This is a genomic window from Petrotoga sp. 9PW.55.5.1 (assembly GCF_003265365.1).
Taxonomy (GTDB): domain Bacteria; phylum Thermotogota; class Thermotogae; order Petrotogales; family Petrotogaceae; genus Petrotoga.
This window is the reverse complement of record NZ_AUPM01000031.1, coordinates 1-57,671: the sequence shown is the minus strand read 5'-3', so window position 1 is coordinate 57,671 and position 57,671 is coordinate 1. Positions and strand designations below refer to the sequence as shown.

Sequence of the window (57,671 nt, the reverse complement as noted above, 5' to 3'; positions counted from 1 at the left end):
TGCTTTACTTATTCCTTCTTCTGTCAGGGACAAAGACTTTTGTTTCTCGTCTATTGTATAATCCTTATCAGGCACAAACCTCTTAGAAAGAGAGGCAAATCTTCGATAAAGTTCAGATGGTGTATCAGATGGTCCAGAAATAATGAGTGGAGTTCTTGCCTCGTCTATCAATATAGAATCTGCTTCGTCAACAATTGCAAAGAAATGACCCTTTTGAACTTTTTCTCCTTTTTCATAAACCAAATTATCCCTTAGATAATCAAATCCAAATTCATTTGCTGTTCCATAGGTCACGTTAGCTTCATACGCTTTCCTTCTATCTTCCTTATCCATATTTGCCTGAATAAACCCTACTTTTAATCCCAAAAACTCATAAACTGGCCCCATCCATTGAGCATCTCTTTTAGCTAAATAATCATTGTGAGTTGCTAGGTGAACATTTTCCCCAGTTAAAGCATTTAAATATATTGGAAGGGTTGCAACTAACGTTTTACCTTCACCCGTTTTCATCTCTGTTATTTTTCCCTCGTGTAAAGCTATACCCCCCATTAACTGGACGTCAAAATGCCTCATTCCAACAGTTCTTCGTGAAGCTTCTCTGACTACGGCAAATGCCTCTGGCAATAAATTATCCAAACTTTCCCCTTGATTGATTCTGTTTTTGAACTCTTCAGTTTTTCCAGACAATTCATTATCACTTAATGATCGAATACTTTTCTCTAGCTCATTTATCTTTTTAGTTATCTTAGCGTATCTTTTAATCAGACTTTTATTTTTATCAATCAAACCAAATAACATTCAACAAACACTCCTTTCTTTATTCCAAAAAATTTATCGATTCATTTATCTCATATTTATTTTTAAAGTATAATTATCATCTTCCAGATACTCACTTTTTACAATCCAACTATCAACTGAACCATAATAGTTCTTTGAAATGTAGTTAGAAAGATCTATTATAGTAATATTATGAAATTGGTGATTATTTTTAATCTGATCAAAATACTTTGTGTTTTTGAATCTTGGCATTTCAGACAAATAAATTCCCATTCTATCAGGAGTAATATTTGAAAAAATTAATTCGTCATTTTGAAAATACAAATATATTTCTTTCGGGTATGAACCTTTAGACCATAAATAGTAATTATATGTTCCTATTTTACCTTCTTCCATTCTTCTTTCTTCAGCATATTTCTTCAATTTCACAGAATCCAATGTACTTTCAACAAACAAAACTAATTCATTTTCATTTATACTTTGAGAGCTAACAACAATAAATTCATCTTCTTTTATTATTTCTTTCAAAAAATCTATAGATTTTTCACTTTCTTCATCAAGAGGGGTAAAAAACTTTGTGTAAAAATTTTTAAAATCATTCCTGTTTACACTTTCAAAGACTAAAACTTCTCCAAATAATTTTTTATTTTCTAAAGAGGTTAAGCCAAATTGATTCTTTGAGCTTCTATATTCTTTAGACACAAATTTAGCATTAATTGTTCTTGATTCTACATCAATATAAAATTCCCAACTATCGTTATTCTTTAAAATGTTATCAATGGAACCAGAAACAATATAATCATTTTTAACATTATTGGAAATAGGTTCCATATTTAAAAAAATTCCATTTTGCTCCATTAGGACATAAAAGTTCTTTTCATCCATTACAAAAAGATTGTCATTAACCTTTTTAGCACCGAAAAATCCTATAAAAAAATCTTCAAAAAGCTCTTTTTCTGTAGAGTATATAGCTATTGATTCTGAATTGATAACCAAATCGTACAAAAGAAGGAAATAATTTGGATTAAATAACTCTTTTACATCATAGTTTTTTTCAGAATAAAATACTATAGTAGAATTTAAAAAATCTTCTGCTTTTTCTTCTGGAACATATTTATCGGTCAATAGTAATTCTTTTATATAATCCAAACCTATTCCTTCTGTTGAATTGACAAAACGATAGAAAGGAACAGTTTGATATACATTATTGTATAAGTTTAAAAAACCATTTACCCTTAAAGTAGTTCCACCATAAACTAAAGAAAAAATGAAAATTAGTAAAATATTTATAATTAGAATTTTTCTTATTCTTTCTATTCCTCCTTTTACAAACCTCCAGATTTAAACTTTGAAATTTCTAAATTTAAATTTTTGGAAATCTTTTCTAATTCGAAGGCTTTTTCATTAAGAGAATTTGTTTTAGCCGATTGATTTTGAATTAGTGATTTAATCTCCTTTATTCTATCGCTTGTTTCGTTAACGGTCCTAGCTATTCTTTCCATTGAAGAACTCATTTCTTGGGTACTTGCACCTTGTTCTTCTGAACTAGCAGTTACGTTTTCAACTTCGGAAATCATATTATTTATTTGATTTAAAATGTTTCTAAACTGTTCTTGAATATTATTAGCCTCTGAATTTATTTCGGAAATTGTATTTACTGTCATATTAGTAGAGTCATTTACATTTTTTGTACTGTCTTTTAAATCATCTAATATATTTGCAATTTCACCGGTGGCTTTAGCACTTTCCTCCGCTAATTTTCTTATTTCATCAGCCACTACAGCAAATCCTCTTCCAGCTTCTCCCGCTCTTGCTGCTTCGATAGCAGCATTTAAAGCCAATAAATTAGTTTGTTCAGTAATAGAATTTATTGTTTCGATAATACTTTCAATATTCTCAGCCTTTTCAAGAAGATTAGATACATTTTCTTTTGTTTCTTCTGACTGACGAACACCTTTTTCTATTTTAGTTACAATATTGTTTATACTGCTCATTCCTTTATTTGCCTGATTTTGGGTTGTTTGCGCTAAATTAGATAATTCTTGAGCAGCATTAGATAAACTTTGAGCTGATGATGCAATTTCTTCAATTCCTGAAGTGATTTCTTCAACTGATGAAGCACTATCTTCGGAAACTACTTCTATATTTTCAGCTTTAATTAAACTTTCTTGAGCAATATTATTAAACTCTTGTGAGTCTTTTTTTAATTCTTTAGAAGACATTTCAACTTCATTTGAAGCACTTTTAATAGCTAGAATAATTTCTTTTAAATTATCTTTCATTTTGTCAAAAGATTTAGCCATTTCCCCTATTTCGTCTTTGGATTTGGTTTCAAATTCAACATCAAGATCACCTTGACCAAATTTTAAAAGAACATCAGAGAAATTTTTTATAGGTTTTGATATTCCTTTTCCTACAAAATAAGCAACTATTATTGCTATAATTATTCCTATTATGGTCAGTAAAACAATCACAAAAGTTAAATCATTTATTTCTTTATAAATCTCTTCTTCATTCAAGCTTAAATAAACTATCCAACCATTTTCTAAATTTGAATAACTTACAAGTGTTTTTTGTCCATCATCAAAACTTTCAAAGTTCCCAATTGAATCAGATTTTATTGTTTCTAAGTGATTAGATAATTCTTCAGATATGTTTTTTTTAGGATTATAAAAAGGATGAGTAATTACATCAAAATTATCATTCGTTAAAAATAAATAGGAATTATTATAACCTAAATCTTTTTGAAGAAGAGACGAAAAATATTGTAATGGGAATATCATACCAACAACACCAACAAAAGTACCATCTTTTGGATCAAAATATGGAGTTGAATAAGTTATAACATCTGATTGTAAATACTCATCATAATATATATCTGTCCAAATCCCTTCTGCTTTATCTCTTGCTTTAAAAAACCATTGATATTTTTCATTTTCAGAATTAAAAGATTCATCATATTTTAAATATTCATTTTCTATATTTTTATCTTCATTTTCAATATAATATAAAGAAAATAATTCTTTGGTACGCAACATATCAGGATTAAAAACGATAAAAGAAGCCAAACTACCTTCAACTTTTTCTGAAAATTTCTTAGGTACTTCTTTAACTTTATCCATAAATTTAACAACTTCTTTGTTTGAAAAACTTGCTAAAAAAGGATCGAAACCAAAGAAAGCTGATTCACTTAAATTATCCACAACAACCTCAATAATCCTGATTTGTGAATTTAAATCAGATGCAATACTTTCAGATAAGCTATCAACTCCACTAAGTGCATAAGTTTCAAGGAGATTTGTCGATCTAAGAATTGAAACAAAGCTAATGATCCCAACTACTACAACTATTAATATAGTAGAAGACAAAATAATCTTTGTACTTATCTTTTTCAAATTAAATTCCCCCTTTTGCTATATTATATCGACACGCCTAGGGTTATTCTAACTAAAAATCCAATAAAAAAAGTTAAACCCGCAACACCCAAACTGATTCCTGCCATCTCAAAGAACCTACTTTTGAAATTTAGATCTTTGGCAACAGAAATATAGAAATTAAAAACTAATATTATTATAACAGCTATTATTAAAGTTATAATTAAACTAAGAAAATAAAATGTGGGCATCAATAAATATGGCAAAATTAACAATGCCACTGTAATTAAATATGTTATTCCTGTATAAATAGCAGATTTTAAAGCCCTATCATCATTTTCTGCCCTTTTTGACAAATATTCAGATGCCCCCATAGACAACGAAGCTGCAATTCCAGTTATTAAGCCAGAAGTAGCTATTAATACACCATTTTGCAGAGCAAACGTTAAACCAGCTAAAGCTCCTGTTAATTCTACTAATGCGTCGTTTAAACCTAAAACTATGGATCCAACATAATTCAATCTTTCTTCTTCTATCATTTCTAAAAGTTCTTTTTCGTGTTTACCCTCTTCTTTTTCAATTTTTTTAACCTCAGGTATGATTTTTGAGATATCTTCATATGCATCCTGGGCTTGCTCTTCACCATTTTCTAACAATTTTAATCCAAAAGTTAATCCTAATATTTTTGATATAATAAAATAAAATAAAACTCTCCAAAGATTTGGCTTCAATTCTTTTTTTGTATAACTTTTCCAGAAGTTATAGTGTTTAAGTTCTTCATCAGCAATACTTTGAAGAACCTTTTTATTATTTGGGTCTTTCACGGATTTTGATAATCTTTCGTATATTCGGTATTCAGTTATTTCTGCTTTTTGAAAATGTAATATTTTTCTTTGCACATCTTTCTCAATAATATTGGAATTTTCCACCACTTTACCTCCCAATAAATATACCTTTTTCACTACCCTTCATATTTCTTATATAACTCTTCCATCTCTTTATCATACATTTTAATTATCTCTAACAATTTTGGATTGAAATGTTCAGGTTTTGTTCTGTTATCTCCATTTAATATAATTTCTACTGCTTGTCTATGTGTGTAAGGTTCTTTATAACTTCTCTTAGATCTCAATGCATCATATACATCAACAATTCCAACTATTTGAGCTTCTATAGGTATAAATCCATTTCTTAACCCAAATGGATACCCGCTTCCATCAAATCTTTCATGGTGGTATATGGCAATTTTTCTGGCTGTTTCAAAATATTTTCCTTCTAGCAAATTATCTGCCAACAAAGGATGATGCCTTACTTCTTCCCATTCTTCTGCATTTAATTCATCTTTTTTATTAAGGATTAAAGGTGAAATAAAAAGTTTACCCACATCATGAAGAGGGGAAAAAGATCTAATTTTTTCTATTACTTCTTTGCCTAATTGTAACTTTTCAGCAAAAAATGCTGATAAATCACTTACTCGGTAAATATGCATCTTACTATCCTCATCGTGTGATTCAGCTAACATAGATAATTTGCTAGCAAAAGAGTTATAGGCATTTTGTATTTCGGTTGTTCTTAACTTATTGACCAAAAATAACTTTGCTAAATTTAATAGTGAATCAAAAAATTTAAACGATTGTTGAGAAAATTTCTCACTATTTCCTTTACGTATATCTAAGGAAATATTCAAATATATATCGTCATCTATTTTTATAGCTTTCAACATAGTTGATTTTGTTGGTTTAGCATACTTATTTATCATAATACCTACACTCTCAGGCCACCTTTTTGAATTTTCAGAAATTATATTATCAACAACCGTTACCTCTTCAGAAAAAAATACATAATCCTTTTTTAATGAAAGAGATTTTAAACCATTTATATCATGACCTACAGCTGTTAAAAACCTCCATTCCTCTTTTTCTATAATTGAAACACTACCATAATCCGACTCTGGAATTTCTAATATCATAGTTTCTAAAAATTTTTGAAAGAAATCATCGATTTTTTCATTGCTTTTACCCAACTCAGAAAGAATACTAACAAGATTTCTTATTTTATTGTTCATTTTTTCGATTTCTTTGTAATTATTTTCAATTTCCTCATTTTGAGCTACAAGCTCTTCATTATATGAAACCAGTTGCTCATTAGAAGCTTCGATTTCTTCATTAAAACTTTGTAATTCTTCTTTTGTTTTATTTAAATCTTCTATTATGACTTTTAATTTTCTGTTGTCTTCTGTTATAAGATAAAAGAAACCTATAAAAGTTGGGGTAAGTATTATCATTATCCAGAAAATTATTGGATTTCTTTCATGGAAAGAAAGCGGTTGATTTAATATTATTGAATCTGGAGGGAGTTGATGAGCTGTAATTCCCAATCTTTCTAGTTCTAAGAAGTTAAAAACATATTCGTTTTTAGGAAAATATACCCTTGGTAAACCTGAGATATCATTACCTTGTAAGACTTTCAGAGCTATTTCTCCCATTATTTTACCTTGATCAAAGGCACTTGTAATTTTGCCACCCAAAACATCATAATTCATATAAACACTGGCTGTTGTATAAATAGGTATATTTTTAAATTGGTTCATGTACTCTCCAATTTCATTATAATCATAAAAATTTCCATGTTCATCTCTGCTATAAGATAAAAGTAAAACCAGAGAATTATCTAACGGATTCAATAGGTTTTCTTTTATTTGTTCTAAAGATTCAGTCAAAAAAATGAAATTGATATTAGGATAATTGGGTATTATTTCATTGTGTAATTCATTTTTGAAAAGCATGCCGGTTTTTGTGTTATTATCAACTACAATGTAAATATTTTCAGTACTTGGTTGCAATTTTAAAGCTAATTCTAAAGTTTCATAAATATCATGTTTTTCTACAACACCGCTAGCAAAATTCAAATGATCTAAATCATAGTCTTGGTAATAATTTATACCCCCATAAATTATAGGAGTAGGTTTAAAAAGAGCTTCATAATTATCCAAAACAAAATCAAATGCGTTATTATCAAGAGTCAATATAATATCAAAATTAAAACCCACAAATTTCTTTTCTAGATATTCCCTAAAAAATATCAAACTTTCTTCATCACCAAATCTTTTTGTATCCATGTATTCTACATAAAACTCTAAATCTTCCACATTATCTAATACTGTTTTCAATCCTTCTAATTCACTATCTGACCATGAAAATCCCGGATTATATGAGTTCAAAATTAAAATACTTTTGGAAGCGAAAAAATAAACTGGCAATAAAAACAAAACCAATAAAAATAAAAACGATCCTAATCTTGATTTGCTACTCAAAATTCATCCTCCTAAATATGTTCCTTATCTTAATTAAATAGCTAATATTTAGATAACTTTTCAAATTATATCACAAAATTAAAATATTATTATCTCCATACTTCCAATAGCTGTTTAACATAATATTATTCTAATGTTATCATAAAAGCAATGTTTATCTTTTATCATATTATTAAAGTAATTCTGACAAAATTATTCAACAATTGAGTTTTAAGAGTCTTTCACCTTATTATCGGATGACGTTGGCGAAAATTTAGTTCCTTATTAGCAAAAAGGAGGGGATATTATGACCAAACCATGGTTAATAGTTGTTGGAATTTACCTTTTAATTATGGCTATAGCTGGATTTAGTGTTGCTTCTATGCCCATGTGGCATGCGTGGATTGATTTAATTGTTGGTGTTATTTCCCTTATAATTGGATTCATGGATAAGGGGAAGCAAAGTTCTGGTTCATAAATTAATTTTTATTATAGATTTATTATGAGCAAAAGAGGCTATTTAAAAATGCCTCTTTTGTTTTTTGACACAAAAATAAAAATTAATCATGAGGTGAAATGAATGCCCTTTGATGGTCTAACATTGTATAAAGTTATTAGAGAAATTAAAGAAACCATATCAGGAGACAGAATAAAAAATATTTATCAACCAGTTAAATACCAAATTTTATTTCAATTTTCTAAGTGCTTTGTATTATTTTCTATTCAAAATCCTTCTTATGTAATTTTACTTTCAAACAAACCTGATATACCTATTCAACCTAACAATTTCGCTCAATTTTTGAGAAAAAAGGTGCGTAACGGTAGGGTTGCTGACGTTCAGCAATTAGGGTTAGACAGACTTGGATATTTTCAAATTGCTAGTTATGATCAAGAACATTCTCAAACAAAGGAATATAAACTTTATTTTGAACTTATGGGTAGAAATTCTAACTTAATCTTAGTTAACGAAGAAGGAAAAATAGAAGAAGCTTTAAGAAGTATCCACGATGAATTTAGACCTATACTTCCAGGAGCAAAATATATCCCATACTTTGATGATTCAAAAATAAATATTTTAAAAGATAATATTGAAAACATCGAGTTTAATAATCTAATGGGTTTTTCTAAACAATCTAGAGAGTTTTTTAAAGAGATAGGAACTTATAATGTTATAAAAGATCTTAATTCTCCTTATTTATTTTATTTCAAAGAGGGAAATGAATATGATGTTTCTGCAATAACGCCAAATAATTTTGAATACAAAAAACTAAAACCTTCTGAGGCTTTATTGAAAGTTTTTGAAGAAAAATCTAACCAATCACGGCTGTTGGAAATAAAAAAAGATTTAGAAAAAAGGGTAAGAAACGAAATTGAAAGATTAGAAAAAACCAAAGAAAACATTACAAAAGATTTAAATGAAGAAAAACATTTAGAAGAATTAGAAAAAAAAGGGGAACTTCTTCAAACTTACTTATACCAAATAAAAAAAGGGGAAAGCTATTTTGAAGTAACAGACTGGAATACAGGTAAAAAGGTTACTATCGAAATTGATCCTTTAATTTCTCCAACACAAAATTTAGAAAGATACTACAAAAAAATAAAAAGAATAAAGAAAAAGGTTGAATTTGCAAAAAAAAGAATAAAAATTATTTTAAAAGAATTAGATTACTTTAATCAATTATTAGAAACTATATCTTCTTCTGAAGATATCCCAACTTTATTAGAAATAAAAGAAGAAATGAAAGAAATAGGGCTAATTAGTGAAAACAAAAAGAATAAAAGAGAAAGAAAAGAAAAATCAACTTATAGAAAATATAATTATCAAGGTTTTGATATATTAGTAGGAAAAAATAACAAACAAAATGATGAAATAACAAAAATTGCAGCCCAAGAAGATATTTGGCTACATACCCATAATATTCCTGGTTCTCATACGATTGTAAAAAGTGCAGGTAAAGAAATCCCGCAAGATGTTATAGAGTATGCAGCAAAGTTAGCTGCAACTTTCTCTAAAGCAAAAATGTCTTCTAACGTCGCAGTTGATTACACAAAAAGAAAAAACGTCTGGAAACCTAAAGGGGCTAAACCAGGAATGTGGCTTTATAAAAACTATGAAACTATAATAGTTGAACCTTTTAGGGAAATTCCTGAGACGCTTATATAGATTATTCCTTGTTTTTTTCGATTTTCAACTCTTTAACATGTTTTTCAATGTGATTTGATACATGTTCCTGATACTCAGATTGATAATTAGTCAAGATTTCGTAGAATTTATTTCTAAAATCGTATTCAGGATTCAACACAAACATATAAGAAACATGTAGGGTTTGCCTAGCATTAGGGTTATTTAAATATTCACTCGGTTTTAAATCTGTTGGTACTGACAAAGGATCACAAGAGAGATGATAATATCTATCCATTTCTTCTCTTTTTTCAAGACAAGTTTTCCAAATCTTTTTAAAAAATTCTTGATCTTTTTCAGCTACGAGTTTAACCGCTTCAAGATAACTTGTTCCCGATGTTTTTAGATGATAGTTCCCTTGAGTGATTTCTCCTATATATGGATAAATAGAAAACTTGTCACTACCAGAATGTACTGAAAGCCTATAACCGAAATACTTAGCAATTTTATAATGTCTTTTCAAAGATTTTTTGAATACTTCAACATCTCCTATATAATCTATTCCTTTTTGAAACTCTCCTGGAAATCTAGGAGCTAGGGTATCTATCGTAATTCCCTCATCATACAAACATTTGGAAATTAGAAAATGTGTTTTCTCATCAGAGGGAATATCGGTTTCATCAATAGAAATCTCAAAAGAAACCTCTTTTTTATTAACTTTGGAGAAATCATTCCAAACACTTATGGCCCTTTCTATTACTCCAGAGTAAGTGGAAACAATCTTTTCTATCTCTTCTTTATTGTAAAATTCAACAGGCATATCATCAACAAAAAATGACTTGTTGTAAAACAAGTCTAATATTCGTTCTTTTAGAGAAGACTCTCTATTCATATATTCTGAACAATCCAGAGTTAACATAGTTATCCCAGAATCTAAGGCATATTGAATCTCTTTGTCGCTTTTTAAATGATCACCATCAAATCCACTATTTCCAACGTAGTTTATATCAACAAGAGCATTTAAGACATCTTTTCTTACATCAGGGAAAGTTCTTCCTGTAAAATTTAACTCTCTTATACTTTGTTGGGCAAAAACTGGAAAGAAATCATACTTCTTAGCGACTTTTCCATGGCCACCAGTTGCCAAACCTATTCTGTCACCTAATCCTAGAGAAACACATTTTTTTGGTAATTTAGTAAACATTTCTATTAGCCTCCTCACTCACAACTTTCTCGAAATTAACTCTTCTTTTATATATTTTTCAAAAGCAAAGGTTGAAGCTCCTAAAGCCGTTATATATTCACCGATGGATGGTAGTTCTAATTTTACATCCTTGTTCGCATAAAATATATTTTCTTTATAACTCTTTTCAACAGAACTTTTTAAGTATTTCCAACCATAAGATACTCCCCCGGCAATATAAACTTTTTCTGGATTTAAAATATTTACTAACGAAGCAATTCCTATCCCCAAATAGTACCCTGCTCTTTCAAAAGCTTTTATAGCTTTTTTATTGCCGTCTTCTGCTAGTTTATACACAATACTTGAATCACAATTTCCTTCACAATTTAAATTTTCTCCAGATAACTCTTCATAAGTTTTCACTATAGCTTTACTTGAGCTTTCTGTTTCTAAACAACCTTTTTTCCCACAATTACATTTCCTTCCATCGGAGTTAATAGTTATATGTCCCAACTCTCCAGCCGCATTACTATAACCTCTCAATATTTTCCCATCATTAACTATACCTACACCAATTCCAGGACCAATATTAATAATACAAAAATCTTTTTCTTTGTGAGAATTATTAGAAATTAAATTTCTTGCCATCATTATAGTATTATGATCAACATAGGCAGGAAGATTAAATTCTTTTTTCATTACTTTTTTTACATCAAAGTTTGAAATATCTAAATTATGGGCTCTAACAACCATCCCTTTTTCTGGATTCACATAGCCAGGGAAAGCCATACCTATACCTTTTATATTAAATTTTTTATTAACGGTTTGAATATTTTCATAAATTTGCTTCAATAATGAATCATTCTTCTTCGATTCAAACCTTTTAGAATACTGTATATCTCCTTTCCCATTTGAAACAATTACCCTAGAGTAGGCAGAGCCTACATCATAGCCAAGAAATAAAAAATCTTCGTAGTTAATATCTAGCAAAACTCCTTTTTTACCGACTCTGGATACTTCTTCACTTCCCTTTTCTTTTAAAACCCTTTTTTCTAAAAGTAAGCTAGTTATATAACTCACAGTTGAAGGCATAAGATGAGTTTCTCTAGCAATATTCGCTCGGCTCATGGGTCCGTTATTTCTTAATGATTCAAAAATCAATAAGGCATTATTTACTTTCAAAGAAGACAAGGACGCTTTTTTCATCTTTTCTTTCCTCCAAATTCATTGACGGTTATTAGGTATTTTATCAGAAAATTTTAAATATTTTCAAAAAATAATTTCTTTGGCCTTTCGTAACAAATTTCTCTTACCAAATCAAACGCCTCTCGAATTGGTATTTGACCTTTTTCAACCATTTCTCCAACTACGTTAGATAACTCCCTTCTAAACATTTCAGTTCTCGAACCATAAGATATAAGTTTCCTAGAATCTGTTACCCAACCTGCTAAATCGCTTAATAAATCAACTGTAGCTATATATTTCAGATACATTTCCATTCCAAATGGGCTGTCATTAAACCACCACGGCGCACCCAAACTCACATTTGGAAAAGCTCTTGCTATGCTAGATACAGTTAAAAATAAAGAAGGATCCAAAAAATATAGTACGACTTTCAGTTTTTCATCATATTGATTTAGAAAATATCTTAATCCATTTGCCAAATCTACTTGACTTGTTGAAATATCTCCACCAGCATCAAGCCCCAAATTCATATACAATTTATCCCTATAATCTCTTACAGCTCCAATATGTAGCTGCATCACCCAATTACTTTCAGCATTCATTTTTCCAAATTCATGAAAAATAAAAGATTTGAAATCTGAAACTTCTTGATCAGTTAACTCTTTGCTTGAAAGAGCTTTTTGATAAACTTCTTCTACTTTTGTTTTTTCTACTGGATATGAAACAGGCTGAAATATTCCATGATCACTCGCAACACAACCAAGATTCTCGAAACTTTCGCGACTTTTGTACAACGCTTTTAAAAAACCTTCAAATGTATTAACATCTTCTTTTGTTACCTCTCCTAACTTTTCTATAAACTCTTGCCATTCTTCTTTATCAATATTCATAGCCTTATCTGGACGCCAGGTTGGAAGAATTTTGATCCCTTCTATTTCTTTTGCTTTACGATGATAAGAAAGATCCTCAGTAGGATTATTCGTTGTGCACATTATCTCTACATTCATTTTTTTTAATAAATATTGAGGTTTCATGCTTTCATTTTTTAACAATAAAGTGGTTTCTTCCCATATTTTTTCTGAGGTATATTTTGAAATATTATCTTCAATTTTAAACATTCTTTTTAAATCAAGATGTATCCATTCGTAAGTAGGGTTCCCAACAAATTTAGGGAAAACAGTTGCCAAAGCATTCCATTTCTCCCTATTGGAAGCTTCTCCAGTTATTTTATCTTCAGAAACTCCTCCTTTTCTCATTAATTCCCAAACATAATGGTCGGTAGCTCCCTCTACTTGCCAAATATCTTGCCACCCTTCATTTTCTACAATTTCTTTAACATCTCCGTGATTGTGTGCATCCAAAATTGGTAAATCTTTCACTGATTCATACAATAATTTTGAAGTTTTGTTTTGTAATAAATAATTTTCATCTAAAAATCCCAATTTTATTCCTCCTTCTAACTAGAAATTTTACATGTATTCATATAATTTCTACTTTTTGTGGTAGATTTTTTCTTGATGATTCATATAATGCTAAAACTACAGCAAGAGTATTCCTTCCATCTATACCTGTTACTGCTGGTTCTTCATCTTTTTGTATACTTTCAACAATGTTTATTAATTGCTTCTGATGCAAAAAATAATCAATATCAGGAGAATTATAACTTGATTTTTTCTTTTCCTCTTTAAATTCATATGATTCAGATACCGTTTTCCAAGTTTTTATTTCTTCGTCTTGTATTACAGCTATACCTTTTTCTCCATATACATCAATTCGAGAATATAATCCCGGATAAGCAGCCGTATTAGCTTCAATAAAACCAAGAGCCCCATTTTTATATTTTATAGTTCCTGTTAAAATATCTTCGACCTCTATATCGTGCATTCTTGTAGCTGAATAAGCAAAAACTTCTTCAATTTCACCAACGATATATCTTAATAGATCTACATAATGAATAGACTGATTTATTAATGCTCCTCCCCCATCCAATTTCCAAGTTCCACGCCAACTGCTATTTTCATAATAACTTTGATCTCTGTACCATTTTGTATGCGCAGCTCCAAAATTTATTTTTCCAAAATATCCTTTTTTCACTGCTTTTTTTAGTCTGAAAGAGGAGTCTGAAAACCTTCTTTGAAAAATAACACTAAGCAAAACATTTCGCTTTTTACATTCGTTAATTAAGTTGTCGGTTTTTTTTAACGAAACATCTACAGGCTTTTCAACTACAACATGTTTGCCATTTTTTGCTGCTGCTATTCCAACATCTGCATGTAATGCGCTTGGAAGAGCTATAATTACAGCTTCAATATCGTTCCTTTCTAATATTTCTTTTATATCAGCAGAATATTCGCAATTAAACTCACTCGCAAGTTTTTCACTCTTCTTTTTATTTCTACTATATATAGTTACTAGTTCTGCTTCTTTTATACTTTCTAAAGCTTTAGCATGGACTTTCCCTACATTACCTGCTCCTATCAAGCCAAATCTAACTTTATTCATATATATTCCCCTCTTTAATTACTTATTTTTTACGCCAACAAGGAGGGCAACCATTCAGCAAAAAAAGGAACATAAGTGACTAAAAGTAAAATACCTATCATCGCTAGATAAAAAGGCCACATAGCTTTAAAAACATTTTCAATAGTCGATTTCCCAACAACGGCTCCTACAAACAAAGTGTTTCCAACGGGCGGTGTACAAAGCCCTATGCCTAAATTTATCATCAAAATTATTCCAAAATGAATAGGACTTATCCCCAAATCCATTACCAAAGGTAAAAAAATAGGCGTAGTTATAACAATCAAAGGAGCCATATCCATTATCATACCTAATAACAGTAATACTGCGTTTATTATTAACAAGATTACATACTTATTAGATGAAATACTTAAAATACCGCTAGCAACTAATTCTGGAATATTTAGATAAGCTAATAACCATCCAAATGCTGATGCAGCACCTATAAGAAAAAGAACAGCTATAGTAGTTTCTAAAGTTTCTCTAATTATCTTAAGAAATTTTGTTATATTCAATTCTCGATAAACGAATATAGCAATTAATAAAGCATATACTACTGCAACGACTGCAGATTCTGTGGCAGTAAATATTCCGCTTAACACACCTCCAATAATTATTACTATTGTCATCAATCCCCATATAGAATCTAAAGCCACTTTCCATGCTTCTTTTCCACTTAATCTATTCCCCGCAGGATATTTTTTCCTTACAGCAATTATGAAGGCGGGAATCATCAAGCCCAAACCTATCATAATTCCAGGAATCGCCCCTGCTAGAAACAAACTAGCAATTGATACCCCTCCAGCAGCTTGAGCATATATAATAGCATTGTGACTTGGTGGAATAACTAAGCCTTCGGTTGAAGAAGTAACAGTAACAGCTATAGAGTAATCTTTATCATAACCATTTTTTTCCATTTCTGGAATAAGTATAGAACCAATTGAGGCGGTATCAGCTACAGAAGATCCTGACATTCCTCCAAACAGCATCGAAGCAACTATGTTAGCAAATGCTAACCCTCCCCTTACTCGTCCAACTAAAAGATTTGCAAAATCAACTAATCTTTTTGATATACCTGATTCCGCCATTATCTTCCCTGCTAATATAAAAAAAGGAATAGCCATTAAAGAAATATTATCTAGGGGATCAGCCATTCTTTGCAAAACTATCATTGGAGGTAAACCCAAGTAAAATACTGCAATAAAAGAGGAAAATAGCAAAGAGAAAGATATAGGAATCCTAAGAAAAATCATTACTAAAAAACTTACTATAAGTATAATCGAAGCATTCATACTTTATCCCCCCTCTTAATTTTCCATAACTCATAGATTTTTTCAAAAACAAAATAAAGCATAATGATTCCACTAACAGGAATTATTCCATAGATATAACTTTGCTTTACTCCTAATGTTGGTAATTTTTGAAATCTTGTTAAATGAGCTAATTGAAATCCTTGAAAAATAGCCAAAATTGAATAAAATATATAACTTAAAATTTCTAATATATCTGGAACAATCGGAACTTTTTTAAATAAAATATTCGAAACAACAGAAACTGATATATGAATAGATTTCCTAATCCCCCACGTTGTTCCAATCACTACTAGATACATCATAGTAACACCTGATAATTCTTCTTGCCATACCAAAGGTGAGTTAAAAAGATACCTTGCAACAACTTGCGAAAATGTTATGGCCACATTAAACAGTAACCCCCCACCTAAAATTGCAAAAAAAATCTTATCCACTGTTTCAAAAATTTTATTCATTCAGAATTCCTCCTCCAAATGAGAAAATTCAAGGTTCAAAAGAGAATGGGGATTCCCCCATTCTCAAAGATAAATTTTTTATTTCATTGATTGAATTTGTTCGATTAGTTCTGCATAATCTGATCCATATTTTTGATACACCTTTTCCATCGCATCTACAAATGGTTGTTTATCGGGATGAATAATTGTAACTCCTGATTCCTCGACCTTTTCTAAAGCTAACTTTTCCTGTTCAATCCACAATTTAATTTGAGCCTCTTGGGCTGCTTGAGCTGCCATTTTTATAATTTTTCTGTCTTCTTCTGATAATTTATCCCACGTAACCTTACTCATATATATCATTTCAGGAACCATAGAATGTTCATCTAGTGAAAAATATGGAGCTACTTCATAATGAGAAGTTTCAAGATAACTTGGGGGATTGTTTTCAGCGGCATCTATTACTCCAGTTTGCAAGGCTGTATACACTTCTTCAAAAGCCATGGGAGTTGGTTTGGCTCCCAAAGCAGTTACAACGTCCATCATTAATTCACTCTTCTGAACTCTAACAACCATACCATTCATATCTTCAGGAGAATAAATAGGCTTTTTTGCGTAAAAACTTCTTGCTCCCGAATCCATGTATGCTAGTCCCACTAAACCAACCTGTTCTAATTCCTCAAGTATACCTTGTCCAATCTCACCATTTAATACTTTCCACATATGCTCCCTATCTCTGTAAAGGTAAGGAAGGGCTATAACGTTTAGTTTATCATACAAAGAAGTTAAAGGAGATATAGATGTCCTGTTTATGTCTATTATCCCCATTTGGGTTTGTTCAATAGTTTCCTTTTCAGACCCTAAGACTGCGCTAGGATAGATCTTTATCTCTATTCTTCCATCTGTCCACATATTAACTAATCTGGCCATAATGTCTAAACCTTGAACTGTTGGATACTCCCAAACGTGATCATCAGAAGCTCTCAAAATGATTTTATCTCCTTGTTTCTGCATTGGGAAAAGACTTACAGAAAATACTGTTAATGCTAGCAAAGTAACAATTAAAAACTTTTTCACCATGAACACCTCCTAATAATAGAGTTGAAATTTTCTTAATAAGAAATAAATCTTTAACTTAAAACATCAAGCTTTATCCTCTATTCATATTACTTCCCTTCCTTCACCTCCTTACATGAGAATTTTCTGACATTTAATTTTAAAAAAACTTTTATTGATTATAGCTTTTATAATGTTCCTTCATTTCTTTATTAAAAGGCAAATTGAATATTTCATCCCATAATTTAGGAATAGCGTTATAATCTTTTGTCCTAGGATCTCTAACTAAGACTTCTTCAAGAATTTTTCTATCCCCTGTTGTGAATGCTTCTATAGCCATTTCCATTCTTGTTATTCTTGGAATTAAATAATATTTCTTTATTTTTTCTGGTAAATCAGGTTCTATTTTTTCGGGAATTATTCCGTTTTTATTTACCGTTACCGGGACTTCTACAACTACATCATCTGGTATAGACTTGATTGTTCCGTTGTTCAATACATTTAAAAATAGTCTTGCTTCTACATCGTTTGTTAATGCGTTTATAAAAGATATTTGTTGTTCTCCACTTAATTTCTCTTTTGGAAATTCCTCTGGCCAATTTTCTGTTATTTTTATTTTTGGATCTTTTGAAACTTGTATAATTTGTCTTTTAATTTGTCTTAATTCCTCATAGAATTTTGGCCTTTCTACTTCGTTATCTATAGCCCCGAATTTTCCATACCATTTCTTTTTTGCTTCTAAACTATTGTGATGTTTCCAATTGCAGTTTCTTGTTGTATCTCCTATGGGTAATAATCCATAAAATTTGTACATGTCTATAACAGCAGGGGCTAAGTGAGTATCCCATGGATCCTTAGGTTCCCAATTTTTTGATTCTTCTTCTATCCATTTGTCTAATATAGTATAACCGTCTTCACCTTTGTATAAAAATCTATTCAACCAAATTCCATGGTTTACTCCAGCTACTTGCCAATCTATTTCTTTCTCATCTAACCCTAATGCTTTAAAAACCTCATGAACTCCTCCCACTCCGTGACAAAATCCTACAACTTTAACGTTTGTTAGTCTTTTTATTAGCTGAGTAATTTCAAAAACTGGGTTAGCTGTTTGAATAAGCCATGCGTTGGGACATAGTTTTTCAACGGATTTTGCTATATCGAGTGACATTTTTAAATGGTTATAATTAGTAAACGTGTAATAATCAGAAACCATATTGAATTCTTGACTATCTATCCCCCTGTAATATCCATACCTATCTGCAACATCTCTCATTATTTCATAACTTACATACCCATCTTCATGACCAGGTGCTCTATATAAGGCTGTGTTTATTACAAAATCTGCATCTTTAAGTGATTCTTCTCTATTAATTGTTTTTTCGAATTTTAAATCCCCACCTATTTCTTGAGTATATCTTTTGGTTAAATTTTCTACAGCATTTAATCTTTCCTCATCTATATCCATGAAAGAAACTAAGCTTCCGTTCAATTCTTTTGTTTTAACTAAATCTCCTACTAATTTAACTGTGTATCTTACACTACCTGCTCCTATAAAAGATATTTTTATGGGCATGTTTATCTCCTTTTAAATTAATTCATTCTAAAATCGAATATATTTATAACTATTTTAAATTAATATAAATAAAAAGTCAACTTTTATTTTACCTAATTAGAGTTAATGACATCCCGTTAAGTTGAAATATTTTTGATTATCTTGATTTTTCTTACTTTTTATAAATTTTTCTAAAGGAAGTATAATTTAATTGAGAGGTGATAAATATGAAATTAATGATTTCTTTAATAGTTAGCTATTTTATAGGTTCTGTCCCATGGAGTTATATCTTTGCAAAGGTATTTTCTGGCAAAGATTTAAGAAAGGTAGGTACAAAAAACGTAGGTGCTACAAATGCTTGGAAAGAAGCTGGACCAATAGCAGGTATTTTATCTTTTTCTGGAGATGCGACTAAAGGTATTTTAGCTATTTTATTTGGAATGCTACTAAGCTTAGAAAAAAGTTGGTGGCCTTTATTAGCATTAGTTGCGATAATTGGTCATTCTAACTCAATTTGGCTGAGAGGTAAGGGAGGCGTAGGTGTTGCTGCGGCTGTCGGATCTTTTGTTTTATTGTTCCCGTTAGAATCTGCTGCTTTTGGAATATTTGCTGGAACGCTGTGGCTTACTTTCGGTAAAGGGATAATGTTTGTTCTATCAATTTTATGGCCTTTTGTCATTTTGATTGGTTTTTTAAGAGGAACAATTAATTTATTGGGTACAATTTTTGCTCTCGTTATGGTTGCTTGGTTGTTCGTTAAAGGTTGGAAAAATTTGAAATTATCTTTCGAAGATATAAAAGGTCCGCTCAAGGATAACTTTGTTAGAAGAAAATTGTGGAGATATATGGGACTGTTGTTTCCTGCATTAGCTTACCCACTTTGGGGACCAGTAGTTTTTAGATATATAGTTTTGATAGCAGGTTTAATAGCTCTTATTCTTGAATTAATTAGAAGATATTCAAAAAGTCTTAATAGAATATTAAAAAAGATTTTTAAGTCAGTTAGTAAAAGTGAAGAAGCTAGCAATGTTTCTGGGACGAGTTATTTTCTTATGGGTTGTGCTATAGCCGGTCTTTTCCCTGTTCCTTATTCCTTGATTTCTATTGTAATGTTAGCTTTGGGGGACTCATGGGCTGTTTTAGTGGGTAAAAAGTGGGGAAAGCATCAATGGATAAAAGGAAAATCAATTGAGGGAAGTATTGCTTGTTTTATGATTTGTTTAGCATCAGGTGCAGTCTATATGAACTTAATTGGGATACCAATTACTTATTTGGCTTTAATAGTTGGTGCGATAGCTGCGACTGTTATGGAAGGTTTAGGTAATTGGTTAAACGACAATTTAAGTATTGCTCCAATCGCTGCTTTTTTTATGTGGGTTATTTCATAGAATATTAATTTAAATGTCAGAAAATTGAGTGTGTTAAAATTAATATATCTGAGGTGATAATAATGAAGATTTTGGTTATTGAAGACGAAGAGAAACTTGCTAATATAATAAAAAGAGGATTAACTGAAGAAGGATACTGCGTCGATGTAGCATTTGACGGAGAAGAAGGTGAAGATTATGCAAAATACTCGTCTTATGATTTAATTATTCTTGATATTATGCTACCAAGAAAAGACGGTATAACTGTTTGCAAAAACTTAAGAGAGGAAAATATAAACACTCCTATTTTAATGTTAACGGCAAAAGATAGTATAGAGGATCGAGTAAAAGGATTAGATTCTGGAGCCGATGATTATTTAGTTAAACCTTTTGACTTTGATGAACTTTTTGCAAGAGTTAGGTCTTTACTTAGAAGAGAATCTTTCACAAAAAACCCCGAACTGAAAGTAGGGGATTTAACGTTGAATACTCTAACACGGGAGGTCTGGAAAGGCGATAAAAAATTAAAACTTACTCCTAAAGAGTATAATATTTTAGAATATTTCATGAGAAATCCGAAGATCGTTGTTACTAGAACAATTTTAGAAGAAAAGATGTGGGACATAGATTTCGAAGGCAATTCAAACGTTATAGATGTGTATATAAGAAGACTTAGAAAGAAATTGGAAGATAAAGATGGGAAAATTTTAGAAACTGTTAGAGGAGCTGGTTACAGGTTAAGAGTTTCGTGAGATTTTTTAAAAGCATAAAGTTTAAATTAACACTTTGGTACCTGCTTATAATGGCAATTTTATTGTCAATGTTTGGGCTCACTTCGTATTATGCTTTAAATTATAGCCTATATGACAATATTGATAATTTTCTAATTACTAGAATGGATGATTTTGTCAAAATACTAAACAATGTAGAAAGTGCAGAAAACATTGAGAACATAAAAGCGTTACCGAACGAAATGATTTATATCTATGACACAGAAGGTAACTTATTAAGGTTCTATGGTTATTTTACGAAAATTCCTGAAATACCTCAAAAAATTGAAACAGCGGAAAGTGATGCGCCTTTCTTTTTTAACATTAATACTGATGTTGATTGGAGCGCTAGATTTTATATATCAGAAGCTAGTTTAAAAGATAATTCATCAGTTGTAATTTTAGTTGGGAGATTTACAAACGAAATAGAAAATGTTTTATCTCGTCTTGAAATGATCTTGATCATAACAGGGATATTGGTAATGATTTTAGGAGGAATAGGTGGTTTTTTTTATGCTTCCTATTCTCTTAAACCTGTTGAGAAGATTATAAGTACTGCAAAAAATATAGAAGAAAATAACTTAAATAAAAGAATTGAAATTAAGACAGACGATGAATTAGGAATGTTGGCCTCGACTCTTAATCAAATGATTTCAAGATTAGAGAAAGCTTTTGAACAACAAAAACAATTTACAGCAGATGTCTCACACGATTTGAGAACACCTCTTTCTATTATTAAAGCAGAAAGTAGTCTTTCTTTAAAAAAGGAAAGAAGTAGTGAAGAATATAAGAAATCATTGCAATTAATCTTAGAAGAAACTGCTTATATGTCCGAAATAATTGATAAATTGCTTTTCTTAGCTAGAAGCGATAATAAAACGCAATTTTATAATTTTGATAAAGTAAATTTAGAAGATTTACTAATAGAAGTAATTAAAAAAACTAAACCATTATTTAAAGAAAAAGGGTTAAGCTTAGAAATTAGTCAAATAGAAGAAATCACAGTAATTGCTGATAAAGAAAAGATAAAAGAAGCAATTTTAAACGTTCTTGATAATTCTTTAAAATACACTAATGAGGGTAAGATTAGTGTTTCTCTTAAAAAAGAAGGAAATTATGCCGTTATAACTATTAAAGATACAGGAAAAGGAATATCAGAAAAAGATTTATCTAAGATTTTTGATCGTTTTTATAGAGGGGATAAAGCAAGAGCTGGAAGCGATAAAAGTACAGGATTAGGATTAGCTATAGTAAAAGAGATAATTAACGCACATAATGGAAGTATCGATGTTAAAAGTAAACTAGGAGAGGGAACTACTTTTTCTATACTGTTACCTGCAAAATAAAAGGGCCGATAAGGCCCTTTAAATTTAGCTTCTTGCAACGTAAGAGGTATGTAACAATTCGTGAGATTTTTCGCTTAAGGGTTCGCCTAAGAATTCTTCATACAATACTTTTATTGCGGGATTTTCATGAGATTTACGAATAGGAAGAGAGCTATCAACTTCATATATAGCTTGCATTCTCTTATTAAGAGTTTCATTATTAGTAGGAATAGGTTGACCACCCCCACCAATACAACCTCCGGGACAAGCCATAAATTCAACGAAATGATATTCTTTTTCACCTTTTTTTATCATTTCTAATACTCTTCTTGCATTTCCTAAACCGTTTGCTACGGCTACCTTTACATTTATTCCATCTATAGCTACTGTTGCTTCTTTTATACCTTCAATTCCTCTAACAGATTCAAAATTCAAATTTTCTAATTCTTTACCAGTTATTACTTCATAAGCTGTTCTGAGGGCAGCTTCCATTACTCCTCCTGTTGCTCCAAAGATAGCTGCTGCTCCTGAAGAAATTCCTAGCGGTTCATCATACTCTTCTTCTTGAAGGTTCAACAAATCTATACCTGCTAACTTGAACATTTTAGCTAATTCTCTTGTTGTCAACACATAATCAACGTCACCTTTCATCTCAGGTCTTACTCTTTCATATTTCTTTGCGGTGCATGGCATTACAGAAACAACAACCATCTTTTCCCTTGGAATTCCAAGTTTGTTTGCATAATAAGTTTTAGCCACCGCCCCAAACATTTGTTGAGGAGATTTACAAGTGGATAAATTATCTATAAACTCCGGGTAATTATGCTCTAAAAACTTTATCCAACCAGGACTACAAGAAGTAAATAGTGGCAATTTCCCATTATCTTTAAATCGCTCTAAGAATTCATTTGCTTCTTCCATTATTGTTAAATCAGCAGAAAAATTGGTATCAAATACCTTATCAAACCCTAATAGTCTTAAACCAGCAACCATTTGCTTAGTGGCTATTTTACCAGGTTCTCCTCCAAATTCCTCAGCTATAGCCACCCTTACTGCGGGTGCAGTTTGTACTATTACAAATTTATCTTCATCAGAAATAGCGTCCCATACTCTTTCCATATGATAAACTTCATGTAAAGCTCCTGTTGGACATTCTAATATGCACTGCCCACAGTTAGTGCAATCAACGTTTCCCATTCCCTTATCCATAAAAGTAGTAACGTAAGTATCTGGTCCTCTGTTGGCTATAGTTAATATATTAACAGATTGAACTTCAGAACATTTCCTTACGCACCTATTACAAACAATACATTTTTGTGGTTCTCTTACTATTGAATAACTACTTTCGTCTTTTGAAAGCCCATTAGAGATAGGAGGCACTCTTACTTCAGTAACTCCAATTTCTTCAGCTACTTCTTTTATCTCACAACTACCCGATTTTGAACAAGTTAAACAATTTAAATTACAATCTATACCATGAGAGGCTATTATTAATTCCATAATGGTTTTTCTTGTTTTTCTGACTCTATCTGAATGAGTATAAATCTCCATTCCATCAGTTATTTTTGTAACACAAGAAGGTTTTAAAGTTCTCTCTCCTTTTATCTCCACCGAACAGAGTCTACAACTTCCAAATGGTTCAAGCTTTTCCGAATAACAAAGTGTGGGGATTTTAATATGAGCACTTTTTACCGCATCTAAAATACTCATTTCCTTGTCAAATTCATATTCTCTATTATTTATTTTAACTTTCATACTTTCACCTTCTTGTTATAGAATTTATCAAATAGAGATAAAATTAAATTTAAAGAAGATTCTCCAAACCCACAGCGAGCTGCACTACTGACAGCATATTTTATATCAGATATAATTTCTATTTCTTTAGAAGTGGGATATCCTCTTTTATATATATCAGAAACTATTTTACTGATATTTTTGTTTCCTTCCCTACATGGGAAACAAGTCCCACAAGTTTCATCTCTAAAGAAATCTGAAACGTTCTTTGCAATTTCAAGATAGTTTCTTTCAGCAGAAACTACAATCATTCCACCAGAACCGATATTGCTACCCATTTCTTGGAGATTTTCGTAAGTATAAGATACATTAACCTCTTCTTCTGTTAATACTTCTGTAGAAATACCTCCAGGTATAACAAATCCAAGTTTTTCTCCTTGGACGCCACCGGCTAAATCATTTATTATTTCTTTTATGGTTAAACTTCCAAACTCCACTTCGTAAACACCAGGTTTCTTGACATCTCCACTTATTGAAACTAATTTTGTCCCTCTACTTCTTTCTGTTCCCATTTCTTTGTAAGGATTGTTATCATATTTCATTATTTCTGCAGCGGCAGCTAAAGTTTCAACATTGTTAACCACAGTTGGTTGCCCATACAATCCCTCAAAAACAGGTAATGGAGGTTTAATCCTAGATTTTCCTCTGTCACCTTCTATTGAATTAATTAAAGAAGTTTCGTCACCACATACATATGCACCCGCTCCTCTAACTAATTTTAAATCAAACGAAAATCCTGAATCTAAAATATTTTTACCTAAAACATTTTTTTCATATAATTTTTCTATTAGTCTTTTTATAATCTTGATAGATTCTACATATTCTCCTCTTATATATATATAACCATAATTTGAACCTGTTGCATATCCACTTATTATAATTCCTTCAAGAACTTTAAAAGGTAGATTTTCTAATAAGAACCTATCTTTGAAAGTCCCAGGCTCTCCTTCATCGGCATTACAAATAACAAATTTGGTATCGTTTTTTATCGAATAAACAGTTTCCCACTTTATTCCTGTAGGAAACCCAGCTCCACCTCTTCCTCTTAAACCACTTTCTTTTATTTTATTTATAACATTTTGTGGACCCATTCTTAAAGCATTTTTTAGGCCACTAAATTCATACTCCTCGATACTTTTTCCCAAATCTGTTTTTAAAAAAATCTTTTCCATTATCTACCTACCCTCCTATTCTAAAGAGTCAAGAATTTGAATAGCTTTTGAAGTAGTTAAATTGGTATAGTAAGTATCGTTAACCATCATAACTGGGCCTTCATCGCAATGCCCTAAGCATTCCACAATTTCTAACGTGAATTTTTTATCTTCAGTTGTTTTGTGATTTTCTATCTTCAAATATTCTTTTAATGTCTTAACTATATCTGAAGAATGGTTCAACCTACAAGAAACACTGTCACAAAGACGAATAATATACTTGCCAGTCGGTTCCAAATGAAACATTGAATAAAAACTTATAACACCATATAAATGTGCTTTTGGAATATTCCTTTTTTTAGAAATTCTAAAAATATCTTCTTCAGAAATAAATCCATAAGTTTCTTGAATATCATGTAGTTCTTCTAACAACTCTTTTTGATAGAACTTTTCCATACTTCCTTCTAACCTCCTTTTGCTTTAATAGAAAATTAATATGTCAAAGATATATTTAAAACTTTTTAGAAACAATTTGTCTTGTGAAATATATAACTCATTTTGTGAAAAAAAGAACATAAATTATACGAATCATTCAATTTTCATTTTCATATTATTCCTTATTTCTTTGAATGAGAAGTAGAAATCATATATGCTCCAATGCCAATCAATAAAATGCTTAGTACAATTTTGACAAAATTTTTGAGGAAAAATGTAGACGGCACTACTATACTAATTAAAATAATAATTCCAACAGCAATAAATAATAAAGCTAATAAACCTACAGCAATTCTTTTATCCTGATCTTCTAATTTATGGCGTGTTTGGTATGATTCTTGGTGCACTGTGTATTCATCTTCAACTTTAGTATATTCTTCGTTAGGCTCAAGAGGGATTATAAATATAGCTAGGATGTATAAAACGACTCCAAACCCTCCTAAAAAAGTCAAAACTATCCATAATAATCTGATAATAACAGGATCAATTTCAAAATACTCTCCCAAACCACCACAAACTCCGGCTAAAATTTTATTTTTTTGGGAACGATACAATTTTTTCATTACTGTTTTCCCTCCCAATGGAGTTTAATTTATTATATAAAAGAAACCTCATTTTTCAAAAGCCAATTAATAGCAGTTACACCAAATCTCAAGGAAAGAGAGTTGATTATACCTGAATAATTAAAATTATTGACTAAATTCTCGAAATCGATTAAAATATCACTAAGATCAGATAATGCTATTTCCCCTCGTTCATAGGCTGAAATTGTTTCTTCCATATCTAGAATTTTATACTTTAAATTATTATAGATAACTATATCTAATTCCTGGTCATAAAATTCTATAAGGTTATTAGACACATTATATTTTCCAAAATCAATATATATAAGGTAATTCGACATCTCTCCTTCTTTATCGCGGTAATAAGTTAGCATCAAATTACCCTTTGGAGATAATAAACGCTTTATAAAATCAACTGAGTTATGCGAAGACAAAATTTTCCATCTTCTCTTAATACCATATGTATCTTTTCCAAATCTAACTACTTGTTCCAAATCGATTTTTTCATTTACAGCGTGTGTTTGAATCTCTTCTATTTTATTAGTTAAATCAAAGTTATAGTATTTTATATTTATCACCTCTTAAAAGAGGAAAAATATTAATCTAACGGGTGAATTAACAAACCGCTTCTCAATTTTGGTTCAAACCAGGTTGATTTTGGAGGCATCACTTTATTCATATCAGCAACTTTCATTAATTGGTCAAGTTGGGTTGGATACATGGAAAATCCAACTGCCCAACCTTTTTTGTCAACCCATTTTTCAATTTCCTTCAAACCTCTTATTCCACCTAAGAAGTATATCCTTGAATCAGTTCTAGGATCTTTTATGGAGAGTATAGGCTCTAACAACTCTCTTTGTAATATTTGAACATCAAGATTTTCGACGGGATCATCGTTTACTTCTTGTTTGAAAGTTAGTTTATACCATTTTTTTTGAAGGTACATTCCAAAAGTATGGGGAGCATCGGGAGAAAAAGGAGAAACTGGTGCTTCTTCAAGATCAAAAGAAGTAGATATTTTATTTAAAAACTCTTCTACCTTTAAACCATTTAAATCTTTAACAATTCTGTTGTAAGGAAGAATTCTTAATTCGTCATGAGGAAAAATTGCCGCCATAAAAAAATTGTATTCTTTTTCGCAAGAGTAGTTGTTATCTTTTTCTTTCATAATCTTTTGAGCTCTTGACGCTGCCGCTGCTCGATGGTGCCCATCAACAATATAAAGATTTTCTATATGGTTAAATGCGTTTTCTATATCTTTTACGAACTTTTCATCTTCTATTTTCCATAGTTCATGCGTAACGTTTTTTTCATCAGAAAAGCAATATAGTATTTCCGTGTTTTCTAATGCATCATTGATTATTTTTTTTACTTTTTGATCAGTCTTAAAGGTCAAAAAAACTGGTCCGGTTTGTGCTTTTAATTTAAGTATATGGTTAGTCCTATCTTCTTCTTTATCTCTTCTTGTTAATTCATGTTTTTTGATTATTCCCTTATCGTATTCATCGACACTTACGGTAGCAAAAATACCGGTTTGAGAAATGCCCTGCCAAGTTTCTCTATATATATAATAAGATGGATTTTCATCTTTATATAATGTTCCTTTATTTATAAAAAAATTGAGATTTTCTCTAGCCTTTTCATATATTTTGTCTTTTGAAGAGTCAGGCCCAACTTCTACTTCAGATCTTGTTACTCTAAGAAAAGAATTGGGATTTCTCTGAATTATCTCTTGAACCTCTTCTTCTTCTAGTACATCGTATGGAGGACATGAAAAACATTGTTCTACCCCCTTATGTGGCCTTAATGCTTTAAATGGTCTTACTGTTGCCAACTTTATCTCCTCCCCTTTTTTATAGTTTGCTCAAAATATCTATCCTGAGTATCAAACATTCTTTTTGCTTCCTCCTCAGAGTTTTCATGGTCATAGCCAATTATGTGAAGAATCCCGTGTATGATTATATAAAAAAATTCCTCTTCAAAATTATTGTTAAAGAAAGGAGCTTGCCTTTCTATACTTTCCACAGAAACAACAATATCCCCAATAGTTTCTTGATCGATCCCATAAGAAAAAGATAAAACATCTGTAGGTTCATCTTTTTTCCTATATTTATTGTACAAAATTATACCTTCATCATCAGTGATTAAAATATTTAATTCGTAATTCCCATCTCCTATTTCTTTTTTAAGAACATACTCAACAACATTTTTCAACTTTTTTTTGTCTATTTCTTTTGTATCTTGATGATTAAAAATATTTATAATCATTTTTTTCTCCTTACTCTTTAAGCTCTTTTGTTTCTATTTTCGGATATGATATTCTTTTATGATTCATTTCCATAATTGTCCTAACAATTCTTCCCTTTATTTTTTTTATTTCTCTAAGAGTTAGTTCACAGTCATCCAATTGACCTTCAAAAAAAAGAGAATTTATCAAATTATCAAGTTTTTCATTAAGTTCAACTGCATTCAAATCTTTCATAGTTCTAGTCATAGCTTCTGTAACATCACAAATCATCAATATCGCGGATTCTTTGAATTGAGGAATAGGGCCAGGATATCTAAACATGTTTGCATCTTTTATCCCGGTTTGATTATAGTACTCTTGATAAAAAAATTGTTTAACTCTAGTCCCCTGATGTTGAGCTATCATATCTTCAATCAATATTGGTAGTCTGTGCTTTCTTGCCAATTCTATTCCATATGTAACATGATTATTTAGAATAAGGGAACTCAGTTTTGCACTAATATCTGAATGAGGGTTCTTATTTTTTTGGTTTTCAGTAAAAAATTGAGGCCTCCATACTTTTCCTATATCGTGAAAATATGAACCAACCCTAGCTAAAATAGTTTGACCATCAATTATTTCAGTAGCGCTTTCTGCCAAATTGGAAATAATCATACTATGATAATACGTCCCTGGAGCTTTCAACGAAAGCTCCTTTAAAAGGGGGTTACTTAAATTACCTAGTTCAAGTAATCCAATTTCAGAGTAGACTCTACTAATATACTCAAAAAAAGGCAATAAACCCATAGTTATTAAAATACTAAAAAAGTTCATCTCCAAAATCATCAAATAATCCAAAGGTGAATAATACAAATTAATGGTATAGGAAACAACAATCTGAGTTAACGATGCTACCAAGAAAGGAATTATTATTTCTATTCTTCTCTTTATCCTTCTGGCAGAAAGAGCAACGAATGCTGCGGGCAAAAATAAAAATATTGTAAATTTCAAATCAAAACCAAATAGTATCCCAAAATATAAAGAAAATATAAGGCCAGAAATTAGTCCAGTTGAATAATCAATCAAAAGGGTTATTATCAATGTACTTAAAATTGTAGAAATAGCAAAAATGTTTACATATTTATAAACTAATAAGTTTATGAATATATTCAAAAAAAGCGGCGTTAGAAATGCCGCCCAATAATTTTTAGGATGAAGATTAAACATTTTATGTTTTCTTAATAAAAATTCTCCTATAAATATCCATAAAACTAAAAAAACGAGGCTGTATTTTAACTGAAAATCAAAAGTTACCTGTCCAAATACTATCCATTCAGCAAAAATAGTTAGAACTATAAAAAGTGACACTCTTAATAAGAAGTTCCCATTCTTTCTTAAAAATTCATTTAACCTATTTTTTTTAGCCATAAAGAAAAAAGCACATCCTTTTGTTAATTACCCTTCGTTTTCATATTCCTCATAGGCCCTTATGATTTTTTTAACCAAAGGATTTCTTACAACATCATTGTTTGAAAGTTCTATAAACTTTATCCCTGAAATACTTTCCCCCAATACTTTTTTTACAGAAAGCAAGCCTGAGTCTTTCTTTTTTTCTAGATCTATTTGAGTAATATCACCTGTAATAACTACTCTTGAATTAAAACCTATCCTTGTTAAAAACATTTTCATTTGCTGATAGGTTGTATTCTGTGCCTCATCCAATATAATAAATGAATTATTAAGAGTTCTTCCGCGCATGTAAGCCAAAGGTAAAATTTCTATAATACCTTTTTCTCTATATGAAACTAACTTATCGGAATCCATAAAATCTAGTAATGCATCGTATAACGGTCTCAAATAAGGGTCTACTTTTTCATAAAAATTCCCAGGTAAAAACCCCAACTTTTCTCCTGCCTCTACCGCAGGCCTAGTTAATATTATTCTCTGAACCTTTCCTGATCTTAAATAATCAACTGCCATTGCAACAGCCAAATAAGTTTTACCTGTTCCTGCAGGGCCTATACTAAAAACTATATCGTTATTTTTCAAATAATCTATATAATTTGCTTGACCTTCAGTTTTGGCAAATATTTTTGTTCCAACGATACAGGTATTTACTACCTCTTTCATCGATTTTTGTTTCTCTTCAGTCTTTAGACCATTTCCATTAGATTTATATCTCGATACAACATATTGAAACTCATCCCAATCAAGCAAATGTCCCTCATCTAAAATTTCTAACAATTCTGAGAATATTTTTGATGTTGTATTAACCGAGTCATCGTCCTTGCCTTCTATGTATATTTTCCTGTTTTTATAATGAATATCCACATTCATTTCTTTCTTAAGATATTTGGTTCTACTATCGTAGGCCCCGAATATTTCAATAGGCTCTACATTTTCAGGAATTGAAATAGAATATCTCGTAATTCAATATCCCTCCTCTTGGGTTTTTTGATAAAATAAGGTATACTTTTATCATTGAAATTATATCACAAATCATATAAAATTAAGAGTCAAATATAAATGCTGATTAGAAGGGGTTTTAAGATGTGGTATCCTGGCCATATAGAGAAAGCCAAAACTTTAATAAAGAGAAACCTTAAGTTAGTCAACGCTGTTGTTGAAATCCTAGATGCTAGAGCACCATTGGCAAGTAGATCGTATGAAGAAGGACAGCTTTTTAGAAATAAAAAGAGAATCATTATTTTGAATAAAAACGACCTGTGTGATTTGAAAAAAACCAAACTATGGGAAGATTATTATAAAGAAAAAGAAAATGAAGTTTTCTTACTAAACTTTAAGAATTTAAACATCAGAAAATTCTTCATTAAGAATATTTATCCACTAGTCCCTCAAAAATTCAATGAAAAAAGTTTAATGATTGTAGGTATACCAAATGTTGGAAAATCTACTTTTATAAACCAACTAAAAGGTAAAAAATCAGCAGCTGTTGGAAACAAACCCGGTATTACTAGGGGAGTGCAATGGATAAACATTGACAAAGGATTAAAATTACTTGATACTCCTGGAGTTTTGTATCCTAAACTTTTTAACAAAGAGCTTATAAATAAATTAATACTCATTGGTTCACTAAAAGCTGAAGATGTTGAAATGGATGAAGCAATCTCTTATGCATTCGAGTTTTTGAAAAAAGAATATCCATCACTTTTAGATGATATTGTTAAACAATGGAACAATTTGGAAAACTCTTATAAATTCATAGAGAAATTTTGTGAAAAGAGAAACTTCGTGAAAAAAGGCGGTCTTATTGACTACGAAAGAGGAAGGAATATTTTTTTAAAAGAATTATCCGAAGGAAAATACGGAAGAATAACTTATGAAGTTCCTTCAGATTTTGACTAAATAAAAACCGGTGTAAACACCGGTTTTTATTAAAAAGATTCTATTATTTTGACTTGATCTCCGTTATTCAACAAAGCTGCGTTTGCTTCGTCGATGTCAACATGAAATTCTAATGCAAATTTTTCACTTACTCTTATAAGAACATCTTGAAATATTAATTTACGCCCCTCTTTATCACAATATATGGAAACTAAATCCTTATCTTTTACCCCATAAAGATCTGCATCTGATGGAAGCATGTGTATATGTCTTTTAGCTATTATAACTCCTTTTTCTAGCTCTATTTCCCCCAAAGGACCTTTTATTCTTATGCCAGGAGTTCCTTCAATATCTCCAGAATCTCTAACTGGTGGAGTAACTCCTAATTTAAAAGAATCTGTTCTAGAAATCTCTACTTGTGAATTTTTTCTTACAGGCCCCAAAATCCTAACTTTTGCAAAGCTTCCTTTTGGCCCAATTAATTCAACACATTCTTCTGAAGCATACTGCCCAGGTTGTCCTAAAGGCCTTAAAGGAGTTAGTTCATAACCTTCACCAAATAACTTTTCTAAATCTTCGTGTGACAAATGTACATGCCTATTTGATACTCCTACAACTATACCAGGTTCTTTCAGTTTCAAGATTACACCTCCACTATTTCATTGATTTCCTAATTGTTATACTAAGTTCTTTGGGTTTTGAAATCTCAGCTATCAGTGGTCCTCTTTTAATGGAAAGCCACCCTGCACCAGATATGGCCAAATCATTCCCTTTTTCAATTTTTAAAATCTGTTTTTCAAAATTTATAGTATCATAACTAAAACTTTCATAGTAAGGGGGGAATAGAACTTTCCTGTTAGAAAGTAACTCTTCGACTCTTTCTTCTTTTGCCCTGTGAGCAGATATACCCTCGGGTACAAACAAAGTCATTATTGGGGGAAGATCTCTCACTCCATTTTCTAAGACCCTTATCCAAAACAACCCACTGACAAACAACACATTTCTTTTATTAACAGTGAAAGTTTTAGTCAGTAATTTTTTAGATGGAATCATCTTAACCTGTGAATAAACATCAAAAAAATCACATAATCTATCCTGAGTAAAAATACCAGGACTATCATATAATTCTAAATTAATATCGGTGATTTTTGTCTTTAATACTTTTAATGTCGTTCCGGCATAAGCACTAATGGTCAGATTTTTTCCTGAAATTTTATTTAAGAAAGAAGACTTCCCAACGTTAGTAACTCCTATTACCAGAGCTTTTTCTTTTTCGGTCTGGTTAAGAAAGTCTTTCGCCTTTTCTACACCTATTCCTGATTTAACACTAATCATCTTAACATTATTTTCTAAGATATTAACGTTCATTTCTTTTATTCTTGAAAAGATCCATTTTTTAAATTGAATGTATGAAGTGCTTTTTGGTAATAAATCTATCTTATTTACTATCAAAACTACGTTCTTTCCTGTCAATTTTTGAGCAATTTCTTTTCTAAAGGTGCCTTCAAAATCTATGGCATCTACAACCCAAATAATCGTTTTAAAATCGTTTATAATCTTATCGATATCCTTAGCAAAATCAGATTCAATACTTAGAGGTAATAAATGGTTATAATGCTTTAATTTAAAGCATCTTTGGCAAACAACCTCTTCATTATTTACTAATCTTTCTTCTAATACATCTTTTGGTATATATCCAGGCTTTTTTGAATTTTCTACCTGAATTTCTATACCACAACCTTCACACTTCATAAAAGTTATCAACTCCAAAAAGAGTTTTTATTAAAAAATCACTAATTTATTCTCTCACAAATTCTTTTCTTATAATTGAACGCATGTTAAAAAAGTCCGAATGTATAAAAGCTTCACATTCGGACTTTATATTTTAAATAACTAATCTATTTCTTTTTTTAAGGTTTCGGGTAAAAAGATAAAATTTAATATACCGGTAACAGCAAAAAGAAAAGCTATTCCTATCAAACCTATGTTTATTAAATTTCTAGAAAGAAAAAACGAAGTGTAAAACGGAGCAATGAATCCAGCAAGCCTCGTTAGTGCTCCTGCAGCACCGTTAGCAGTACCTCTCATAGTTGTTGGATAAAGTTCTGGTGTATAAGCATAAGTTAAACCCCACATGCCCATACAGAATATTGAAACTACCAAACTGAAAATCAAAACCATTAAATTAGAGGAAACAGCTGCAAAAATTATTGAAGAAATGGTTGTTCCTAAAGCAAAAAACAGGACGCTTTTTCTTCTCCCAATTTTTTCTATCAAATAAGCAGCAAATAGATAACCGGGTAATTGAGCTAAAAACATATAGAAAGTATACCAGTCAGTCAATACAACATCTATTCCTTTCTGAGCTAAAATACCTTTTACCCAAACAAAAATTCCATAATAACCTACACTCATAGTAAACCACAAAAGAAAGACATTCAAAGTTCTAGATAGATACCCTTTTTTAAAAAGAGCATTGATAGTAACTTTTTCTTTCTTTGGCAAGACAATTTCTTCTTTAATTTTGTAATTAAATGATTTTTCAAACTCTTCTTTTTTATCTTTTATTAGTAGATACTTAGGAGATTCAGGAACTGTAAACAAAAGTAAAAGTGGAATAAAACCTACACCCAGAAAAAGATAATCTAGTCTCCAAGTAATGTTTCTCGCTAGAAACATATGAATTATTGCAATGAATATACTTCCAAACGCCCAACTAGTTTCCAAATAAACTAAATACCTCCCCCTAATCGAAACATTTAAAAACTCTGTTAAATATGCATTCAAAACAGGCATAGAACCTCCAAATCCAATCCCTGATAAAATTCTAAAAACCATAAAAAGTGTTGGAGAATCAACAAAACCACTTAAAACGCTAAAAAGACTTCCTATAAACAACAAAAAGATAGCGGATTTTTTTCTTCCAAAATAATCAGAAATTATACCTGCGCTCAACGTTCCAACAAACATACCAATAAATGTAGAACTAGCTATCGTAGAAGCAAATACATTTGATAATTGCCATTCGTCGATTAAAAGTGGAAGTGTAAAGGATGTAATCATAACATAGGCAGAAACAATAGCCCAACCAAACGAGGTAATAAAAAGCAGATAATTTCTTTGAGATTGGGAAACAGTTTTTTCTATTAATAGATCAAAAGTCATATTAAACCCCCATAAAGATATTGTATATACTGTGTATATTTTAACATTTTCAAACTTGCTTGTCAATTAATTTTTTTTATGATATAATGATTGTGTCATTGGGGGATCGTCTAATGGCAGGACAGCGGACTCTGACTCCGTTAGTGGAGGTTCGAATCCTCCTCCCCCAGCCATTTTATAAAATCAAGCCCCTTGTTAAGGGGCTTTTTTTATCGAATTTTGTTTGTAGTCCTATTATCAAAAGTCAAAATATATTAATCTTTTGAAAAACGAAGTATTGGTTTAAGAATTTAGAAATTAAAGTAGTTTTAAGCTAAACCGATAAATATATATCACAAAAAAATCAGAAAAGGTGGGGATAGACAATGTTTAAAAATTGGAAAATACGGAGTAAGTTAATTTTCAATTTAAGTATTTCTTTAGCCGTAATTGTTCTAATCGTTTTAATTGGTACAAGATATTTAAATAACCTATATGAAGAAATGAAAACTTCTCTTTACGATGATGCTTTCGAAGCTCAAAACTTGATTTTAAATGCTGATAGGGATATGTACCAAGCTATATTAGCAAAAAATAATATCGTATATAATCCTGGAAATATGGAAATAATCAGTACAAATGAGGAAGATTTTGAAGAAAATATTCAACAAACACTCGATAGGATAGAGCAAGCATTCAATATATACGATTCCAACAAAGAAATTAGAGAAGAAATAATTCAAATTAGGCACCCTAATTCCAATAACACACTTTTTCAAAATTACGATATATTTCTTCGAGAATTTAATAAATGGATATCCGCTTCAAGAGAGGAAATTAATCAAGCAAAGAGCTCAAATACTAATCCAAACATTCTATTACAAGCTTCTTTTGAAACAAATAAAATTTTCGATGATGCCAGAGAAGCTGTTAATGAACTAGGAGAAACTGTTGAAATTATAGCAGAAAGAATGCTAGAGAAAGAAAGAGAAGGTAAAAATTCTCTTGTAAATTTTTTATATTTGATAATGGTTATTACTATAATAATTGTTTTGTTTATTTCAGAGATAATAACTAGAGGTATTACTAAATCCACAAAAAAACTTTCAACTTCTATCGAAGAATTTGGAAACGGTGAATTAGATATCGATTTCACATTAGAAGGTAAAGATGAATTATCTTTAATGTCCACAAATTTAAAATTAATGCAAAAAAATTTAAAAGATTTAGTCAAGCAAACTAATCAACATGCTGGTTCAATTAAAAATACCTCCATGAATTTATCTAGTATAGCTGAAGAATGGAATGCTACGATAGAAGAACTTTCTGCAAATTATAATAATCTAAAAGAGCGATCAGAAAATGTAGCTTCTTCTATAGAAGAGGTAACATCGAGCGTACAGGAAATTGCGGCAGGAGCTCAAAATGTTTCTAAAGCTTCCCAAGAATTATTAGAATCAGCCAACAGAACTAACGATGCTGCAACTGAAGGTAGCAAAACCATAGAGGATATGGTAAAATCATTCAAAATGATTTCAGAACAATCAGAAAAAGCGGAAGAAACCTCTGAAGATTTATCCAATAAAGTTGTTAATATCGGTGAGATTGTTAATACAATAAACACAATAACAGAACAAACAAATCTTCTAGCTTTAAATGCAGCTATAGAAGCTGCAAGAGCTGGAGAAGCAGGAAGAGGCTTTGCTGTAGTAGCTGATGAAATAAGATCTCTCGCTGAAGAATCAAGAAAAGCAACTTCACAAATAGAGAATATTTTAAGTGAAATAAGAAGCGGCGCCATAACAGTTTCTAATTCAGTAAAAGAAGCTTATAACAAAGTTATTTCAACTAATTCCCAAGTAAATAATATAGATTCTAAATTTTCAACTATATCAAAAGAAGTTAGGCAAATAGCAGAGAAAATCGAAGATTTAACCGCCGTTTCTGAAGAACAATCAGCTTCCACAGAAGAAATGAGCTCGGCTATGGATAACTCTGCGAAATCTGTAAATGAAATAAATGAACAAATATTCGAAATAAGTGACTCCATTGATAACCAGGCCAAAACGGCAGAAACCATAGCAAAGGATAGTATTACGCTACTAGAAATTTCAACAAATTTGGAAAATTTACTACAATTTTTCAAATTGTCATAGTAAATTCTATTTATCTTATAAAGAGCCTCTAATATTCTTAGAGGCTCTTTTTTTACATGATATTATTTGAATATTAACAGTTAGGTCCGCCTAACTTTTTTAAAAGCTGTTATAATTATCTATGAAAATGGTTAGGGGAGGTTTAAATTTGATCTTATCACTAGATTATCTATTTATAGGCCAGAAAGGAAAAATTAGAAAATTAGAACTTGCAGATGAAAGCTCAAAAAATCGTTTATTAGCTATGGGGATAATACCAGGAAAGGTTGTAGAATTAGTTCATATCTCGCCGTTTGGTGACCCTTTAGTATTTAAGGTGGAAGAAAAAAAAGTCGTTTTAAGAAAAAGTGAAGCTTCAAAAATATTCGTTGAAGTATCTTACAAAGTATATAACCTTTACAATACAGAAAAAGGAAGTTATGAAGTAATTTCCCTGATGGGAGGGAAAAAATTTTTACAAGATTTAGCAAAAATAGGTCTAAATAAAGGTTCTAAATTTGATTTAATAGATAAAAAAGCAAATAAAATAATAATAATGATTGATGGAAAGAAATATATAATGGGAAGGGGAAGGGCTTCAAAAATTTATTGTAAGAAGGTGAGCTAACTTTTGGATATATTAACAATAAAAGAATATATAGAAGAACAGAAAGAAGTCAGTTTTTTAGAAATAAAAGAAAAATTTCACTTAAACGAAACTCAGTTCAAATTACTCTATCCATTCCTACGAAATATGAACGCAAATATTCAAAAAGTTGATAAAATATCCCCTATATGTAATGAATGTCCAATATCCGATAAATGTGGTAAAGGATTTTTTAATAATTGTGAATACACAAAGCAAAAAAATTGAAAGGGTGACAATTATTGATGAAATCGTTTAATAGCAACTCGGAAGATACAAACTTAGTTGTTGATAAAGAATTCGAGATTTCCATTATCGGGAATCCAAACGTTGGAAAAACTTCTCTATTCAATTTACTTACAGGTAGTAGACAATACGTAGCAAATTGGCCAGGCGTTACTGTGGAAAAGAAGATTGGTTCTTTTAAATATAAAGAAAAAGTTTTTAAGCTAGTAGATCTTCCTGGAGTTTATACTCTATCAGCAAAAAGTGAAGATGAAAGAGTTGCTAAAGATTACATTATAAGCAAAAGTTCTGAAATAGTGATTGTAGTAGCAGATGCCTTAAACCTAGAAAGTTCTATGTATCTTTTATTTCAACTTATAGAAATTGGGACAAATGTGGTTCTCGTTATAAATGCAGTTGATGAGGCAAGAGAAAAGGGCAGGGTTATCGATCCAGATCCAATTTCAAAAACTCTAAATATCCCAGTAATTTTAACTTCAGCAAAAACAGGTGAAGGAAAAGAAGAACTTTTAGAAGAGATTTATAAATTTTCTAAAGAAAATAAAATAATAAAAAGTAAAATCAAATATCCAGAAGAAATTGAAAGTTTTATAAACTTTTTTAATGAAAGTTATGGCCAATACACACATGAACTAACACAGACAGAAATTTTTGAAAACAATAGTTGGAACCCTATACATTTTTTAGAGTTTGGAGAAGAAGATTTAAACCTCTCAAACGACTTTTTAGAAATACTTAGAAACAGATTTGATTTAGTAGAGTTAAAAAACAAATATTTGAATTGGAAGTTTAATTTTATAACTTATCTTGCAAGTTCATCAATTATTAAAGAGGGCATTGACTGGTCTTTCAGAGATATTTTAGATCACGTATTTACTCACAAAGTCCTAGGTATATTAATATATGTCTTTGCCTTATTTGCTGTTTTTTCACTCACATTTAGCCTTGCTCAACCTCTATCAGATATATTAGAAGTGAGCTTTACTTTTTTAGGAGATTCTTTAGCTGGATTTATCTCCATTCCATGGCTTGAATCTTTGGTTGTTGATGGTATTATTGCAGGAGTTGGTGGAGTTTTGGTATTTCTCCCTCAGATTTTTATCTTGTTTTTCTTTCTTGGATTTTTAGAAGAATCAGGATATTTACCTAGAGCGGCATTCTTAGTTGATAGGATAGCTAGAAGCTTTGGCCTAAGTGGAAGGTCTTTTATGTCAGTTATTTTAGGTTTTGGATGTAATGTTCCAGCAATTATTTCAACGAAAGGGATTGCAAATAAAAAAGAAAGACTGGCTTTAATTCTAAGTTTACCTTTTGCTTCGTGCAGTGCTAGACTGCCAGTTTACATATTATTGATTAGTGCATTTTTTTCTTCCCAAGCTGCAACCGTTATGTTACTGGTTTATTTTTCTAGCATACTGCTAGTTCTACTTTCCTCAAAGTTTTTGCAAAGATTTATTACTCAATCAGAAGACATCCCTTTTATTATTGAACTTCCTAGATTTAGAATGCCTACTTTAAAAAATCTATCCATATATACATGGAATAGGGGAAAACATTTTTTACAAAAAGCGGGAGGCATAATTTTAATCGCGACCATTTTAATATGGTTTTTGTCATTCTTTCCTAACTTTGGGGCGGATATAAACAACAGCTTTGCAGCTTATATAGGAAGAGTTTTTGAACCTTTTACCAATCATCTGGGTTGGGATTGGAGAATAAATACTGGATTGGTTTTTGGTGTAGCCGCTAAAGAAATAGTAGTATCTTCTTACTCAACCATTTTTAACGTGGCAGAAGGAAATTTGACCTTTGCCTTACAAAATGCTCTGACTCCACAATCCGCCTTAGCTTTAATATTCTTTGTTTTGGCATATATCCCTTGCTTTGCAACATTAACTACAATAAAAATAGAAACTAATGGATGGAAGTGGCCTATTTTTAGTTTTATATACACAACTTTTGTTGCATACATAATAGCTAATGTTGTTTTCTATATAGGAGGAATTTTCTTATGAAGAACAAAAATTATATTCTTATATTAATGTCAGTTTTGTCACTTCTTTTTATTATTTTCAACATCTGGATAAACTTTTTCTATGTTTTTTCTTTCTTCTTAATTTTTCTAATTTCAATCTATGGTTTTTCAAATGATAAAGATATTTGGTATCATAAATCTGCTCACATAATAGTTTCATCTTTAATAGGTATTTTTCTTATTGCCTATGAGACTTTGGACATTTTGTTCACTTTAGTTGCGGGAGAATTTTCTCAAATAAATGTGAATATATATGTTATAATTTTTGGTGTATTGAGTATAATAATTTTACTATCTGAGTTAAGATATCTAAATAAAAGAAAAGAAGAGGCCTCAAAGAATAGTAATACTTAGGTTTTTTAGTGGAAAGGAGGGAATACTAAATGTTAAAAGATCAATTGAATCGAGACTTAAAAAAATATCTAAAAGAAAAAAACACCGTAGCTTTAAATTCTGTTAGATCAGTAATTACAGAGATAAAAAATCAAGAAGTTGAAAAAGGCAAAGAATTATCTGACGAAGAAATAATGAAGTTGATAAAAAAACAAGTAAAAATGAGGGAAGATTCGATAGAACAATTTGAAAAGGCTGGAAGAAGTGATTTAGTCGATAAAGAAGAGAAAGAGTTAAAGTTATTGAAAGAATATCTACCCGAAGAGCTTTCTGAAGAAGAGTTAAATAAAATCGTTGAAGAAACTATAAAAGAAGTTAATGCCTCTTCAAAAAAGGACTTTGCTAAAGTAATGAAAGCAGTAATGCAAAAGGCCCAAGGAAGAGCTGATGGAAAAAAGATAAATGAAACAGTATCAAAATTTTTGAATTAAAAATATATAAATTATTATGGTATAATATATGTAGAGAAGTAGAAGGACGGAGGTGTCAGATTTGATTACAATAGTTAACTCTGTACTGTTGTTAGGAGTTTTAGGGTTTGCTGCGGGAACTTTTTTAGCGTTCGCTGCCAAAAAATTTGAGGTTAAAGAAGACCCAAGTGAGGCAATTGTGAAAGCTGTTCTTCCTAGTAACGATTGTGGTTCATGCGGATACCCTGGATGTGCTGCATTTGCCAAAGCTTTTGTAAAAGGCGAAGTAGGGAAAGATGGTTGTGTGCCAGGAAAGGCTCAAGGTGTTCCTGAACTTCTAGAAAAGATATCAAAAATGTCTCCAGAGGAATTGAGCAAAATTTATGAAGAGAGTAAAGAAGACGAAAATAAAATATTACAACTACTAAAACAAAATTAAATAAAAAAAGGGGGGATCAAATTGATAGATGGTATATCCTCTCAATACAATAAACCTTTGTATCTAAGTAATTTCGATTACGGAAATAATTTAGTCAACGTTAAAGCGCAAACAAACAACGAGAATCCGGTAATATCTAAAGAAGAGATGGAGCAATTGATGTCTTTTGCAATGTATAAACAAACAGGGATGACGATGAAATTAGTTAGAACTGTAGGAGAGCTTTATCAAGGTCAGAGCATAGATCTATTAGCGTAAACCAATACTTTTTAATAATTGCGGGCTAAAAGTGCCCGCAATTTTGCTAAAAGGAGGGTCATTTTGTATCCAAAAGTATATGTATATACAGAAAAAATTCATGATAATGCAAAATATTTGATTAATAAGTGTTCTAAATCAAGCGTGGAAATTGTTGGGGTAACAAAGGTTTTTTGTGCTGAACCTGAAATAGCAAAGGTTCTAAAAGAAGCGGGGATTGAAGTCTTAGGAGATTCGAGAATTCAAAATATAAAAAAGATGATTAATTATGGAATAACAGGCCCTTTTATGCTCTTAAGAATCCCTATGGTTTCAGAACTAGACGATTTAGTGAAATATGTTGATTATACATTAATAAGCGAACTAGAAACACTCAAAATTTTGGGAAAAATCTCAAAAAAGAACAACAAAAATACTAAAGTTATTTACATGGTTGATGTGGGAGACTTAAGAGAAGGTGTTTGGTTTGAAAATGCTGTTTCGGAAATTTCCCAAGCAATTGAAATTAAAGGGATAGAAGTTATAGGCATAGGAACAAATTTAGGATGTTTTGGAGGGGTAATCCCCGATGAAAAAAACATGGAAATATTATTGAATTTAAAAAAAGAATTGGAAAAACTAACGAAGATTTCTTTGAAGGTAATTTCCGGCGGAAACACCGCAGCTCTTCCTTTAATAGAAAAAGGAATTTTACCATCCGGAATAAATCAATTCAGATTAGGCGAATCGATAATCTGCGGTACAGACGCTACCAATAATAGAGTAGTACCAGGAACAAAACAAGATACTATTATATTAGAATCAGAGATTGTTGAATTGAAAGAAAAGCCTTCCGTTCCTTTTGGGAACATTGGATACGATGCATTTGGGAGAAAACCGAAGTTTGAAGATAAGGGGAAAAGATTGAAGGCTATTTTGGCTGTTGGCGAACAAGACATTTCCCCGCAAAGTATTTATCCACTAGACCAAGGAATTGAAATACTTCATGCAAGTAGTGATCACACCATAGTTGATATTACAGAAAGTAAGAAAATATTCAAAATAGGAGATAAGATGAGATTTAGATTGGGTTATGGTTCTGTTTTAAAAGCCTTTACAAGTTCCTACATAGAAAAGGTGATCTTATAAATGTTTGCTTTTATTAACACTCTTTTTGTGATTGCGATTGTTATTTTTATCATTTCAACAGTATTTTTATGGAGATCCACCAAAAAGATAAGATATGGCAGTAAAAGTACTGACGAAGATGTGAAAAAAATGGATAAAAAAGGATTAATAGGTTTATTGCTAAGTATTGGTATTTTTGTTTTATCTTATTTATTAAGTTTATTGGTTTAAATCGAGGTGTAGAAAGTGGAAATCTCTTCTTTTACCCCACCCAACAGCAAAGAAGCAGAAGAATCTGTTATAGGCAGTATTTTTTTGGATCCTTCCATATTACCAGATGTTATAGAAGAAATTCGGTGGGAAGATTTTTATTATGAATCAAATAAAATAATTTTCAAGATTATGGAGGAACTTTTTGATAAGGGAGATCCTGTCGATACCGTTTCTGTTATAGAAAAATTAAGAGAAACTGGCCTGCTAAAAAAAATTGGCGACGAAGATACTCTAATATATTTAGCCCAAGTGGTTCCAACAACAGCTAACGTTATGTATTATACTCAAATTGTAAAAGAAAAAGCTTTACTAAGAGCTTTGATTAATGCTTCTTCTGAAATAGTAGATGCTATAAGAAACATTGGAGATGCTCAGGAAGTTCTAGAGTACGCAGAAAAAAGGATCTTTTCTATAGCAGAAGCAAGGGCCACAAGGACTTACGATCTTTTGTCAAATATAATGCATGATGTCTTTGAAGAGATAGAGGAATTGAAAAACAGAGCACAAAGAGGTGAAACTGATCTTGTCACCGGTCTTTCTACTGGATATTATTCTTTAGATAAAATGACTTCGGGATTTCATAGATCTGAACTAATTATTATAGCTGCAAGACCTTCTATGGGTAAAACATCTTTTGCAGCAAATATTGCAACTAAAATGGCTCTAAAAGATAATGTTGCAGTCGCTATATTTAGTCTAGAAATGTCGAAAGAACAGTTAGCTAATAGAATATTATGTTCTGAAGCAAGTGTTGATTTACACAAAGTACGAACGGGTCAGATTTCTGATGAAGAATGGGAAATACTCGTTCAAAAAGCGGGAGAATTATCAAAGTCACGTCTAATTTTCGATGATGAGCCAGATTTATCTCCCCGAATGCTAAGAGCAAAAGCTAGAAGAATGAAGAGAGAATACGGAATTGAAGCGATTTTTATCGATTACTTACAACTGATGTCTTCAAGATCGAAAAATTATGAAAGTAGACAACAAGAAATCACTGAGATATCAAGATCTTTGAAATTGTTAGCAAGAGAGTTAGATATAACCGTTGTAGCTTTATCTCAACTATCTCGTGCAGTTGAGCAGAGAGAAGATAAAAGACCAAGACTAAGCGACCTTAGAGAATCAGGAGCCATTGAACAAGACGCAGACCTTGTTATGTTTTTATACAGAGATTCTTACTACAAAAGAAAAAAAGAAGATAACGGCCAAAATATTTTAAACGAGCCCCATGAAGCGGAATTAATAGTAGGAAAACAAAGAAATGGACCGGTTGGAACGATAAAATTAACTTTCAACCCTAAACTTGCTACCTTTTATCCTGTTGATGAAAGATACTCAAACGTTTAAATATCAAAAGAATTATTGGAGGCATTAAAATGGAAGATGTAACTTTAAAAAAAGAAATATTAGGAAAAGTAGACAAAAAACCGATGTTGCAAAAAGAAATATATGAAGAATTTAATTCATATACCAAACAACAAAAAACAATGATACAAAAAGCATTAAAAAGTTTGCAAGAACAAGGGAAAATATTCAAAGATTCCAACAATAGATTTAGAAATTTAGATGAAAATATGGCAATAGGGACCATCGAATTCACAAAAAGTGGAAATATGGCTTTTGTAGAATGTCAAGATGGAAGTGAAGTAGCCATAAAAGTAGAAAATTCGGGAATAAGCTTACATAAAGACCTTGTTTTGGTTGAAATAATAGGAAAATGGCGAGATCTAAAAGAGGGAAAAGTTGTTAAAATATTAAAAAGAGGGTTAAAATATGTTGTAGGTGAATTTGTTAGAAAAGGCATTTTTGGATTCCTCATTCCTATAGATGGAAAAATAAATACCGATTTCTATGTTGCTCCTGAAAATATTGGTCAAGCAAAAAATGGTCAAATAGTGAAAGGAAAAATAACAAGATACCAATCACCAACAAAGAATCCAGAAGTTGAGATAGTAGAAATAATAGGAAACAAAGATGACCCATCTATTGATCTACCTATTGTCATTTTCAAACATGATTTACCAGAACCTAATTACTTCCCAGAAAAAGTAATAAAGGAAAGTGAAGAACTTCCAGAAAAAGTTTCAAAAGAAGAGTTAAAGGGAAGAAAAGATTTTAGAAGGGAAACTATTTTTACCATAGATGGCGATACTGCAAAAGATTTTGACGACGCTGTTGGAATCAAAAAATTAAAAAACGGTAATTATTTACTAGGCGTACATATAGCGGATGTATCCAATTATGTTAAAAATAACAGTTTTCTTGATAAAGAAGCTTATAAACGAGGAACAAGTGTTTATTTACTTGACATAGTCATACCAATGTTACCCTTTAAGTTATCCAACGGGATATGTTCTCTAGTTGAAGGTGAAGACAGATTAACAATGTCCTTGATAATGGAGATAGATCCATATGGAAATTTGGTAGATTCAAGAATATATAATGGTGTTATAAGAAGTGCAAAAAGACTAACTTATAACAAAGTAAATGAGTTGTTATCAAACAATTGTAGTGAAGAAGTAGAAAAAGAAATAGGATTTTTAAAACCCGATCTTGAAATGATGAAAGAATTAATGGATATACTTGCTCAGAAAAGAAAAGAAAGAGGTTCTATCCTTGATATAGAAAGCAATGAAGTCTATTTTGAATTTGACGAAAAAGGATACGTAAAAGATATACTCCCTGTTGAAAGAGGAATTTCAGAAAAAATGATAGAAGAATTTATGGTTTTGGCTAATGAAACAGTTGCCTCATATTTTGATGTACAAGGTCTTCCTTTCATCTACAGAATACATGAATACCCAGATCCCGATGTTCTAATGCAATTACGTAATTATTTAGATCTCTTAGGAATACAGGTAAAATTTCCTCAAAATATTCATGCAAAAGTGCTTCAAGAAATACTTGAAAAAACTAAAGATCATCCTTTAAGCAAAAATATACAAATGATGCTAGTTAGATCTATGAAAAGAGCGGTGTATTCAGAAGAAAATATAGGACATTTCGGTCTTGCTTCTACTTCTTACACACATTTCACATCACCTATAAGAAGGTATCCGGATTTAATAGTACATAGATTGTTAAAAGAATTCATAAAACATCAGGGTACTCTTCCAAAAAAAGAAATAAAAAAGTACGGAGAACTCTTACCGCAAATAGCTAAATACTGTTCTGAGAGAGAAAGGGGAGCCGATCAGGCAGAATGGGATCTTATTGATATGAAAAAAGTTGAATACATATCAAGACATAAAGGAGAAGTTTTCGAAGTTTACATAACGGGTGTAACACGGTTTGGATTATTTGTGGAAATACCAAAAAAAATGGTTAATGGTTTGATTCACATATCAGAGTTAATTGGTGATTATTACATATATAACGATAAAGACAACACCTTAGTAGGGGAAAGAACAGGAAAAACATATAGAATCGGGGATAAAATGAAGGCAATGGTTGTAAAAACAGATAAAATAAGAACTGAGGTAGATTTCATTCCCTATAATGATAAAGAAGAACAAAAATCAAAAAAAACGAACAAAAAACATCCCAATGCAAAGATAAAAACCAAGAAGAAAAGCAAAAATAAATAGCTTCTAACGCCAAATTTGAGGTTCGACCTCTAAGCTTACACCGCAACTTTCTTTAACAATCTTTTTTACATGTTCAATTAGAGAAATCACATCCTCAAATGAGGCGTTGCCTCTGTTGATTATGAAACCAGCATGTTTGGTTGATATTTGAGCATCACCAATAGCATATCCTTTTAATCCTAATTCTTCTATAGTAGTTCCCACATAAAAATCTGGTTTTGGCCTTTTAAATATACTACCCGCAGATGGCATATCTATTGGTTGCTTTTCCCATCTACGAGTCGAATACTCTTTTATTTTATTATATATAAACTCTTGATTATCTTTTTCTACTAGAATTTTAGCGGATAAAATAACTAAATTTCCTTCTTGAAAAATGCTTTTTCTATAACCAAACTTCATATCTTCTTTCTTTAATATTCTTATCGTATTATTTTTTAAATCATAAGATTCAACTTCTAAGACTACTTCTTTCATTTCCCCACCGTAAGCCCCTGCGTTCATATAAATTCCTCCACCCACCGTTCCTGGTATACCACAAGCAAACTCCAACCCCGAATAACCCCATCCGGAAATTAAAAAAGAGAGCGTTGATAAAGACATTCCACTCTCTACTTCGATTACTAAACTTCGATTATCTTTCTTTTCAATTTTTAAATTATTCAAATATTTAGTGCATAAAACGTTGAATTTTAAGTCACTATCACTTACTATTAAATTTGTCCCTTGACCAAGAATTTTGTATGGGATATTATATTCTTTCAATTTAAACAATGTTTCAGAAAAAGTTTTCAACGTTTTTGGAAATAATGCTAAAGGAACACTTCCCCCTATTCTAAAACTAGTATAATATTTAAGGGGTTCATTTTTTTTTATATCGCATCCATTTATGTACAACTTTTTTAGATTTTCTTCTGAAATCATAACTTCACCCATTCTAACTTATGCAAACTCTTCCTTGTAACTGCCACTTAGTTTTTCTAACCATTCTGGTTCCTTACCGTATCCAAATTTCTCCATCAAATCTTCACAATGTTTTTGAAGTGTGTTTGCCATTTTTTTATCCCATTCTTTCCAATGAGGTATTTTATAATTATCAGCACTAGAATTTATTTTCTTGTTGAGTAAAGAAGGCTGAAAATCATAATTTCGAATGAAACCATCATCAAATTTTGTGGAAAACTCTAGTAATTCTTTAAAATTTTCTTCTTTATTTTTACTTGTAAACAAATCTTCATAACGATATAGTTTAAAATTTTTCTTATCTTTCATAGATTTTAGTACCAAAGTATTCAGTTTGTTATAATACCAAGCAAACTTTTCAAATTTCCCCATCTGAGTCCATTTGTTTGCATATGGATCATCTTTAAAATGATACGCTCTCATACTCATCTCCAAAAACGCTAGATCGCCTTTGCTATATAGAAGATACACAGGAGAACTTAAAGCAGATCTTATCCATGTTCTTGGATCGCGTATAATAAAAACAACTTTACTATTGGGGAAAACTTCCTCCAAAAGATCAATAACTCCATGGAGATGGTTGCTTGATTCAACATATAAACTCTCTTTTGTTTCTTGTAATATCTGCTTCCTAAGACCCTTTATATATTCTTTCGCTTTTTCATCGGAGATTTTACCTCTTCTTCTATGAGTACTCAATTTACACATGGATTTAGAAGGCAAAAATTGCCCAACCGTCATTTGATAAAAGCCAAACCTTTTTATATCCCTTCCCCATTTTTTAAGATCTTTAATAAAGACATTCGCTGGTTCATAAACAGCATAACAATCCTCAACCATTTTAGACATGCTTTTTGCTAAAAATCGAGTCCCTGTTCTTCCAGTCGAAGTTATAAAGACACAATGTTTATTAAAAACATCGTCCATATTTCAATCTCCTTTCTTCACAAAACTTTCTCCAATTTGAACAAATCCTCCAGTGAAAGTTCGCTTTTATATAGTAGCCCATTAATTCCTAATTCTTGGGCTGCTTTGATGTTTTCTTCAGTATCATCCACAAAAATCGTGTCTTGGGGTACTAAACTGTATCTACTTAATAAAATTTCATAGATTTTTCTTTCAGGTTTTATAAGCTTTACTTCGTAGGATACAACCATCCCATCAAATAGTTCAAAAAAAGAATACTTATTAGTTATATAATTGAACGCTTCTTCATGAAAATTAGACAAAATATAGAGTCTGTTGTTTTTCTTTAATTCTGGAAGAAGTTTCACATTCTCATCGATAGGATGGAGAAAATTTTTCCAATTATCTAGAAGAACTTCAATTTCGTCTTTTAAATCAGGGTTTTTATCTATAAATAATTTTTTTGCTTGAAATAATGATAAACTCCCCCTATCCAGTTCTCTCCAAATAGTCGTTTTAAAAACAGACTGTTTTAATTTTTCTTTTGTATGATAATCATTAAACAAACCGTCTAAAATTTCATCTGGTTCAAATTTGAAAAGCACATTACCCAAATCAAATACTATGTTTTTCAAAGAAAGTTCCTCCTATAAACATTTTATCAAACCCTATTAAAAATTATATCATAAAATAATAAACATCTTAAAACAAATATTAATCCTTACTAATATAATCTATAAACTCCATATTTCTTCAAATGTATGAGCTGTTTCACAGTACTCACAAATCAATTGGTTATCTTCGTTTCTTATAAAAGAAACATGAACATTTTCATCGTTTTTGGGGTTTGTTATACAATTCTCATTTTTACACATTAACTCCTCAAAACCATATATAATAGGTGGTAAAGAAATTCGATACTTTTCTTTAACTCTTCCATTCTTGATAATATTAACCGTTGTGTTTGGGGAAATAGCTGAAAGCTTTTTTATTTGTTTTTTTGAAAGATGAACATCCGGAAGACTTATGTACCCCTTATAATTTCCATCTGCCGATTTGAATATCCCATCAGCACTATCTATATTGTAAAACATCAAAATTTTCCTTATCTTCATGATAGTTTCATATATTTTTTCGGGAGAGTGTCCTTTCGCTATGTGATCTATTACCGTACCATTCTCGATTGGTTTTATCCCTCTTTTTCCTTCAGTTAATACCCCTTTTCTGCCATCTTTTATGGGTGCAGCAACAACAAAATCTTCTTCATTTATCTTTATAGACTTTTTAGATGTATCAAACGGGGCGTTCAAAGCTCCTCCAAACATTGAAAGTAATATTATTCTTGTCCAATATCCGTTTATCGCTTGCTTTTCCCATCCATTTACAGGTAATGAATCTAAAAAGGTGGGTATAGTAGGAAAAGTTTTGTGGCGTGGAAGAGGGTGATAAAATTTGACATCCTGAGGAAGAAGGGAAAGAAAGTCTTTGGCAAAAGTAACGCTTTTTCTCAATATGTGTTCCTTTTCTAAAACATCTTCACCCATTCTTTCCAATTGCAATCTTGTAAAATACCAGACTTTTGCCTTTTTATTCTGCTTTAAATACTCCTCTATTGAATTAAAGATTCTAACGTTGTATCCTTTTTGCTTCATTTTACTTATGTAATGAGTAGGCATTTGCAACTCATTGGGAGCCACAAGATCCACTTCAACGTTTTTAAATATCCTCAAACCATCAACTTTAGAATGAACAGTTCTGCCGTGTAAAAGATCGCCTATAAGTGCAATATGAATGTAATCGTTATTAAAGTTCATCTGTTCTAAAAATGTAAATTCATCAAGAATTTCTTGGGTAGGATGTTCGTGTTTACCATCGCCCGCATTTATGAAAGAAGGAGAAGGAAGGTTATGCCTTGAAGCAAAATCAGAGACCTTTTCGTCTAGTAATTTACAAGTGCCTTCTAATTTTGATCTGATAATAAATATCGAATAATCTGAATATCCTGTTAGCATATTGAATGTGTCTACGTAACTTTCTTTTTTATTGAAAGATGAATGTTCCGATTCGAAGATATTAATTTTAGCGTTTTTATGGAACTTAGCAGCATTTACGAAAGATTCTTTGGTACGTGTACTGGGTTCTAGAAAAACGATATAAATGCCCGTATCGGTTTTTATTTGAAACTTTGAAAGATCTTCTTTGTTTTTCCATTTTTCTTTTAACCTTTGAGCTTGTTTGTATAAAAAGATTTGCTCATCAACAGTCAGATCGTTTATGACCGATAGACTTCTTCCCAAAAAATCGTTTTTCACTTTTATCCCTCCCTTGAAAATTTCCTTGATTATTATACCATTTTTTATATCCAAAAAATTGACAAACTCAATATATATTATTATAATATTTGCTATCTGCAATAAATTGAGTTCATATTTATTAATTTAACTTTTGGATGTGAACACGTAGATTCGATAAATAATTAAAATTGGAGGTCACAAAATGAAGATAGTTAGATTTAAACATACAGATCAAATAAATTACGGTATTCTAGAAAAAAACAAAATTAAAATTGTCGAAGGAAATGTATTCGGAAGCTTTAAAATTGCGGATAAATTTATAGACTTTTCAGAAGCAAAGTTATTACCCCCATGTGAACCAAGTAAAATAGTATGTGTAGGGCTTAACTACCGTGATCATGCCCAAGAGATGAAAGATAGAATCCCCGAAGAACCTGTTCTTTTCATTAAGCCGTCTAATGCCGTTATTGGCCCAAACGATGAAATTATTTATCCACAAATGAGTAAAAGGGTAGATTATGAAGCTGAATTAGGGGTTGTTATTAAAGATAAAATAAAAGATTTGGAAGAAAACCAAGTAAAAGAGCACATATTAGGTTACACCTGTTTCAATGATGTTACTGCAAGAGACCTTCAAAATAAAGATGGACAATGGACTCGCGCTAAATCTTTTGATACATTTGCTCCTATTGGACCAGTAATTGCTACAGATATAGATCCAAATAATCTTGATATACAACTTTTTTTGAACGGTGAATTAAAGCAAAATTCTAACACAAGCCAACTCATATTCTCTGTTGAGAAGTTAGTGAGTTTCATTTCAAAGATAATGACTTTATTACCAGGAGATGTTATAGCCACTGGAACCCCTTCAGGTGTTGGCCCAATGGAAGTTGAAGATACCGTGGAAGTTAAAATAGAAAAAATAGGTGTTTTAAAAAACACAATAAAAAAATAAATTATTTTTTTGAATATGACTAATTAGAAAGAGTCTGAAGCGTTTATCAGAAATTAAAGGTGATTATAGTAGAAATAATTAATTTCATTTTAGAATGAATTAATTATATAATATAATATAAATAATGAAAAATTAAAAAAAATCTCAAACAAAGGAGATGAAGAATTTGAGCAGGGTTAACGATTTTTTCAATATAAATGGTAAGATAATAGCAATAACAGGAGGTGCTGGTGTTTTATGTTCTCAAATGGCAAGATCTTTGGGGGAAGCTGGAGCTAAAATTGTAATTTTAGATCTTTCAGATAAAGCTATGAAAGAATTAAGTGAGGAATTATCCCAGAAGAATATCGAACATATTACAATTAAAACTAATGTCCTTGAAAAATCTGATCTTATAAAAGCAAAAGAAAAAATTTTATCTACTTTTGGTACAATTGATGTATTAATAAACGGAGCGGGAGGCAACAAACCCGAAGCAACTACAAGTAATGAAAAATCTTTTTTCGATTTACCAGAAGATGCTGTAAAATGGGTTTTTAACCTAAACTTTTTGGGGACTTTTCTAGCAAGTCAGGTGTTCGGAGAATATTTTGCAGAAAAAGGTGAAGGGGATATTATAAATATCTCATCAATGAATGCCTTCAGACCTTTAACAAATATACCTGCATATTCTGGAGCAAAGGCGGCTGTAAGTAATTTTACCCAATGGCTTGCGGTACATATGAACCATAATTATTCAAAAAAAATACGAGTCAATGCGATTGCTCCAGGGTTTCTTTTAACAAACCAAAACCGATTTTTACTCACCAATCAAGATGGCAGTTTAACACAGAGAGGGCATAAGATATTAGATCATACACCTATGGGAAGATTTGGAAATCCTGAAGATTTGATATCCACTGTAATTTGGTTAATTAGTAACTACTCTGAATTCGTTAATGGTGTGGTTGTTCCAATAGATGGGGGATTTTCTGCTTATAGTGGTGTGTAAGGAATTAAAACAAAGAAGGGAGAGAATAAAATGGATCAAGGAAAAAGTGATATCGCTGTTGTTGGAATGGCTGTTATGGGACAAAATCTTGCACTTAACATGGAATCAAAAGGATTTATAGTTTCTGTATACAATAGACATTCTGAAAAAACCCAAAGATTTGTAGAAGAAAGAGCAAGAAACAAAAACATATTAGGAACATACAATATTAAGGAATTAGTAGATTCTTTAAAAACTCCAAGAAAAATTATGCTGATGGTTAAAGCCGGAAACCCTGTTGATGGTGTTATTAAAGAATTGCTCCCTTATTTAGAAGAAGGAGACATAATAATCGATGGAGGAAACTCTTATTATAAAGATACGGATAGAAGATCTGAATATCTTTCTCAAAAACATATTAGATTCTTAGGTACAGGTGTTAGCGGAGGGGAATATGGAGCATTACACGGACCTTCTATTATGCCCGGAGGAGATAAATCAGCATACGAAGAAGTTAAAGAAATACTTGAAGCTACAGCTGCAAAAACACAAGACGGACCCTGTGTAACTTATTTAGGGCCAAAATCAAGTGGTCATTATGTAAAAATGGTTCATAACGGTATAGAATACGCTATTATGGAACTTATTTCAGAAACATATGATATTATGAGAAAAGTATTTAAATTATCTCCAAAAGAGATGAGTAACTTATTTAAGGAGTGGAACGAAGAACATCAATCTTACTTGATGGAAATAACCTACAAAATTTTAGATTGGGTAGATGAAGAAACAGGAAAACCCATTGTGGATGTTATTTTAGATAGTGCAAAACAAAAAGGAACAGGTAAATGGAGCGTTCAGGATGCCCTCGATTTAAATATATCTATTCCAACGATCAACGCTGCAGTAAATGCAAGAACCCTTTCTTCAATAAAAGAGGAAAGAATAAAGATAGAAAAAATATATAAAACCACTATTGAAAGTAATCTTAAAGAAGATTTCATTTATTCCTTAAAAAATGCTTTGTTCATAGCAACCGTAATTGCATATACAGAGGGAATGAAATTGTTACAAGTTGCTTCCAACGAGTACGGATACAATCTAGATTTATCCGAAGTTGCACGAATATGGGAAGATGGGTGTATAATAAGATCAGCCCTCTTAAAACCCATTCAAAAATCTTTCAAAAATGATCCACATTTGATAAACTTAATTATTTCTAATGAATTTAAAAATGAATTTCAGAATAGAATCCCAGAATTAAGAAAAGTTGTTTCAGAAATAAAAAAAGCTAACATCCCTATTCCTGCTTTTAGTTCAGCTCTTGACTATTTTGATGGACTAAGTTCTAAAGAACTTCCAGCAAACCTGATTCAAGCTCAAAGAGATTATTTTGGTGCCCATACTTACGAAAGAAGAGATAAAGAAGGCGTTTTCCATACCGAATGGCAAGATATCCACAATATCTAAAGATTGAGGGGGGATAAAGTTGTCTGATAAAAACTATAATATCGCGATAGTAAATTCAAGTACTTTTGGAATATATTTTCCTGATCTCATGCAAAGATTAAAAAAGATAGGCCTTATAGAAAGAATATCGGTTGACCCAAAAATATCTGGTAAAGAATTAGCAAACAAATTGAAAGGTTATAAGTTTGTAATTGCAAGTGTTACGCCAACTTTCTCTCAAGAGTTCTTTCAATACAACAAAGATGTTAAGCTAATAGCTAGACATGGAATTGGATATAACAACGTTGACATTGATGCAGCCACTCAAAATGGTGTAATGGTTACAAGAGTTTTGGGTATTCACGAGAGAGATTCCGTAGCTGAAATTGCAGTAGCTATGATGCTACTCTGTTTAAGACAAATAATACCCGCTAACAAAGCTGTTTTAGAAAATAAATGGGACGAGAGAAAAAAGTTTGTGGGAAATGAACTCTCTAGATTGACAGTTGGAATCATTGGATATGGGAATATTGGAAGCCGTGTAGGTGAAATAGTAAAAGAGGGATTTAATTCAAAAGTTCTTGCTTATGATCCATATATTGCTGACAAAGTTATAGAAAAAACAGGTGTTACACCTGCTAGTTTTGAAGAGATCTTAAAAGGATCTGATGTAATTAGTTTAAATGCATCTTTAAATAAAGGAAATTACCATTTTATAGATAAAAAGGCGTTTGATTTAATGAAAGATGGCGTAGTAATAGTAAATACTGCTAGAGGTGAATTAATCAACGAAGCTGATTTTGTTGAAGCTTTAAAAGAAGGAAAAGTTTCAGCAGCTGGACTTGACGTTTTAGAAACTGAACCTATTGATCAAAGTAGCCAGCTACTAAAATTACCAAACGTTTTTATAATTCCTCATATTGGTGGTTATGGAAAATATTCTTTGCGAAATATGGATGAAAAGATGGTTGAAGACATTGAAAAATTAATGAGTGGAAAAATTCCTGAACAAGTAGTAAATCCACAAGTCATAGAAAAAATTATTAAAGAATTTTCTTAAAAAATAAACGAAAAGGAGTTTTTCTAAATGAAATATGTTTTAGTTCTAGATGTGGGAACAACGAACATGAAAGTAGCGATTGTGGATCAGAATGGAACTTTGATAAAACAAGAAATTAAAAAAATAAACCTTCATCATCAAGAAGAAGGCGCAGCAGAGCACGATACCAATGAACTATGGAATAATTTTTTGAACCTTTCAAAGAAGGTAACATCAAACTTTAAAGAGGAAATCTCTCTACTTATTTTTTCTGGATACCAATTCGGGTTTTTGCCTGTTAGTTCCGCCGGTAAACCTCTTATGGGCATGGTTACTCTTTTGGACACTCGCTCTAAAAATATAATGAATGACGTCGAAAAAAAATATTCTCTTGAGGAAATATACAAAAAAACCGGATGTCCCCCAGCTTTTAATTACACTATAGCAAGAATATTATGGTTAAAAAAGGAAAAACCGGAAATATTTTCAAAAACTTATAAATTTTTAGACATTAAAAGCTTTTTTACATACAAACTCACAGGAAATTACTACACTGAAGCAAGTCTAGCTTCTGTCACCCAACTTTTAGACATAGAATCTCAAAAATGGGATGATGATTTAGTATCGAAGATAGGAATAAGTAAAGAACAGCTTCCTGAGCTTGTAGCTGGTAATGTTATTGTTGATAAAATCAATAAGGAAGTTGCAAAAAAAATAGGTTTAAACTACGAAATACCAATAATGTTAGGAGTTTACGATGGTGGAGCCATGATACTTGGTATGGGTGGATACAAAAATAGCGCAGTATGTAATTTAGGAACAACAGCTATGTTTAGAAGCGCATATAATCAACCATTACTAGATAAAACTGGCCTAAACAGGCTTCAAACCTATGCACTTCTTCCTGGAATGTGGGCTATTGGTGGAGCAGTAAATAATGCAGGGGTAGTAATTGATTGGTTTAAGAACAACCTAGCAAAAGAAGTAGATTATGAAGAAATATCTAATAAAGCTTCTAAAATAAAGGCTGGTTCAGAAGGAGTAATTTGTTTTCCTTTTTTAACTGGAGAACGTGATCCCCGAATAGGAAGTCTGTCAAGCGGAAGTTTTTTTGGATTAAAAACACATCACAACTTAAATCACATGGCTAGATCTATATACGAAGGAATTGGTTACGGGTTAAATATGATAAAAACCGCTCTTGAAGAAAATAGTGTGAAGTTCGACAAATTAATAATAGGCGGATCGGGAAGCAAAAGTAACGCTTGGGTTCAAATTTTAGCTGATATTTTTAATCTTCCAATAACTAAATCAAAAACTGAAAACGCTACTCTAATTGGTGAATCAATGTTAGCTTTTACAACTCTTGGGGTTTACAACAATATAGAAGAAGCTGGAAAGATAATGATAAAAACAGAAGAAACTTTTGAACCTCAATTTAATTCTGTAGAATTGTATAAGAAATATTATGCTTTCTTTGTAAAAATGGTTGAAAAGTATAAAGACATGTATTTTTTGCATAACGAATTATTAAATTAATATTTTTTAAAATGTGTTAAAAATATAAATTAATTTTAAGTACATTTTTATGATATGGGTTTATTATTTATAAAACATATAAAAAGAGGGATTAAAATGGAAAGTATACCTCAAAGTGTGAACATTGGTTTAGCATTGGGAGGAGCAACAGCTTTTGTTTTTTTCATAGCTAACCTATATGTAATATTGCACTTACTTCAAAAGCTCTTTATGCCAAAAGCGAAGATAAGGTCCCTCGAAAATATGGGGAAAAGATGGCATAATATTCATTACATTGGCAACATAACAGCAATAGTTTTAGCCTTGACCCATGGAATTCTGATGTTACCTTATGCTAGTTTTTGGCATTGGGTATTGATAATTTTGTTAATTTGGATGGGTATTGCAGGTTTTACAATGAGATTTACAAAAGCTCCAGATAATGTCAAAAAAGTTTTTAGAAATCTACATACCCGATGGTACATGTTCGTTTTGGTATTGGCTCTCTTAATAATTGCGCATATAGCTTCATTACCAAATTTTCCATTTCCTTTAGGGTGATTACTAAATGAATAAAATTTATAGAGAAGCAACAATAAAAGATTACGATCAAATGTATCATTTATGGGAAAATACTAAAGGTATGGGTCTCAGTGATTCTGATACAAAAGAAAATATAGAAAAATTCTTGAATAAGAATCAAGGGTTAAATTATGTTTGCGAAGAGGAAGAAAAAATAATAGGAACAATTTTATGTGGTGAAGATGGCAGGCGAGGATACCTCTATCACCTTGCAGTCGACAAAGAATACAGAAGAAGTGGCATTGGAAAACAGTTAGTGGAAATAGTGTTAAGAAATTTAAAAAAAAGGGGCATAATAAAATGTCACCTTTTTGTTTATTATGAAAACGAATTAGGGAAAACATTCTGGGAAAAAACTGGTTGGTACAAAAGAGATGAATTGCTAATTTACTCAAAGGATATAAAATAAAACCGCACCAGCGGCGTTTTATGCTGCAGACGGGGTAGTCGGTTTAATTCCCCTTCCTCGAA

The 57,671-nt window shown here is 31.0% G+C and carries 54 protein-coding genes and 1 tRNA gene (1 of these 55 running past the window's edge); 26 read left to right on the top strand and 29 right to left on the bottom strand.

Translation table 11 applies throughout. The annotated features are described in order from the left end of the window. The 5 genes from secA to PW5551_RS04700 form a co-directional block, all read right to left on the bottom strand. Positions 1 to 798: the beginning of a preprotein translocase subunit SecA gene (gene secA, locus PW5551_RS04720; protein ID WP_113074644.1), read on the bottom strand. The gene continues 1,677 nt to the left of window position 1, outside the view; the window shows 798 of its 2,475 coding nt (coding positions 1–798); it begins with the start codon at positions 796 to 798; its stop codon lies off the left edge, out of view. Between the two features lie 45 nt (positions 799 to 843). After that, positions 844 to 1,926, bottom strand: coding sequence for a hypothetical protein (locus tag PW5551_RS04715; protein ID WP_113074643.1), 1,083 nt, complete (start codon positions 1,924 to 1,926; stop codon positions 844 to 846). Between the two features lie 176 nt (positions 1,927 to 2,102). Next, the gene (locus PW5551_RS04710) at positions 2,103 to 4,172 is read right to left on the bottom strand and encodes a methyl-accepting chemotaxis protein (RefSeq protein WP_113074642.1); all 2,070 of its coding nucleotides are present in this window, start codon (positions 4,170 to 4,172) and stop codon (positions 2,103 to 2,105) included. 23 nt (positions 4,173 to 4,195) lie between these two features. Next, positions 4,196 to 5,080: a VIT1/CCC1 transporter family protein gene (locus PW5551_RS04705; protein ID WP_199562201.1), complete on the bottom strand. Its 885-nt coding sequence runs from the start codon at positions 5,078 to 5,080 to the stop codon at positions 4,196 to 4,198. A 32-nt stretch (positions 5,081 to 5,112) separates the two neighbouring features. Next, the gene (locus PW5551_RS04700; RefSeq protein ID WP_113074641.1) at positions 5,113 to 7,464 is read right to left on the bottom strand and encodes an HD domain-containing phosphohydrolase; all 2,352 of its coding nucleotides are present in this window, start codon (positions 7,462 to 7,464) and stop codon (positions 5,113 to 5,115) included. Positions 7,465 to 7,750: 286 nt separating this feature from the next. Here PW5551_RS04700 and PW5551_RS10170 point away from each other — a divergent pair, with 286 nt between their 5' ends. Together PW5551_RS10170 and PW5551_RS04695 are read left to right on the top strand one after the other, a co-directional pair. Further along, positions 7,751 to 7,921, top strand: a complete 171-nt coding sequence (locus PW5551_RS10170) for a hypothetical protein (RefSeq protein WP_158526138.1) — start codon at positions 7,751 to 7,753, stop codon at positions 7,919 to 7,921. A 102-nt stretch (positions 7,922 to 8,023) separates the two neighbouring features. Next, positions 8,024 to 9,607 carry an NFACT family protein gene (locus PW5551_RS04695; protein ID WP_113074640.1) on the top strand — a complete coding sequence of 528 codons (1,584 nt, stop codon included), beginning with the start codon at positions 8,024 to 8,026 and terminating at the stop codon, positions 9,605 to 9,607. A gap of 1 nt (position 9,608) precedes the next feature. Here the strand turns inward: PW5551_RS04695 and PW5551_RS04690 are convergent, their stop codons facing one another. From PW5551_RS04690 to aglA, 8 genes are all read right to left on the bottom strand, one after another. Beyond that, positions 9,609 to 10,769, bottom strand: coding sequence for a tagaturonate epimerase family protein (locus PW5551_RS04690; RefSeq protein ID WP_113074639.1), 1,161 nt, complete (start codon positions 10,767 to 10,769; stop codon positions 9,609 to 9,611). Positions 10,770 to 10,787: 18 nt separating this feature from the next. Continuing rightward, entirely contained in the window at positions 10,788 to 11,954 is a 1,167-nt protein-coding gene (locus tag PW5551_RS04685; protein WP_113074638.1) for an ROK family protein, read from the bottom strand. Between the two features lie 53 nt (positions 11,955 to 12,007). Further along, a complete protein-coding gene (gene uxaC, locus PW5551_RS04680) occupies positions 12,008 to 13,375 on the bottom strand; it encodes a glucuronate isomerase (protein WP_113074637.1) in 1,368 nt (455 codons plus the stop codon). 37 nt (positions 13,376 to 13,412) lie between these two features. Further along, on the bottom strand, positions 13,413 to 14,435 hold the full coding sequence (locus PW5551_RS04675; RefSeq protein ID WP_113074636.1) for a Gfo/Idh/MocA family protein: 1,023 nt from the start codon (positions 14,433 to 14,435) through the stop codon (positions 13,413 to 13,415). Between the two features lie 29 nt (positions 14,436 to 14,464). After that, positions 14,465 to 15,745: a TRAP transporter large permease gene (locus PW5551_RS04670; protein ID WP_113074635.1), complete on the bottom strand. Its 1,281-nt coding sequence runs from the start codon at positions 15,743 to 15,745 to the stop codon at positions 14,465 to 14,467. After that, positions 15,742 to 16,221 carry a TRAP transporter small permease gene (locus PW5551_RS04665; RefSeq protein WP_113074634.1) on the bottom strand — a complete coding sequence of 160 codons (480 nt, stop codon included), beginning with the start codon at positions 16,219 to 16,221 and terminating at the stop codon, positions 15,742 to 15,744. The genes PW5551_RS04670 and PW5551_RS04665 overlap by 4 nt, the downstream gene beginning before the upstream one ends. Positions 16,222 to 16,299: 78 nt before the next feature. After that, positions 16,300 to 17,280, bottom strand: coding sequence for a TRAP transporter substrate-binding protein (locus PW5551_RS04660; protein WP_370445910.1), 981 nt, complete (start codon positions 17,278 to 17,280; stop codon positions 16,300 to 16,302). 148 nt (positions 17,281 to 17,428) lie between these two features. Continuing rightward, the gene (aglA, locus tag PW5551_RS04655; RefSeq protein ID WP_113074632.1) at positions 17,429 to 18,829 is read right to left on the bottom strand and encodes an alpha-glucosidase AglA; all 1,401 of its coding nucleotides are present in this window, start codon (positions 18,827 to 18,829) and stop codon (positions 17,429 to 17,431) included. Positions 18,830 to 19,035: 206 nt separating this feature from the next. Here aglA and PW5551_RS04650 point away from each other — a divergent pair, with 206 nt between their 5' ends. The 3 genes from PW5551_RS04650 (at position 19,036) to PW5551_RS04640 (ending at position 22,291) form a co-directional block, all read left to right on the top strand. Beyond that, positions 19,036 to 20,196: a glycerol-3-phosphate acyltransferase gene (locus PW5551_RS04650; RefSeq protein ID WP_113074631.1), complete on the top strand. Its 1,161-nt coding sequence runs from the start codon at positions 19,036 to 19,038 to the stop codon at positions 20,194 to 20,196. Between the two features lie 62 nt (positions 20,197 to 20,258). Further along, positions 20,259 to 20,927, top strand: a complete 669-nt coding sequence (locus PW5551_RS04645) for a response regulator transcription factor (RefSeq protein ID WP_113074630.1) — start codon at positions 20,259 to 20,261, stop codon at positions 20,925 to 20,927. A gap of 50 nt (positions 20,928 to 20,977) precedes the next feature. After that, positions 20,978 to 22,291: a cell wall metabolism sensor histidine kinase WalK gene (locus PW5551_RS04640; protein WP_146738328.1), complete on the top strand. Its 1,314-nt coding sequence runs from the start codon at positions 20,978 to 20,980 to the stop codon at positions 22,289 to 22,291. Between the two features lie 24 nt (positions 22,292 to 22,315). Here the strand turns inward: PW5551_RS04640 and PW5551_RS04635 are convergent, their stop codons facing one another. The 9 genes from PW5551_RS04635 to PW5551_RS04595 form a co-directional block, all read right to left on the bottom strand. Next, positions 22,316 to 24,025 (bottom strand): NADH-dependent [FeFe] hydrogenase, group A6, encoded by a 1,710-nt coding sequence (locus tag PW5551_RS04635; protein WP_113074628.1) that lies wholly within the window; start codon positions 24,023 to 24,025, stop codon positions 22,316 to 22,318. Next, on the bottom strand, positions 24,022 to 25,236 hold the full coding sequence (locus PW5551_RS04630) for an NADH-quinone oxidoreductase subunit F (protein ID WP_113074627.1): 1,215 nt from the start codon (positions 25,234 to 25,236) through the stop codon (positions 24,022 to 24,024). Before PW5551_RS04630 ends, PW5551_RS04635 begins: the two co-directional genes overlap by 4 nt. Positions 25,237 to 25,251: 15 nt before the next feature. After that, complete coding sequence (locus tag PW5551_RS04625) at positions 25,252 to 25,671, bottom strand: NAD(P)H-dependent oxidoreductase subunit E (RefSeq protein WP_113074626.1); 420 nt, start codon at positions 25,669 to 25,671, stop codon at positions 25,252 to 25,254. A gap of 161 nt (positions 25,672 to 25,832) precedes the next feature. Further along, positions 25,833 to 26,273 (bottom strand): PspC domain-containing protein, encoded by a 441-nt coding sequence (locus PW5551_RS04620; RefSeq protein ID WP_113074625.1) that lies wholly within the window; start codon positions 26,271 to 26,273, stop codon positions 25,833 to 25,835. Positions 26,274 to 26,305: 32 nt separating this feature from the next. Next, positions 26,306 to 26,851 (bottom strand): DUF402 domain-containing protein, encoded by a 546-nt coding sequence (locus PW5551_RS04615; RefSeq protein ID WP_113074624.1) that lies wholly within the window; start codon positions 26,849 to 26,851, stop codon positions 26,306 to 26,308. A 20-nt stretch (positions 26,852 to 26,871) separates the two neighbouring features. After that, positions 26,872 to 28,107: a DUF1015 domain-containing protein gene (locus tag PW5551_RS04610; protein ID WP_113074623.1), complete on the bottom strand. Its 1,236-nt coding sequence runs from the start codon at positions 28,105 to 28,107 to the stop codon at positions 26,872 to 26,874. A 2-nt stretch (positions 28,108 to 28,109) separates the two neighbouring features. Continuing rightward, entirely contained in the window at positions 28,110 to 28,541 is a 432-nt protein-coding gene (gene ybeY, locus PW5551_RS04605) for an rRNA maturation RNase YbeY (RefSeq protein ID WP_113074622.1), read from the bottom strand. 10 nt (positions 28,542 to 28,551) lie between these two features. Next, positions 28,552 to 29,928 carry an HDIG domain-containing metalloprotein gene (locus PW5551_RS04600; protein WP_113074621.1) on the bottom strand — a complete coding sequence of 459 codons (1,377 nt, stop codon included), beginning with the start codon at positions 29,926 to 29,928 and terminating at the stop codon, positions 28,552 to 28,554. A gap of 27 nt (positions 29,929 to 29,955) precedes the next feature. After that, entirely contained in the window at positions 29,956 to 30,837 is an 882-nt protein-coding gene (locus PW5551_RS04595; protein ID WP_199562199.1) for a PhoH family protein, read from the bottom strand. A gap of 213 nt (positions 30,838 to 31,050) precedes the next feature. Between PW5551_RS04595 and ylqF the strand changes: the two genes are divergently transcribed. Further along, positions 31,051 to 31,866, top strand: a complete 816-nt coding sequence (gene ylqF, locus PW5551_RS04590) for a ribosome biogenesis GTPase YlqF (RefSeq protein ID WP_113074619.1) — start codon at positions 31,051 to 31,053, stop codon at positions 31,864 to 31,866. Positions 31,867 to 31,895: 29 nt separating this feature from the next. Here the strand turns inward: ylqF and PW5551_RS04585 are convergent, their stop codons facing one another. The 3 genes from PW5551_RS04585 to PW5551_RS04575 form a co-directional block, all read right to left on the bottom strand. Next, entirely contained in the window at positions 31,896 to 32,486 is a 591-nt protein-coding gene (locus PW5551_RS04585) for a phosphate propanoyltransferase (protein ID WP_113074618.1), read from the bottom strand. A gap of 13 nt (positions 32,487 to 32,499) precedes the next feature. Beyond that, entirely contained in the window at positions 32,500 to 33,597 is a 1,098-nt protein-coding gene (locus PW5551_RS04580; protein ID WP_113074617.1) for a GTPase, read from the bottom strand. Between the two features lie 141 nt (positions 33,598 to 33,738). Continuing rightward, positions 33,739 to 35,010 (bottom strand): MFS transporter, encoded by a 1,272-nt coding sequence (locus PW5551_RS04575; protein ID WP_113074616.1) that lies wholly within the window; start codon positions 35,008 to 35,010, stop codon positions 33,739 to 33,741. A gap of 99 nt (positions 35,011 to 35,109) precedes the next feature. Between PW5551_RS04575 and PW5551_RS04570 the strand changes: the two genes are divergently transcribed. The 13 genes from PW5551_RS04570 to rnr all read left to right on the top strand — a co-directional run bounded on the left by PW5551_RS04570 (position 35,110) and on the right by rnr (position 46,521). Continuing rightward, positions 35,110 to 35,183, top strand: a tRNA-Gln gene (locus tag PW5551_RS04570). A gap of 192 nt (positions 35,184 to 35,375) precedes the next feature. Beyond that, positions 35,376 to 37,145, top strand: a complete 1,770-nt coding sequence (locus PW5551_RS04565; protein ID WP_113074615.1) for a methyl-accepting chemotaxis protein — start codon at positions 35,376 to 35,378, stop codon at positions 37,143 to 37,145. Between the two features lie 148 nt (positions 37,146 to 37,293). Continuing rightward, positions 37,294 to 37,752: a FeoA family protein gene (locus PW5551_RS04560; protein ID WP_158526137.1), complete on the top strand. Its 459-nt coding sequence runs from the start codon at positions 37,294 to 37,296 to the stop codon at positions 37,750 to 37,752. A 3-nt stretch (positions 37,753 to 37,755) separates the two neighbouring features. Next, complete coding sequence (locus PW5551_RS04555) at positions 37,756 to 37,998, top strand: hypothetical protein (RefSeq protein ID WP_113074613.1); 243 nt, start codon at positions 37,756 to 37,758, stop codon at positions 37,996 to 37,998. A 17-nt stretch (positions 37,999 to 38,015) separates the two neighbouring features. Next, positions 38,016 to 40,031 (top strand): ferrous iron transport protein B, encoded by a 2,016-nt coding sequence (gene feoB / locus PW5551_RS04550; RefSeq protein WP_113074612.1) that lies wholly within the window; start codon positions 38,016 to 38,018, stop codon positions 40,029 to 40,031. Beyond that, a complete protein-coding gene (locus PW5551_RS04545; RefSeq protein WP_113074611.1) occupies positions 40,028 to 40,405 on the top strand; it encodes a hypothetical protein in 378 nt (125 codons plus the stop codon). Before feoB ends, PW5551_RS04545 begins: the two co-directional genes overlap by 4 nt. A 29-nt stretch (positions 40,406 to 40,434) precedes the next feature. After that, positions 40,435 to 40,875, top strand: a complete 441-nt coding sequence (locus tag PW5551_RS04540) for a GatB/YqeY domain-containing protein (protein WP_113074610.1) — start codon at positions 40,435 to 40,437, stop codon at positions 40,873 to 40,875. A 61-nt stretch (positions 40,876 to 40,936) separates the two neighbouring features. After that, a complete protein-coding gene (locus PW5551_RS04535) occupies positions 40,937 to 41,293 on the top strand; it encodes an RnfABCDGE type electron transport complex subunit B (RefSeq protein WP_199562197.1) in 357 nt (118 codons plus the stop codon). Positions 41,294 to 41,314: 21 nt separating this feature from the next. Continuing rightward, entirely contained in the window at positions 41,315 to 41,551 is a 237-nt protein-coding gene (locus tag PW5551_RS04530; protein WP_113074609.1) for a hypothetical protein, read from the top strand. Positions 41,552 to 41,614: 63 nt separating this feature from the next. Next, positions 41,615 to 42,679: an alanine/ornithine racemase family PLP-dependent enzyme gene (locus tag PW5551_RS04525; protein ID WP_113074608.1), complete on the top strand. Its 1,065-nt coding sequence runs from the start codon at positions 41,615 to 41,617 to the stop codon at positions 42,677 to 42,679. Continuing rightward, entirely contained in the window at positions 42,680 to 42,889 is a 210-nt protein-coding gene (locus PW5551_RS04520) for a hypothetical protein (protein WP_113074607.1), read from the top strand. Positions 42,890 to 42,904: 15 nt separating this feature from the next. Continuing rightward, positions 42,905 to 44,281, top strand: coding sequence for a replicative DNA helicase (dnaB, locus tag PW5551_RS04515; RefSeq protein WP_113074606.1), 1,377 nt, complete (start codon positions 42,905 to 42,907; stop codon positions 44,279 to 44,281). Between the two features lie 14 nt (positions 44,282 to 44,295). Beyond that, complete coding sequence (rnr, locus tag PW5551_RS04510) at positions 44,296 to 46,521, top strand: ribonuclease R (protein WP_370445911.1); 2,226 nt, start codon at positions 44,296 to 44,298, stop codon at positions 46,519 to 46,521. A 3-nt stretch (positions 46,522 to 46,524) separates the two neighbouring features. On the opposite strand, the gene murB is transcribed toward rnr, so the two are convergent. The 4 genes from murB to PW5551_RS04490 form a co-directional block, all read right to left on the bottom strand. Next, on the bottom strand, positions 46,525 to 47,457 hold the full coding sequence (murB, locus tag PW5551_RS04505) for a UDP-N-acetylmuramate dehydrogenase (protein WP_233488436.1): 933 nt from the start codon (positions 47,455 to 47,457) through the stop codon (positions 46,525 to 46,527). Between the two features lie 6 nt (positions 47,458 to 47,463). Then, positions 47,464 to 48,411: a sulfotransferase gene (locus PW5551_RS04500; protein ID WP_113074604.1), complete on the bottom strand. Its 948-nt coding sequence runs from the start codon at positions 48,409 to 48,411 to the stop codon at positions 47,464 to 47,466. A 17-nt stretch (positions 48,412 to 48,428) separates the two neighbouring features. After that, positions 48,429 to 49,025 (bottom strand): HAD family phosphatase, encoded by a 597-nt coding sequence (locus PW5551_RS04495; RefSeq protein ID WP_113074603.1) that lies wholly within the window; start codon positions 49,023 to 49,025, stop codon positions 48,429 to 48,431. Between the two features lie 99 nt (positions 49,026 to 49,124). Next, positions 49,125 to 50,702 carry a bifunctional aspartate carbamoyltransferase catalytic subunit/aspartate carbamoyltransferase regulatory subunit gene (locus PW5551_RS04490; RefSeq protein WP_113074602.1) on the bottom strand — a complete coding sequence of 526 codons (1,578 nt, stop codon included), beginning with the start codon at positions 50,700 to 50,702 and terminating at the stop codon, positions 49,125 to 49,127. Between the two features lie 184 nt (positions 50,703 to 50,886). Here PW5551_RS04490 and PW5551_RS04485 point away from each other — a divergent pair, with 184 nt between their 5' ends. From PW5551_RS04485 to PW5551_RS04455, 7 genes are all read left to right on the top strand, one after another. Continuing rightward, positions 50,887 to 51,642, top strand: a complete 756-nt coding sequence (locus PW5551_RS04485; protein WP_113074601.1) for a fumarylacetoacetate hydrolase family protein — start codon at positions 50,887 to 50,889, stop codon at positions 51,640 to 51,642. Positions 51,643 to 51,808: 166 nt separating this feature from the next. Continuing rightward, on the top strand, positions 51,809 to 52,633 hold the full coding sequence (locus PW5551_RS04480; protein WP_113074600.1) for an SDR family oxidoreductase: 825 nt from the start codon (positions 51,809 to 51,811) through the stop codon (positions 52,631 to 52,633). A 30-nt stretch (positions 52,634 to 52,663) separates the two neighbouring features. After that, positions 52,664 to 54,082, top strand: coding sequence for an NADP-dependent phosphogluconate dehydrogenase (gndA, locus tag PW5551_RS04475; protein WP_113074599.1), 1,419 nt, complete (start codon positions 52,664 to 52,666; stop codon positions 54,080 to 54,082). A gap of 88 nt (positions 54,083 to 54,170) precedes the next feature. Next, a complete protein-coding gene (locus PW5551_RS04470; RefSeq protein ID WP_113074692.1) occupies positions 54,171 to 55,121 on the top strand; it encodes a D-isomer specific 2-hydroxyacid dehydrogenase family protein in 951 nt (316 codons plus the stop codon). A gap of 27 nt (positions 55,122 to 55,148) precedes the next feature. Continuing rightward, a complete protein-coding gene (locus tag PW5551_RS04465; protein ID WP_113074598.1) occupies positions 55,149 to 56,639 on the top strand; it encodes a gluconokinase in 1,491 nt (496 codons plus the stop codon). 96 nt (positions 56,640 to 56,735) lie between these two features. Beyond that, on the top strand, positions 56,736 to 57,179 hold the full coding sequence (locus PW5551_RS04460; RefSeq protein ID WP_113074597.1) for a hypothetical protein: 444 nt from the start codon (positions 56,736 to 56,738) through the stop codon (positions 57,177 to 57,179). A gap of 7 nt (positions 57,180 to 57,186) precedes the next feature. Continuing rightward, positions 57,187 to 57,609: a GNAT family N-acetyltransferase gene (locus PW5551_RS04455; RefSeq protein WP_113074596.1), complete on the top strand. Its 423-nt coding sequence runs from the start codon at positions 57,187 to 57,189 to the stop codon at positions 57,607 to 57,609. Positions 57,610 to 57,671 lie beyond the last annotated feature (62 nt).

What these genes read in the sequence shown, in the direction of transcription:
- PW5551_RS04620 (WP_113074625.1), bottom strand. Translation starts at nt 26,273, where the DNA reads ATGAAAAAATTGTATCGTTCCCAAAAAAATAAAATTTTAGCCGGAGTT.
- PW5551_RS04500 (WP_113074604.1), bottom strand. Translation starts at nt 48,411, where the DNA reads ATGGACGATGTTTTTAATAAACATTGTGTCTTTATAACTTCGACTGGA.
- PW5551_RS04695 (WP_113074640.1), top strand. Translation starts at nt 8,024, where the DNA reads ATGCCCTTTGATGGTCTAACATTGTATAAAGTTATTAGAGAAATTAAA.
- PW5551_RS04645 (WP_113074630.1), top strand. Translation starts at nt 20,259, where the DNA reads ATGAAGATTTTGGTTATTGAAGACGAAGAGAAACTTGCTAATATAATA.
- PW5551_RS04465 (WP_113074598.1), top strand. Translation starts at nt 55,149, where the DNA reads ATGAAATATGTTTTAGTTCTAGATGTGGGAACAACGAACATGAAAGTA.
- PW5551_RS04580 (WP_113074617.1), bottom strand. Translation starts at nt 33,597, where the DNA reads ATGAAGTGTGAAGGTTGTGGTATAGAAATTCAGGTAGAAAATTCAAAA.
- PW5551_RS04470 (WP_113074692.1), top strand. Translation starts at nt 54,171, where the DNA reads ATGCAAAGATTAAAAAAGATAGGCCTTATAGAAAGAATATCGGTTGAC.
- ylqF (WP_113074619.1), top strand. Translation starts at nt 31,051, where the DNA reads ATGTGGTATCCTGGCCATATAGAGAAAGCCAAAACTTTAATAAAGAGA.
- PW5551_RS04630 (WP_113074627.1), bottom strand. Translation starts at nt 25,236, where the DNA reads ATGGAAAAGATTTTTTTAAAAACAGATTTGGGAAAAAGTATCGAGGAG.
- PW5551_RS10170 (WP_158526138.1), top strand. Translation starts at nt 7,751, where the DNA reads ATGACCAAACCATGGTTAATAGTTGTTGGAATTTACCTTTTAATTATG.
- PW5551_RS04485 (WP_113074601.1), top strand. Translation starts at nt 50,887, where the DNA reads ATGAAGATAGTTAGATTTAAACATACAGATCAAATAAATTACGGTATT.
- PW5551_RS04625 (WP_113074626.1), bottom strand. Translation starts at nt 25,671, where the DNA reads ATGGAAAAGTTCTATCAAAAAGAGTTGTTAGAAGAACTACATGATATT.
- PW5551_RS04675 (WP_113074636.1), bottom strand. Translation starts at nt 14,435, where the DNA reads ATGAATAAAGTTAGATTTGGCTTGATAGGAGCAGGTAATGTAGGGAAA.
- feoB (WP_113074612.1), top strand. Translation starts at nt 38,016, where the DNA reads ATGAAATCGTTTAATAGCAACTCGGAAGATACAAACTTAGTTGTTGAT.
- PW5551_RS04670 (WP_113074635.1), bottom strand. Translation starts at nt 15,745, where the DNA reads ATGAATGCTTCGATTATACTTATAGTAAGTTTTTTAGTAATGATTTTT.
- PW5551_RS04565 (WP_113074615.1), top strand. Translation starts at nt 35,376, where the DNA reads ATGTTTAAAAATTGGAAAATACGGAGTAAGTTAATTTTCAATTTAAGT.
- aglA (WP_113074632.1), bottom strand. Translation starts at nt 18,829, where the DNA reads ATGCCCATAAAAATATCTTTTATAGGAGCAGGTAGTGTAAGATACACA.
- PW5551_RS04690 (WP_113074639.1), bottom strand. Translation starts at nt 10,769, where the DNA reads ATGTTTACTAAATTACCAAAAAAATGTGTTTCTCTAGGATTAGGTGAC.
- gndA (WP_113074599.1), top strand. Translation starts at nt 52,664, where the DNA reads ATGGATCAAGGAAAAAGTGATATCGCTGTTGTTGGAATGGCTGTTATG.
- PW5551_RS04595 (WP_199562199.1), bottom strand. Translation starts at nt 30,837, where the DNA reads ATGAATGTGGATATTCATTATAAAAACAGGAAAATATACATAGAAGGC.
- PW5551_RS04540 (WP_113074610.1), top strand. Translation starts at nt 40,435, where the DNA reads ATGTTAAAAGATCAATTGAATCGAGACTTAAAAAAATATCTAAAAGAA.
- PW5551_RS04455 (WP_113074596.1), top strand. Translation starts at nt 57,187, where the DNA reads ATGAATAAAATTTATAGAGAAGCAACAATAAAAGATTACGATCAAATG.
- PW5551_RS04640 (WP_146738328.1), top strand. Translation starts at nt 20,978, where the DNA reads ATGGCAATTTTATTGTCAATGTTTGGGCTCACTTCGTATTATGCTTTA.
- PW5551_RS04520 (WP_113074607.1), top strand. Translation starts at nt 42,680, where the DNA reads ATGTTTGCTTTTATTAACACTCTTTTTGTGATTGCGATTGTTATTTTT.
- PW5551_RS04665 (WP_113074634.1), bottom strand. Translation starts at nt 16,221, where the DNA reads ATGAATAAAATTTTTGAAACAGTGGATAAGATTTTTTTTGCAATTTTA.
- PW5551_RS04545 (WP_113074611.1), top strand. Translation starts at nt 40,028, where the DNA reads ATGAAGAACAAAAATTATATTCTTATATTAATGTCAGTTTTGTCACTT.
- PW5551_RS04685 (WP_113074638.1), bottom strand. Translation starts at nt 11,954, where the DNA reads ATGAAAAAAGCGTCCTTGTCTTCTTTGAAAGTAAATAATGCCTTATTG.
- PW5551_RS04575 (WP_113074616.1), bottom strand. Translation starts at nt 35,010, where the DNA reads ATGACTTTTGATCTATTAATAGAAAAAACTGTTTCCCAATCTCAAAGA.
- PW5551_RS04460 (WP_113074597.1), top strand. Translation starts at nt 56,736, where the DNA reads ATGGAAAGTATACCTCAAAGTGTGAACATTGGTTTAGCATTGGGAGGA.
- PW5551_RS04650 (WP_113074631.1), top strand. Translation starts at nt 19,036, where the DNA reads ATGAAATTAATGATTTCTTTAATAGTTAGCTATTTTATAGGTTCTGTC.
- PW5551_RS04600 (WP_113074621.1), bottom strand. Translation starts at nt 29,928, where the DNA reads ATGGCTAAAAAAAATAGGTTAAATGAATTTTTAAGAAAGAATGGGAAC.
- murB (WP_233488436.1), bottom strand. Translation starts at nt 47,457, where the DNA reads ATGGGTGAAGTTATGATTTCAGAAGAAAATCTAAAAAAGTTGTACATA.
- PW5551_RS04660 (WP_370445910.1), bottom strand. Translation starts at nt 17,280, where the DNA reads ATGGTGAAAAAGTTTTTAATTGTTACTTTGCTAGCATTAACAGTATTT.
- PW5551_RS04635 (WP_113074628.1), bottom strand. Translation starts at nt 24,025, where the DNA reads ATGAAAGTTAAAATAAATAATAGAGAATATGAATTTGACAAGGAAATG.
- ybeY (WP_113074622.1), bottom strand. Translation starts at nt 28,541, where the DNA reads ATGATTATAAATATTTTTAATCATCAAGATACAAAAGAAATAGACAAA.